The organism is Sphingomonas silueang (assembly GCF_040049155.1).
GTDB classification, from domain to species: domain Bacteria; phylum Pseudomonadota; class Alphaproteobacteria; order Sphingomonadales; family Sphingomonadaceae; genus Sphingomonas; species Sphingomonas silueang.
In genome coordinates, this window is the sequence record NZ_JBDZDK010000016.1 from 1 (window position 1) to 56,219 (window position 56,219).

At 62.7% G+C, this 56,219-nt stretch carries 56 protein-coding genes and 1 pseudogene (1 of these 57 running past the window's edge); 41 read left to right on the plus strand and 16 right to left on the minus strand.

Going from position 1 to position 56,219, the window contains the following annotated elements:
• Positions 1-226 precede the first annotated feature (226 nt).
• Genes ABLE43_RS14605 through ABLE43_RS14620 form a run of 4 tightly spaced genes read left to right on the plus strand, consistent with a single transcriptional unit; the run spans position 227 to position 1,646 of the window.
• Positions 227-541, plus strand: a complete 315-nt coding sequence (locus ABLE43_RS14605) for an HNH endonuclease (protein WP_348979171.1) — start codon at positions 227-229, stop codon at positions 539-541.
• Entirely contained in the window at positions 538-903 is a 366-nt protein-coding gene (locus ABLE43_RS14610; RefSeq protein WP_176593284.1) for a DUF6927 domain-containing protein, read from the plus strand. The genes ABLE43_RS14605 and ABLE43_RS14610 overlap by 4 nt, the downstream gene beginning before the upstream one ends.
• 42 nt (positions 904-945) lie before the next feature.
• Positions 946-1,146: a hypothetical protein gene (locus tag ABLE43_RS14615; protein WP_030090560.1), complete on the plus strand. Its 201-nt coding sequence runs from the start codon at positions 946-948 to the stop codon at positions 1,144-1,146.
• Positions 1,146-1,646 (plus strand): thermonuclease family protein, encoded by a 501-nt coding sequence (locus ABLE43_RS14620; RefSeq protein WP_369805560.1) that lies wholly within the window; start codon positions 1,146-1,148, stop codon positions 1,644-1,646. Before ABLE43_RS14615 ends, ABLE43_RS14620 begins: the two co-directional genes overlap by 1 nt.
• A gap of 3 nt (positions 1,647-1,649) precedes the next feature.
• Here ABLE43_RS14620 and ABLE43_RS14625 read toward each other — a convergent pair whose 3' ends face one another.
• Entirely contained in the window at positions 1,650-2,138 is a 489-nt protein-coding gene (locus ABLE43_RS14625) for a hypothetical protein (RefSeq protein WP_030090562.1), read from the minus strand.
• Positions 2,139-2,225: 87 nt separating this feature from the next.
• Here ABLE43_RS14625 and ABLE43_RS14630 point away from each other — a divergent pair, with 87 nt between their 5' ends.
• The 21 genes from ABLE43_RS14630 to ABLE43_RS14730 all read left to right on the plus strand — a co-directional run bounded on the left by ABLE43_RS14630 (position 2,226) and on the right by ABLE43_RS14730 (position 16,838).
• Entirely contained in the window at positions 2,226-3,239 is a 1,014-nt protein-coding gene (locus tag ABLE43_RS14630) for a deazapurine DNA modification protein DpdA family protein (protein ID WP_348979172.1), read from the plus strand.
• A 127-nt stretch (positions 3,240-3,366) separates the two neighbouring features.
• The gene (locus ABLE43_RS14635) at positions 3,367-4,956 is read left to right on the plus strand and encodes a PRTRC system ParB family protein (protein WP_348979173.1); all 1,590 of its coding nucleotides are present in this window, start codon (positions 3,367-3,369) and stop codon (positions 4,954-4,956) included.
• Between the two features lie 33 nt (positions 4,957-4,989).
• Positions 4,990-5,421 (plus strand): PRTRC system protein E, encoded by a 432-nt coding sequence (locus ABLE43_RS14640; protein WP_348979174.1) that lies wholly within the window; start codon positions 4,990-4,992, stop codon positions 5,419-5,421.
• A gap of 45 nt (positions 5,422-5,466) precedes the next feature.
• On the plus strand, positions 5,467-5,673 hold the full coding sequence (locus tag ABLE43_RS14645) for a PRTRC system protein C (RefSeq protein WP_030090566.1): 207 nt from the start codon (positions 5,467-5,469) through the stop codon (positions 5,671-5,673).
• Positions 5,674-5,840: 167 nt separating this feature from the next.
• Positions 5,841-6,836, plus strand: a complete 996-nt coding sequence (locus tag ABLE43_RS14650; RefSeq protein ID WP_228227686.1) for a hypothetical protein — start codon at positions 5,841-5,843, stop codon at positions 6,834-6,836.
• 10 nt (positions 6,837-6,846) lie between these two features.
• Positions 6,847-7,677, plus strand: coding sequence for a PRTRC system protein B (locus ABLE43_RS14655; RefSeq protein ID WP_030090568.1), 831 nt, complete (start codon positions 6,847-6,849; stop codon positions 7,675-7,677).
• Positions 7,674-8,327: a PRTRC system protein A gene (locus tag ABLE43_RS14660; protein WP_030090569.1), complete on the plus strand. Its 654-nt coding sequence runs from the start codon at positions 7,674-7,676 to the stop codon at positions 8,325-8,327. Before ABLE43_RS14655 ends, ABLE43_RS14660 begins: the two co-directional genes overlap by 4 nt.
• A complete protein-coding gene (locus ABLE43_RS14665) occupies positions 8,324-9,082 on the plus strand; it encodes a PRTRC system ThiF family protein (protein WP_030090570.1) in 759 nt (252 codons plus the stop codon). The genes ABLE43_RS14660 and ABLE43_RS14665 overlap by 4 nt, the downstream gene beginning before the upstream one ends.
• Before the next feature lie 93 nt (positions 9,083-9,175).
• Positions 9,176-9,820 carry a hypothetical protein gene (locus ABLE43_RS14670; RefSeq protein WP_030090571.1) on the plus strand — a complete coding sequence of 215 codons (645 nt, stop codon included), beginning with the start codon at positions 9,176-9,178 and terminating at the stop codon, positions 9,818-9,820.
• A gap of 20 nt (positions 9,821-9,840) precedes the next feature.
• Complete coding sequence (locus ABLE43_RS14675; RefSeq protein WP_348979175.1) at positions 9,841-11,124, plus strand: hypothetical protein; 1,284 nt, start codon at positions 9,841-9,843, stop codon at positions 11,122-11,124.
• 18 nt (positions 11,125-11,142) lie between these two features.
• Entirely contained in the window at positions 11,143-11,979 is an 837-nt protein-coding gene (locus ABLE43_RS14680; RefSeq protein WP_030090573.1) for a Mom family adenine methylcarbamoylation protein, read from the plus strand.
• 56 nt (positions 11,980-12,035) lie between these two features.
• On the plus strand, positions 12,036-12,986 hold the full coding sequence (locus tag ABLE43_RS14685; protein ID WP_062787876.1) for an adenine nucleotide alpha hydrolase family protein: 951 nt from the start codon (positions 12,036-12,038) through the stop codon (positions 12,984-12,986).
• Positions 12,983-13,333: a DUF3768 domain-containing protein gene (locus tag ABLE43_RS14690; RefSeq protein ID WP_030090586.1), complete on the plus strand. Its 351-nt coding sequence runs from the start codon at positions 12,983-12,985 to the stop codon at positions 13,331-13,333. Before ABLE43_RS14685 ends, ABLE43_RS14690 begins: the two co-directional genes overlap by 4 nt.
• A gap of 45 nt (positions 13,334-13,378) precedes the next feature.
• Positions 13,379-13,573 (plus strand): hypothetical protein, encoded by a 195-nt coding sequence (locus tag ABLE43_RS14695; RefSeq protein WP_083216155.1) that lies wholly within the window; start codon positions 13,379-13,381, stop codon positions 13,571-13,573.
• Positions 13,570-13,899, plus strand: a complete 330-nt coding sequence (locus ABLE43_RS14700) for a hypothetical protein (protein WP_062787874.1) — start codon at positions 13,570-13,572, stop codon at positions 13,897-13,899. The genes ABLE43_RS14695 and ABLE43_RS14700 overlap by 4 nt, the downstream gene beginning before the upstream one ends.
• A 73-nt stretch (positions 13,900-13,972) precedes the next feature.
• Positions 13,973-14,293: a DUF7673 family protein gene (locus ABLE43_RS14705; RefSeq protein ID WP_030090587.1), complete on the plus strand. Its 321-nt coding sequence runs from the start codon at positions 13,973-13,975 to the stop codon at positions 14,291-14,293.
• A 163-nt stretch (positions 14,294-14,456) separates the two neighbouring features.
• A complete protein-coding gene (locus tag ABLE43_RS14710; protein WP_062787872.1) occupies positions 14,457-14,969 on the plus strand; it encodes a DUF736 domain-containing protein in 513 nt (170 codons plus the stop codon).
• Positions 14,970-15,159: 190 nt separating this feature from the next.
• Positions 15,160-15,420 (plus strand): type II toxin-antitoxin system Phd/YefM family antitoxin, encoded by a 261-nt coding sequence (locus ABLE43_RS14715; protein WP_037505398.1) that lies wholly within the window; start codon positions 15,160-15,162, stop codon positions 15,418-15,420.
• Positions 15,421-15,423: 3 nt separating this feature from the next.
• Positions 15,424-15,861, plus strand: a complete 438-nt coding sequence (locus tag ABLE43_RS14720; protein ID WP_030090590.1) for a hypothetical protein — start codon at positions 15,424-15,426, stop codon at positions 15,859-15,861.
• 65 nt (positions 15,862-15,926) lie between these two features.
• Complete coding sequence (locus ABLE43_RS14725; RefSeq protein ID WP_062787870.1) at positions 15,927-16,118, plus strand: hypothetical protein; 192 nt, start codon at positions 15,927-15,929, stop codon at positions 16,116-16,118.
• A gap of 399 nt (positions 16,119-16,517) precedes the next feature.
• Positions 16,518-16,838 (plus strand): single-stranded DNA-binding protein, encoded by a 321-nt coding sequence (locus ABLE43_RS14730; RefSeq protein WP_062787869.1) that lies wholly within the window; start codon positions 16,518-16,520, stop codon positions 16,836-16,838.
• Positions 16,839-16,870: 32 nt separating this feature from the next.
• Here the strand turns inward: ABLE43_RS14730 and ABLE43_RS14735 are convergent, their stop codons facing one another.
• Positions 16,871-17,227 (minus strand): hypothetical protein, encoded by a 357-nt coding sequence (locus ABLE43_RS14735; RefSeq protein ID WP_066703409.1) that lies wholly within the window; start codon positions 17,225-17,227, stop codon positions 16,871-16,873.
• 512 nt (positions 17,228-17,739) lie between these two features.
• Between ABLE43_RS14735 and ABLE43_RS14740 the strand changes: the two genes are divergently transcribed.
• Entirely contained in the window at positions 17,740-18,714 is a 975-nt protein-coding gene (locus ABLE43_RS14740) for a DUF2493 domain-containing protein (protein WP_030090592.1), read from the plus strand.
• A gap of 184 nt (positions 18,715-18,898) precedes the next feature.
• Positions 18,899-19,504, plus strand: coding sequence for a hypothetical protein (locus ABLE43_RS14745; RefSeq protein ID WP_348979176.1), 606 nt, complete (start codon positions 18,899-18,901; stop codon positions 19,502-19,504).
• Positions 19,505-19,576: 72 nt separating this feature from the next.
• Here ABLE43_RS14745 and ABLE43_RS14750 read toward each other — a convergent pair whose 3' ends face one another.
• Complete coding sequence (locus ABLE43_RS14750) at positions 19,577-19,741, minus strand: hypothetical protein (protein WP_157077779.1); 165 nt, start codon at positions 19,739-19,741, stop codon at positions 19,577-19,579.
• A 196-nt stretch (positions 19,742-19,937) separates the two neighbouring features.
• On the opposite strand from ABLE43_RS14750, the gene ABLE43_RS14755 reads away from it, so the two are divergent.
• On the plus strand, positions 19,938-21,101 hold the full coding sequence (locus tag ABLE43_RS14755) for an IS110 family RNA-guided transposase (protein WP_348979177.1): 1,164 nt from the start codon (positions 19,938-19,940) through the stop codon (positions 21,099-21,101).
• 930 nt (positions 21,102-22,031) lie between these two features.
• A complete protein-coding gene (locus ABLE43_RS14760) occupies positions 22,032-22,259 on the plus strand; it encodes a hypothetical protein (RefSeq protein ID WP_062787863.1) in 228 nt (75 codons plus the stop codon).
• 113 nt (positions 22,260-22,372) lie between these two features.
• Here the strand turns inward: ABLE43_RS14760 and ABLE43_RS14765 are convergent, their stop codons facing one another.
• On the minus strand, positions 22,373-22,591 hold the full coding sequence (locus ABLE43_RS14765) for a hypothetical protein (RefSeq protein ID WP_030090596.1): 219 nt from the start codon (positions 22,589-22,591) through the stop codon (positions 22,373-22,375).
• Between the two features lie 580 nt (positions 22,592-23,171).
• Here ABLE43_RS14765 and ABLE43_RS14770 point away from each other — a divergent pair.
• Positions 23,172-24,344 carry a tyrosine-type recombinase/integrase gene (locus tag ABLE43_RS14770; RefSeq protein ID WP_348979178.1) on the plus strand — a complete coding sequence of 391 codons (1,173 nt, stop codon included), beginning with the start codon at positions 23,172-23,174 and terminating at the stop codon, positions 24,342-24,344.
• The gene (locus tag ABLE43_RS14775; protein WP_348979179.1) at positions 24,341-25,537 is read left to right on the plus strand and encodes a tyrosine-type recombinase/integrase; all 1,197 of its coding nucleotides are present in this window, start codon (positions 24,341-24,343) and stop codon (positions 25,535-25,537) included. Before ABLE43_RS14770 ends, ABLE43_RS14775 begins: the two co-directional genes overlap by 4 nt.
• Positions 25,538-25,578: 41 nt before the next feature.
• On the opposite strand, the gene ABLE43_RS14780 is transcribed toward ABLE43_RS14775, so the two are convergent.
• From ABLE43_RS14780 to ABLE43_RS14810, 7 genes are read right to left on the minus strand one after another with little or no spacing between them, the layout of a single operon-like run.
• Positions 25,579-27,870: an nSTAND3 domain-containing NTPase gene (locus tag ABLE43_RS14780; RefSeq protein ID WP_348979180.1), complete on the minus strand. Its 2,292-nt coding sequence runs from the start codon at positions 27,868-27,870 to the stop codon at positions 25,579-25,581.
• Complete coding sequence (locus ABLE43_RS14785) at positions 27,863-30,556, minus strand: DEAD/DEAH box helicase (protein WP_348979181.1); 2,694 nt, start codon at positions 30,554-30,556, stop codon at positions 27,863-27,865. The genes ABLE43_RS14780 and ABLE43_RS14785 overlap by 8 nt, the downstream gene beginning before the upstream one ends.
• The gene (locus ABLE43_RS14790; RefSeq protein WP_348979182.1) at positions 30,553-32,214 is read right to left on the minus strand and encodes a site-specific DNA-methyltransferase; all 1,662 of its coding nucleotides are present in this window, start codon (positions 32,212-32,214) and stop codon (positions 30,553-30,555) included. Before ABLE43_RS14790 ends, ABLE43_RS14785 begins: the two co-directional genes overlap by 4 nt.
• Before the next feature lie 7 nt (positions 32,215-32,221).
• Positions 32,222-34,540, minus strand: a complete 2,319-nt coding sequence (locus tag ABLE43_RS14795) for an AAA family ATPase (RefSeq protein WP_348979183.1) — start codon at positions 34,538-34,540, stop codon at positions 32,222-32,224.
• Positions 34,537-34,722 carry a hypothetical protein gene (locus tag ABLE43_RS14800; protein WP_348979184.1) on the minus strand — a complete coding sequence of 62 codons (186 nt, stop codon included), beginning with the start codon at positions 34,720-34,722 and terminating at the stop codon, positions 34,537-34,539. Before ABLE43_RS14800 ends, ABLE43_RS14795 begins: the two co-directional genes overlap by 4 nt.
• Positions 34,719-37,577 carry an SNF2-related protein gene (locus tag ABLE43_RS14805; RefSeq protein ID WP_348979185.1) on the minus strand — a complete coding sequence of 953 codons (2,859 nt, stop codon included), beginning with the start codon at positions 37,575-37,577 and terminating at the stop codon, positions 34,719-34,721. Before ABLE43_RS14805 ends, ABLE43_RS14800 begins: the two co-directional genes overlap by 4 nt.
• The gene (locus ABLE43_RS14810; RefSeq protein WP_348979186.1) at positions 37,574-38,677 is read right to left on the minus strand and encodes a Fic family protein; all 1,104 of its coding nucleotides are present in this window, start codon (positions 38,675-38,677) and stop codon (positions 37,574-37,576) included. Before ABLE43_RS14810 ends, ABLE43_RS14805 begins: the two co-directional genes overlap by 4 nt.
• Before the next feature lie 546 nt (positions 38,678-39,223).
• On the opposite strand from ABLE43_RS14810, the gene ABLE43_RS14815 reads away from it, so the two are divergent.
• The 7 genes from ABLE43_RS14815 to ABLE43_RS14845 all read left to right on the plus strand — a co-directional run bounded on the left by ABLE43_RS14815 (position 39,224) and on the right by ABLE43_RS14845 (position 49,264).
• On the plus strand, positions 39,224-39,514 hold the full coding sequence (locus ABLE43_RS14815) for a hypothetical protein (protein WP_030090597.1): 291 nt from the start codon (positions 39,224-39,226) through the stop codon (positions 39,512-39,514).
• Positions 39,504-41,798 (plus strand): type IV secretion system DNA-binding domain-containing protein, encoded by a 2,295-nt coding sequence (locus ABLE43_RS14820; protein WP_348979187.1) that lies wholly within the window; start codon positions 39,504-39,506, stop codon positions 41,796-41,798. Before ABLE43_RS14815 ends, ABLE43_RS14820 begins: the two co-directional genes overlap by 11 nt.
• Positions 41,799-41,801: 3 nt before the next feature.
• Complete coding sequence (gene mobF, locus ABLE43_RS14825; RefSeq protein WP_348979188.1) at positions 41,802-44,861, plus strand: MobF family relaxase; 3,060 nt, start codon at positions 41,802-41,804, stop codon at positions 44,859-44,861.
• 46 nt (positions 44,862-44,907) lie between these two features.
• Complete coding sequence (locus ABLE43_RS14830) at positions 44,908-45,108, plus strand: hypothetical protein (protein ID WP_066703418.1); 201 nt, start codon at positions 44,908-44,910, stop codon at positions 45,106-45,108.
• 45 nt (positions 45,109-45,153) lie between these two features.
• Entirely contained in the window at positions 45,154-45,792 is a 639-nt protein-coding gene (locus tag ABLE43_RS14835; RefSeq protein ID WP_070936293.1) for a hypothetical protein, read from the plus strand.
• 177 nt (positions 45,793-45,969) lie between these two features.
• The gene (locus ABLE43_RS14840; protein ID WP_348979189.1) at positions 45,970-47,628 is read left to right on the plus strand and encodes a hypothetical protein; all 1,659 of its coding nucleotides are present in this window, start codon (positions 45,970-45,972) and stop codon (positions 47,626-47,628) included.
• A 13-nt stretch (positions 47,629-47,641) separates the two neighbouring features.
• The gene (locus tag ABLE43_RS14845; protein WP_348979190.1) at positions 47,642-49,264 is read left to right on the plus strand and encodes a hypothetical protein; all 1,623 of its coding nucleotides are present in this window, start codon (positions 47,642-47,644) and stop codon (positions 49,262-49,264) included.
• Positions 49,265-49,326: 62 nt separating this feature from the next.
• Here ABLE43_RS14845 and ABLE43_RS14850 read toward each other — a convergent pair whose 3' ends face one another.
• Together ABLE43_RS14850 and ABLE43_RS14855 are read right to left on the minus strand one after the other, a co-directional pair.
• On the minus strand, positions 49,327-50,103 hold the full coding sequence (locus ABLE43_RS14850) for a hypothetical protein (protein ID WP_245652746.1): 777 nt from the start codon (positions 50,101-50,103) through the stop codon (positions 49,327-49,329).
• 52 nt (positions 50,104-50,155) lie between these two features.
• Entirely contained in the window at positions 50,156-51,070 is a 915-nt protein-coding gene (locus ABLE43_RS14855) for a hypothetical protein (protein WP_062787847.1), read from the minus strand.
• Between the two features lie 127 nt (positions 51,071-51,197).
• Here ABLE43_RS14855 and ABLE43_RS14860 point away from each other — a divergent pair, with 127 nt between their 5' ends.
• Entirely contained in the window at positions 51,198-51,734 is a 537-nt protein-coding gene (locus ABLE43_RS14860; protein WP_062787845.1) for a hypothetical protein, read from the plus strand.
• A complete protein-coding gene (locus ABLE43_RS14865) occupies positions 51,731-53,134 on the plus strand; it encodes a HEPN domain-containing protein (protein WP_062787843.1) in 1,404 nt (467 codons plus the stop codon). Before ABLE43_RS14860 ends, ABLE43_RS14865 begins: the two co-directional genes overlap by 4 nt.
• A 46-nt stretch (positions 53,135-53,180) precedes the next feature.
• Here ABLE43_RS14865 and ABLE43_RS14870 read toward each other — a convergent pair whose 3' ends face one another.
• Complete coding sequence (locus ABLE43_RS14870) at positions 53,181-54,278, minus strand: DUF4238 domain-containing protein (protein ID WP_062787841.1); 1,098 nt, start codon at positions 54,276-54,278, stop codon at positions 53,181-53,183.
• 116 nt (positions 54,279-54,394) lie between these two features.
• Here ABLE43_RS14870 and ABLE43_RS14875 point away from each other — a divergent pair, with 116 nt between their 5' ends.
• Complete coding sequence (locus tag ABLE43_RS14875; RefSeq protein WP_062787839.1) at positions 54,395-54,928, plus strand: hypothetical protein; 534 nt, start codon at positions 54,395-54,397, stop codon at positions 54,926-54,928.
• Positions 54,929-55,158: 230 nt separating this feature from the next.
• On the opposite strand, the pseudogene ABLE43_RS14880 reads toward ABLE43_RS14875, so the two are convergent.
• Positions 55,159-55,431: pseudogene (locus ABLE43_RS14880) on the minus strand (HU family DNA-binding protein); the annotation flags it as partial.
• Between the two features lie 84 nt (positions 55,432-55,515).
• On the minus strand, positions 55,516-56,219 hold the 3' portion of the coding sequence (locus ABLE43_RS14885) for a restriction endonuclease (RefSeq protein ID WP_245652744.1). Its footprint extends 157 nt past the window's final position; 704 of the gene's 861 nt are visible here — the last part of the coding sequence; its start codon lies beyond the right edge, outside the window; its stop codon occupies positions 55,516-55,518.

Consider the following 56,219-nt stretch of genomic DNA (forward strand, 5'->3'; position numbering starts at 1 on the left):
GGGAAAGAACGGTTGCAGACGCGCCATCTGCTCATCCGTCAGCCAGTACAGGTCGCTCATCCACTCTCTCCTCACGGAGCCTGAATCAGATCGCGCCTCCCACATCAATGGGTCCTGACCCTACGACGTCGATGGCCAGCCCCGATCGGTCAAAGTCTGGAAACTGGCTCATCTGAAACGTGATCCGGCCACCTCGTCCAGGATTGATATCCAGCCTTGGACGCAGGTGTTCACCCACTCACGTACGGACTGGGTTGATCGTCAGAATGCCAAGCAATGCGAGGCTTGCGGTCGATCCGATGTTCCGTGTCAGGTGCACCATATCCGGGGGATGGCCGATGTTTCGCACCGCGGTTTTGTTGTGAGAATGAAGGTGGCACGCGCCCGCAGGACGGTGGTCCTGTGCGAGCAATGCCACTGGGATACTCACAGAGGCCGCCTGCCCGATCTACGGCAAAGTGATGGTTCGTCACAGTGGAGAGCCGCATGCGGTGAAAGCTGCACGTGCGGTTCGGCGGGGGGATCAGGGCTGACTCCATGAGCAGCACCAATCCTACCCGACTGGACGAATCTGTCGGCCCCTATGAGGATAGCTGTCCCCGCCACATTCTCGACCTTCTGACCCCGACCGACCGGGAGCACGCCCTCGACTGGCGCGCGCGGTGCCGTGCCAACCTGGCCCGCCGATCGCGCAAGATCGAGGACGGCGACCGGATCAAACTGGCCCAGGCGCTGACCTTCTCCGATGGTCATGTGGGTGACGAATTTATCGTCGTGAAGCGCGGCCGCCGCCTGAGTTTCCGCGATCCCGCGACTCGCTGCGGCTATGCGATCAGCCGGTTCATGGAGCGCGACTGGACGATCCTGCCGGTCACTAAGGTTCACAAGACGATCTTTGCATGAGTGCGTCAGCCAGTATCATTCCCGCAGCAGGGAGAAGCCATCATGTTTGCCGCGTGTCTTGAATTGTCGCCCAAGCGTCTGCAGCTTTGCAGCCGCGAGAACGCCAATCGCGTCGCAGGTCGCCTATTCGACGAGCGGCCGGGTAGGCTGTCGATCGTCCGCACTGGCGATCCGCTGCAACCATTCCGGGTCTGCACGACGCCGGCGGCCGATGATCATGTCGAGGTGGAGATGACATTTTGATCCGGATCGCGGCGGCCATCATCCTCGCGGGCGGAGCCGCTCTCACATCGCCCTCATGGTCTCAGAGTTTCGACGCGAAGGCGCGGGCGCTCGATGGCGATACCGTGGCCGTCGATTTCCGGTTGCTTGGGGTCGACGCATTCGAGCGCGGGCAGCTCTGTCGGCGCGCCTCGGGATGTTGGCAGTGTGGGAAGGCCGCACAGGATTTCGCCGCGAACGCCCTGCGCTCCAAGGCCGCGACGATCCGGCTCGTGTCTTCGTCTTCTTATGGCCGCCCCGTTGCGGTCGTTACAGTCGACGGCGCGGATTTGGGAGAGCGTCTTATCCGCGCGGGTCTCGCGACCCCGCAGGCGAGTTATCTCAGAGACGATCCCGCTCGCCTGCGCGCATATAATGCGGCCTTCGCTTCGGCCAGGAGGCAAAGGGCAGGGGCCTTTGCCGGAGACTGGATCGAACCGTCGCGCTGGCGGCACGGGAACCGCCTGAGCTGCGAGCGCTGATGGTCAGGCCGACAAAGTCGGGTCGGCCCACCAAGATGGTCCCTGCTCGAAATTTCCGTCCATCCTGACCAACGGCCCATCGGGCGCGTCGGCCACATAGGGGTTCACGAGCGGCATCACCGTCTCCTTCAGGCGCTTCTGTTCGCCTGCGATGCGCCCGCGCCGCTCCAGCAGATCCTCCAGCCATTCAAGATCGTCGAGCATCGACACCACGCCGCGGCCGGCGAGGCAGAAATAGATGCAGCGCTGAAAATCGTCGGCACCATCATTGCCCAGGATCTCCGCCAGCTTCAGCTTGCCCGCCGAAACCCCTTCATGCACCCAGCTTACCGCCTCGCGCAGCTCCCGCACCGAATAGTAGGCGTCCTCGACATGAATGCCGATCGCCGCATTGGCGATCATCCGACGGGTCGGCCGGTTCTCCATATCCAGCGCCGCATCCCGCAGCGTTATGTCGAGATCGAACAGGTGTCGGATGCTGGGCGTCGTCATGGCAAATCTCCTACTCATTAGAACGTAACGTGAACATGCGCGACCGTCAATTGTCCGCGTGCTTCCGTTGCGAGCGGAGCGCGCATCATGCCCATCAACGTCATCGTCGGCCTTCCGCACCTGAACGATGGGCCGATCCTTCAGCGGGCACGCGCGCTTGGCCGGACCGCGCTCATCTCGGCGAACGCGCTTTCACGTTGGTCCGAAAAGCGCGGCTGGCGGGAATGGACCGGATGGCGCCTGGGGCAACTCCAGAATGCACGGGGTTTGTCCGGCCTCTGCCTGGACTCCGCAGGCTTCGTCGCGACTGCGCGCTATGGTGGCTTCCCGTGGTCCCTGTCGGACTATGTATCGCTCGCGGCGGCCTATCCATTCCAATGGTGGGCAAGTGCCGATTACTGCGTCGAGGCTGAGATCGCGCGAGATCGCGACGAAGTCTTCGACCGCCTGTCGCGCACCATCCGCGCCAATCGCGACTGCCGCATCCTGGGCGAGGATGCCGGAATAGCCGACAGACTGATGCCTGTGATCCAGGGCCGGCGACCATCCGACTATGAGCGCTGTGTCGATGCGCTCTGGGGTTCGCTCCGCCCCGGCGCATTGATCGGTGTCGGAAGCATGTGCCGGCGCGATATTCACGGACCGGAAGGCCTGATCGCGGTCATCGACCATCTCGATCAGATTCTTCCGGCCGGTGTTCTGCTCCACGCATTCGGCGTCAAGGGCACGGCACTGCCCTTCCTTCTGCCTTTCGCACACCGGGTCGCGTCGATCGACAGCCAGGCCTATGGCGTCGGTGCGCGTCGGGCAGCCCTGAAGGCGGGGATCTCCAAGACCGATCGCGTCGTGGCCGATCACATGGAGCAATGGCTCGCCGGTCAGTACCACCGACTAACCGAGCGGCCGCGCCGCCTTCCGCAGCAACGGCCTGCTGACGCAGATCCTCCGCCGATCGATCCCTGGGAGGCCGCAATCGCGCAGGCCCGTACCGAAATCCGCGATCTCATCGAGTCCGGCGATCTTGATCATGATGAGATGTTCGAGCCGTGGCTCGAGCAATGGGCGGCCGACATCTTCCATGACCAGACGGCGGAGCGGTGAAAGGGGGGGGGGAGTGGAAGGGTGAGCATCAGGCTCACCGAAAGGGTGCGCGTCGCGAGCAAGCGCGTGCACCGCCATTCTCACTAGGAGAACCGCCTTGACCGCATCGCACCCTGTCGGGACCGCCATGGTCCCGCTCGCCCGGATTGCCGTGGGCTATAATCCGCGCCGCTATTTCGACCGGAAGAAGCATGACGAACTCGTCGCCTCCCTGCGTTTGCGAGGCATGCTGCAGCCGATGCTGGTTCGGCCCGCTGCCGACCTGCCGGAGCATTTCACGATCGTCGCGGGCGGTCGCCGCTACCGGGCCGCAATGGAAGCCTTCGGCGAAAACGCCGAGGTGCCGGTCCTGATCCGGGAGATGACCGACCAGGAGGCGCTCGACGCGGCGATTGCCGAAAACGACGATCGCGATGATCCTTCCGAGACCGAGCAGGCGGACGCGGCCGTTCGCTATCTCGCGGCGTGCCAAGGCGACCGGGCTGAAGCTGCACGGCGGCTTGGCTGGTCCCGCGCAAAGCTGGACCGCCGGCTCGCGCTCGCCGACCTTTCCGAGACCGTCAAAACCGCGCTCGACGAGCGCCGGATCAAGGTCGGACACGCCGAATTGCTCGCCGCCGTTCCCGCCGACAAGCAGGACAAGGCGCTCGAGACGATCATCGCGGCCGGCCTTGACATCGCAAAGACCCGCGATCTTCTCATGAAGGTCACGCAGCGCCTCGCCGATGCCCTGTTCGACAAAACGGAATGCACCACCTGTCCGTTCAATTCAGGGACGCAGCGCGCCCTGTTCGACACCCATGTCGACGATGGCCACTGCACCAACGCTACCTGCTTCCAGCTAAAGACCGAGGCGGTCGAAGCTGCACGCCGTGATGCGGAGGCGGCCGCCGAGGCCGAGGACGCCGCCGCAGCGATCGAACACGATGACGGCGATGATGACGCTCTCGCCGACGATGGCGACGAAAACGAGGACGGCGGTGAGATCGGCGGTCTGACCCATGACGCAGCGCCTTCAGCACCTCTGGTCGGTCGCGGAACCGTCGTGCGCAAGGTTTCCACCAGCACCGGGCCCAGTGTTACCGCAAAGTCCATCGCAGGCCGCACGACCGACCTGCGGGAGGCGACATGGCGCACGGCGCTCGCCCGCGGGCTGGCCGACGATCCTTTGAACGCCCAGGCGGCGATCCTCGTGGCAGCGCTGACCGGCACGCTTTCGCACATCAAGTCAGGCACTTTGACCTCGCGCGCTGCACTGCTGGTCGACGCCGCGTTCCCCGATCGCGGTTTCAAGGAAAAGATCGCAGAGATCCGCGAGCTATCGGAGGTTCAGGCCACCACGGTGCTGGCTGCGATCGGGGCAGCATATGCCCGGGACGTCCAGTCGTTCGCTCACGTCGCCGATCTCGCCGGCGCCTTCGGCATCGACATCCGGACAGTCTGGCAGGTCGATCGCGCTTTTCTCGAACGATACACGAAGGACGAGCTCAAGTTCATTGCCGCCGAGAGCGGCCTGGTCGCGCACATGGGCGAGAAGGCATTCGCAAAGTTGCTCGGCGCCAAGAAGGGCGACCTGATCTCCGGCATGTTGAATGCTGTCGGGTTCGATTGGGCTGGCCGGGTGCCAAGCGCGATGGCCCTCGATGGCCGCTATGCGCCGCCCAATTCGCTTCCGCCCGCCAAGGCCGACGAGGTTGTCACCGAACTGGCCGCCTGACCTCGCCCAACTTTCCAATCAAGGAATCCCACAATGCTGATCACCAATCTTCTGCCCATGCTGGGCAGCTATTCGCTCGCCTTCGATCTTGTCGCCGGCGATGACGGTGTCGTTACCCTCATCATCATTCCCCGCGTCGCCGAAGGCAAAACGCACAAGGCCGAGGCCGGCGAGCTGCGTCCGATCTCGATCACAGCGACGGCCGCCGAGATCGATGCAGAGCTTGCGAAGGGCGCCGAGGGGGCGCTCGGTGGGCTGATTGCCACACGCATGGCGCTTGCCGATCAGATCGCGACCCAGCGGGACGCGGCCGAGGCCGCGCGCGCGGCGTCTGCGGAGGCGGCGAAGGCAAAGGCGGCATCGGCACCCGCCAAGCCGGTAGTCGCAGCGAGCACGCCGGCCGCGCTAGCGGCGGGCGCCCTGCCGGCCGATGCAAAATCGGAGGAGCCCGCCAGCCTCTGGTGATCGGAAGCAACCGACACCCTTTGCAATTCCAACAAGGACATTCCGATGCAGATCGACCATCTTGCCCGCGTCTACCGCTATGACGGTATCGACCTCCCGCAGCCGCCGCACCTTGCCAATGACCCGCAGGGGCTGCGCGCCTACCACGCCACCCTCTACCCGGCGATCCTCAATGCCGACCTGGTCGATGCCGGGGTTACTGGCGGTGTCCACGTCACCGAATATCGCCGAGCTGTCGGCACCAAGGGCTGACATGGCGCGCGTTCAAATGGCGGCCATCCCCGCCGCACCGCGCTGCACGCTGCTCCATTGGATCGAGAACGACCATGGCAACACTTCCGAACTCTCCCGGCCTGCCTGCAGCAAACAAGCCCAGGCCCTCCATGCGAAGATCATCCTCGACGCGGGCACGCGCGAGGATGGTCCTGCCGATCCTATCCCGCCACCCACAGGACTCTCCCTTCCTCCGCTCGGCTGATCTGGCAGGACGGACCGTCCATATCTCCCCTGATATTCCGGTGATGTTCGATCGACCTTTGGCGGCCCACCATAAGCTCGTCGGCAGTTGGGTCGCCTCGAAAGAGCAGGAGACAGTGCACCGCACGCGCCCTGAGGCGCGCCGACATATCGAACGGGTCTTCCAGACCGAGGTCCTCGAAAGCTTGCGGAGCTGCACGATCGCGGACCTGCGCGTCGTCGTGCTCAACGGCGAATCCTGCGGGGCGCCGGCGGTCGCGATCGTCTGCGACAGTGTCGGGCAGCTCGATCTCGGATGGATCGAGGACAGCAAGCGGCCGATCCCGTGGCGCGCGGCTGCGTATCGGGTGCTCGAGCGCACGCTCGGAAGTGCTCTCCCGATCTTCTGCTACGATGACCTCTTCGACAACATCTCGATGTACTATTGGGACGGCGAGACCGAGGACGCCGCTGCGCGCGAGGCCCTCGTTGCGCTCCATGGGGCTGACGACAGCGAGATCGCGGCCCAGACCATGCCGTCCGAAATGAACGCCAGGCGGCCAGAATGGATGCTCGCCGCGAGGGCAGCGCCCACGTCGAAGTTACCGACTGCCCTTCGTCGGGCTCTGCGCGAATTGCGGGATGCCCACGCGGCGCTCACCAATTTGCCTGACGAACATCACGCCTGGCGCCTCGAGATGGATGTTCTCTACGAATATGTCCCCGGTATCGAGGAATGTTCGCCGCTTCCGCCGCTGACACTCGTTCCCGTCGAACAGTTCGCGGTCGAGGTCGACGACGTCGGGCGTCACGGCATGGAATATGGTTTCATGGACGTGACGGGCCTTTGCCCAATGACGCACTCCACCGCGATCGATGTCTGGCATGCGTCACTCGCCGCCGGCGCGCGGCTGCTGCGGGCCGCCAAACATCTCATCGAACTCTATCCTCCCGAATAACGAGGCCGACATGACTGACCATTGCGTGCAGTTCGAGCGAACCGCAGGCGGCATGATGCTGACCAACGCCATCCTGCTCTACAGAAGCGACGGGGCTCGCGGCCTCGGCTCGCATCTTACCCCTGGCGAAGATGCCGAGGCATTCGCCAGCATCCATCAGATCGAGCACGACGCTATCGGCGCGCCGACCATCGCCGCTGGAACGCCTTTGACCCGGGCGCATCTGCGGCATTGGTCGCAGGCGCTCGGCCGCGTCGCCCCGCCGCAAATTCTCCCCGAAACGGTGCTTGTCGCCCATCCCGACCTGCTGGTCTGGTGGGTGCCCGCACAGGTGAGGACGGCCTATTTCGACCTCTCGGCGAAACTGGCTGGACTGCGTGCGCTTGGCGGCCGCGCGATCGTCCCGGTTGCCTATCCGGCACACGTCCTTGTCGCCACACGGCGCCGGCTTGGAGTCTTTGCGCTTGAGCGGAACGAGCGGCCCGCGGCCGAAACCGCCTTGCTTCATTCGCCGATCCTCAACGTCTTCCTCAACGGTTCCCTCTGCTGGGGTAACATTCCGAAGCCGACATCGCTGGATGTGTCCGCCATTCCCGAGTTCGAGCGCGCGCTTTTCGACTCCTGGTCGACCCATCCGAATCCGGGTCAGGAGCTGACGATCACGGGGAAGGGCGGTCTCGTGCGTCTCTGGGACACCCTCGCAGCGACCCGCGCGACCCGCTTCCCGGTCAAACGCTTGAGGCCGTTCCTCGGAGATCGTCGCCAGACCGCCCCGCGAGGCGCCGCCAAGGCCGACCCAGTGACGCTCGGCGACCTCATCTACGGAAGGTCCGGCCGATGACTGCCCTCGCCGAAGACCCGACCGCCGCCGCGGTACTGGCGGAGGCGCCTTGCTATCCCGTGCCGCCGGATGGGCGATCACCCGCGATCGAGGCCGTTCGCGAAGCCCGAGCAGGCAGCTGCCTCGCAATCGGCCGCGATGGTGTCTGCCTGATCTTGCGCCGGGCCTGGCTGGCTCTGGATCTGCCCGTGACACCGCCGATCCCGGCCTACCTGCCCTACGGGAGCATTGGAGTTCGCCGCGCGGACCTGCGTTGCGGCTTGATACCGGCGGAGCTGCTGCGGCAAGTCCTCGAGCACTTTCGCGCCGCGCTGCCCAACGAGGCCGCCGCCTTCATCCTCTGGGATGAGGCTAATCGGCGATTCTGGGTCGACTTCCCCCAGATCGACCGCGCGACGCCGTCACACCTCACTTATCGTCCGCCTGCGCTGCCGCCGCACCATCACCTCATCTGCGACATTCACAGCCATGGGCACGGCGCGGCCTTCTTCAGCGCAACCGACGACGCGGACGACGCGCACGCGACCAAGATCGCCCTGGTTGTCGGACGTCTGGGTCATACGGACGGCCCCGCATTTGCCTCGCGACTGTGCGCCGGAGGGATGTTCCTCCCGCTGCCGCGAAGCCCTTTTTTCAGGAGACGATCATGACCTCTGAGACGCCCCTTCGCCACTATCTGCCTGCGGCGCTCGGCAACCGCGCGATCAAAATCGTGCTTGTGGGATGCGGCGGCAACGGCGCGCAGATGCTGATGGGGCTCGCCTCGCTGGATACGGCGCTGCGGGCGATTTCGTCGCGTTCGCTCGATGTAACCGTCGTCGACGACGATATCGTCAGCGAGGCCAATCTTGGCCGGCAGCCCTTCTTCAGGTGCGACATCGGCAACTCGAAGGCCCGGACGTTAACCGAGCGGATCAATCTCGCCCACGGTCTGGCCTGGACGGCGGTGCATGGCCGGGCACCCGAGGCCGCGAAGCTCGACGGCACCGACATCGTCATCACTTGTGTCGATACCGCATCGGCGCGCCGGAGCGTCGGTGCGGCCATCGCCTCGGCCAGGAATGCGCCGGCCTATTGGCTGGATCTCGGCAACCGCGCTGGCGACGGGCAATATATCATCGGTTGCCCGAACGCTGAGCCCGAGGCCGGGCACCAGATCCTCCCGACAGTCCTCGAATATTTCCCCGAGGTCGCGAACGAGAGCCTGCCTGACGACGACGCGCCGTCGTGCTCGATGGCCGAAGCCCTCGAGCGCCAGTCGCTTTTCGTGAACCGGGTGGTGGCGAGCCACGCGCTGGCCCTTCTCTTCGATCTCGTTGGCCGCGGATCGATCGGCCACGCGGGCGCGTTCATCAATATCGCCACCGGGCAGGCCGTGCCGATCCCGCTACCGATCGCTGCTTGAATCTTCGGTCGAGCCCGAGGCCGGCCACGGGAGAAAGGGGAGGGGGAGAGGGCCGTTTGAGCGGATTTTCGCTCAAGACCGGAGGGCCATCCCATGACTTACGACGTCGCCATGCGCCACCAGCAGGCGCTCGACCCCAGCGCGCTGATCACCGTCGGCACCACCCTCCACGCGATCGGAGCCGCGATCAAGGATTGCCGCAACGCCGGCAAAGACGCCGAAACCGATCCCGCCGTGATCCTGCTCGTTCGCCACCTCAGCGCAGTGTGCGAAGATCGTCCGTCCAATCTCGAGCTTCGGCGCACCTGCATGGACCAGATCGCCGAAATCCGCCGAACGCCGGTCCTGCGCAACCTCGCCTATCGGGGCGTGAGCCATGACGAGGCCGCCAAGCGGCTCTTCCATTCGGAGGGCCGCACCGCAATGCGGCGCCTCGCCGACGCGCTGGGCCTATGCGACGGAACCTATGACATCCGCTCCAGCAAGGGCGGCCCTGCGGTTTCCGGCGAAATCACGCTCCATGGCGAGGAAGCATGGGTGCAGCTCTCGCTTGGCTGTTCGGGCCCGGGCCGGGAAGTCCTCTATCGCCGGGTTCGTGGCCGCGATGATCACTGCGGCGCGCGCAATCACTGGGCATCGGTCAATGATCTCATGGCGCCCGACCGTTTCGCCGACCGTCTGCGGCGCGACCTTCGTCTCACGCCGCCGGTCGAACAGCCGATGCGCCTCTTCGCCTGATCTCGACCGAGGCCGACCACATGATCCATGTCGAAAAAATCCCGCAGTTCGACCCCTGTTCGACTGCCACCTGGCTGGCCCGGGGCCGCGCACCGGAACATGCCGAAGCGATCGCGAAAGCCTGGCGCGACTTTCCGGACCTGGCGCCGACGGCTTCACCTGAAGATCGCATGGCGCGCACCCGCGCGCGCGTCCAGGCGATGAAGCCCGTCAACGACGCGATTGCCGCGCATAGCGAGGCCGAGCGCCAGGCGCGCAATTTCAGCTTCACCGAGGAGCGCGCCGTCTCAGGACGCGGTGATGACCGCGATGCGGCGATCCTGCGTGGACGCGATCGTTATGGTTATGACTGGAATCTCGCGATCCGCTATGCCGATGGCTGGTACGCGGCCCATGTAGGTTGGAACCATTGTTCGCCGTCCAAGGCCGCAGAACGCCCGGCCTATGACTGCCGGTTCGCCGACGGCGGCGGCGACGTTGACGATCTCTTCGACGCGGCGCGCCGGGCCAATCGCGCTGCCGAACGAGCGCCCATCTCGATGCAGTCGCGGGGTGCGGTGCGATCGCTACCCTCGGACTGGCCGAAACCCAGCGACCGGCCCCGACCGACACCATGGTCGCGGCGGGTTATCATCCTGGGCGATCATCCGGCGGCGGCGCTCGGCCGAGGCGATATTTTGGAGCGCTATCGTAAGACAGGCGGCCGCTGCGGCGGTCACGCCATCATTCTCACCGCCACCAAGGGCTTCATATCCGGTGTGACCGCGCAGCCCGAGGCCGAGGAACTGACGGCGGAGCGGGCCGACGAGCTCATTGCCAGTCCCGAGCAGGAGGACCGGCTTCGCGCGCTCCTCGCCGGCATCGACATCGAGGATATCCTTGTCGCGCTGCACGGCGAATATCTGCGGGTTCTCGATACCCATTCGGCCGCATTGCCAACCTGTCGGAATCGCGAACGCACGCGCAACACGCCGCTGCAGGTCAAGGCGCACGCGAAACTCTGGATGGATCGAGGCCGCGAGGCCGGGAGCAATGTCGGCGCTGGCCACATCCGTTGGTCCAAGGCGACCAAGGGCCTGACTGCGAAGCTAGGCGAGCTGACGGCGCGCTATCAGGGGCCGGCGCCCGGCAAGGGGCATCTCGTCTCGATCGAACAGGACGGCACCCTCGCGCACGGCTTCATCGACCCCGGCGGGAAACCCCTCGCGCCGACGCTCATCGTCGGCAGCAAGGCCCGGTTGCGCGACGAGATGGCACGCGCGCTCCGCCTGTTCGGCGGGGCGACGAGATTTGCCGCCCGCTAACATTCGAGGATCCAAAACATGGAAACGAGCCGCAGCCAGCGCTGGCGCGAGCGCCGGGCGCTCTGGGCCCGCGATCTCACGGTCATCGATCCCAAATCCTATTCCGTCGAGATCATCGGACACGATGCCGCGCGCGCTTTCATTGCCCGCCATCATTATCTGCCGACCTATCCTGCGGCGCAGCTCGCGGTCGGGCTCTATGGCGCCGGGGCAGTCCTGGAAGGCGTCGCCGTCTTCGCCGTTCCGGCCACCGGAGCCGTAATCACGCGGCACACCGGCTTTGCCGATCCGCTACGCGGCTGCGTGCTCGCCCGCCTGATCCTGACAGACGCCGTGCCCCAGAACGGGGAGAGCTTCTTCGTCGCGCGGGCCTTTCGCCATCTGCGCCGCGAGAAGCCCGGAATCGAGGCCGTGGTTTCGTACAGCGACCCAAGCGCCGGACATATAGGCCGCGTCTATTGCGCGCTCTCGGCGGCGCACCGCGCCATTACGAGGCCGCGAACCGTCCTGCGCGCCGGCGACACAACGATCGCGGGGCGCACGCTCTCGAAGATCCGCCTTGGCGAGCGAGGCCATGCCGGCGCCATCGATCAGCTCGTTTCGCTTGGCCTGCCCAGGCCGGAGTTCGGGGAGATGCCTGCGACATGGCTTTGGCGGCTGCAACGCGAACGCCATCTCGTGCGCCATCAGCAGCCGGGTCTCTACGCCTATTGCTTCGAGCTCACCCGCGAAGCCCGCCGGCACGGCCGCGCACTGCCGCGACTTCCCTATCCAAAGGCCCTGCCGTTGGCGCACCCCACCTTTCAGTTCGATCTTCGCATCGAGGCCGAGAACCGCACAGCCGGCCGAGAATGAGGGGAGGGGGATCTTGAGGGTTGCGGCGATGGGCCGCGATCGAGGCCGAGAACTCCATGCACATCCCAAGCAACAGACGAGCGGTCGATACCATTCTGGTCGCCGCCCCGCCGCCCGTGGTCCTGGCCTATGGGATCGGTGTCGATTCCACGGCGCTGCTGATCGAACTCGAGGCGCGCGGCGAGGCGCCAGACCTGGTGCTGAGCGCCGATCCGGGCGCGGAGAAGCCCGAGACCTACGAATATCAGCGGATGATCGCCGCGTGGATGCACGCGCGCGGGATTCCCTATGAGATCGTCCGCTACGTGCCCAGACGCTTCAAGCACTGGCCGCCCTATTATTCGATCCTCGCCAATGTCCTGACCAATGCGACTTTGCCGAGCATCAGCCTGGGACGGCATAGTTGCAGCCTCAAATGGAAGGTGGCGCCGCAAGACGCTTTCCTGAAGCAATGGGCACCGGCTCGCGCCGCATGGGCGAATGGGCAGAAGGTCGAGCGGCTGATCGGCTACGACACGTCGCCCTCCGATTCCCGGCGTCATGCCCATGCTGCCGGGCTGGACGATCCGCTGTTCCAGTGCCGCTATCCGCTGCGCGAATGGAACTGGACGCGCGATCGCTGCATCGCCCGGATCGAGGCCGCCGGTCTCCCGGTGCCGCCCAAGTCGAGCTGCTTCTTCTGCGGCGCCATCCGGCCCGATGAAGTACGCGCCCTGCCGGCGTGGTGCCTTCGCTTGATTGTCCTGATTGAGGCCCGCGCCGAACCGCGCCTGCGCACCGTCGAGGGATTGTGGCGCCGATCGACCAGGACCCGGCCCGGCAGGATCACCGATTTCATCCGCGCCGAGCGGCTGCTCCCCGAGGCCGAGATCGACGCGATCCGTCGCGATGCGCCGACCGATCTCATCCGTTTCCAGGACGCCGCCAGCATCGTGCCGATCGCCGAGCGGCCGACGATGGAAGAATGGATCGCGAGTTTCAACGCCGGCTTGATGGAGGCAGCATGACCAGCACCATATCCCGGATCGCCGAGCTCAATGACCGCGTGCGGCTCGGCCTCGATCGAAACGCGCGGATCGTGATGACGGCGACCTGTCTCGCCACATTGGCAGGCGGCGACCGCATCGTCAGCGAAGCCGTCGCCCAGGCCGCGGTACTCGCGGCCGTCCGGCGCTACGAATTCAAGCCTGATGACGGCCCGGAACGCAACTACGGGCAGTTCGAGCTCGAGGGTCACATCGTCTGCTTTCGCATCGATTATTACGATCCCTCGCTCGAATGGGGCTCGGAAGATCCTGCCGACGCCGCGGTGACCGTCCGTGTCCTGACGATCATGCTCCCCTGCGACGATTGAGCCGATCAGTCGCCTCGCCAATTTCCAACCAAAATGGAGGTAATCTTGCGCCGCATCACACCCGCGACGTCCGAGGACGGACAAGCCATTGCGATTGCCGTTGAACGCCTGCGCGAAGCCCGTAACCTGCTGCGCAGGGCGGGCGCGCGCCGCGCGGCATCGGCAGCAGGTCAGGCCATCAACAGCGCCGAGGGCGCCGCGCGGCACGTCGCGCACAGAATGCGGAGGACACACGCATGAGCAGGCACATTCTCCCGCCCAAGGCCGGCCATCCCGACGTCATCTGCGCGGCGGTAGGCTGGGACCGACCGCTCCAGACCTATTATGCTCAGGTGTGCTTTCGCACCGATGATGAGCCCGATGAAGGGGAAGCGCTGATCTGGCGGGGCACGGAACCGGGCGAGCTTCCCACGCCCGAGGCCGCGATCGCCGTTATCACGCCCTATGCGGAAATCCCGCCGAGGCTTGCCGAACAGCTCCTCGCCGACATGACCGCGACGATCGGCGAGAAGGATGGCCGGCACCAGGCCGAGGTCAAGCGGCGGCTGTTCGGCTCGATTCATTAGGATCGGGCCGTTCGAGGCAGAAACGCTTGCGCCCGGGTGTCGCCTCGATACCCTCTGCGCGCGGAGAAAACCGATGACGTCCGTACCGACAGATTATGATTCCGCCCGTGCGGCGCTGACACGGCTTATCCCGCTCGCCATGGGCGACACCGGGCAGGCGCGCCGCGTCGCGAACTTTCTGATGGCCTGGTGGAATGGCCCGGAGCTTGGTCATTTCGAGATCGCCGACATGTTCGGCCTCGACATCGACGTGGCAAACGACATCACGAGCGTGATCGGCTTTCTCGGCCAGAACGACCGCGGCGCCGTCTATATCGACGGTCTCGGTTTCGCCGAAGAGATGCAGGATGTCATTGCCCTGTGGCGGCCATCGGCAAGCGCTCCCCAGACTTGACACGCATCGCGTGATTGCGAGGCCCTGAAGTACCCGACGGCGCCGAAGTGGCGCGTCGGAGCGGCGCTGGCGCGCCTTACTCGGCCGAACGGCCGAGGAGAGGAGCGGGTGAGAGAAGGTGTTCGGACAAGGGGTTCGAGCGCACTTTCTCAGGAGACTTCCCATGAACATCGGCACCATCACCCAGAACGCCAGCGGCACCTACACCGGCAAAATCTCGACGCTCACGGTCGCGATCGTCATCGCCCTTCGCACCGTCCATTCCGCCAATCCGCGTGCGCCCAAGTTCGAGATCCTCGCGCTCTCGGCGGCACGCCAGTGGGTCCAGGTCGGCTCACTGTTCGAGCTGGCGTCCAATGCGACCGGCGAAATGTTCCTCAACGGCAAGATCGAGGATCCCAGCCTCGACAAGCCGCTCTACATCTCGGCGTTCCGTCAGGACGACGGCTCGTACAACATCGTCTGGTCGCGTCCCAACCGCCGCCGCGATGCGCCGACCGACACCGCCCCGGCCGACGACAGCCTGCCGCCGCTGCCCGGTGCGGACGAGCCGGCCAAGCCGAACGGCCTCGCCGGTACGGATGGCCTGGGTGAATCCTCGGCCGAGGGCGCGTTCGGCGGCGAGCCCGCGCAGGGCAATGGCCGCCGTCGCCGCACGCCCGAGATGGCCGACTGACGATCCTCTCTCCCTGCCGCGCGCGTCCCTCCGGCGCGCGGCAACCCCGCAGGGCTCGTTTGCCTCACGGCAAGCGGGCCCTGCCTTCGTTTCCCTGTGACCGTGTCCTCAGCTATCGTCCTCGCGCGCGCGACAGAGAGGACTTGAAATTTATCCGGAAACTCCGTACTTTCCGGACAGGAGAATCACCATGCCCCAGACTGTCAGTTCCGTTGAGGCGTCAAAGGCCTTCGGCCGCATCAGCCGCCAGGCGCTGGTTGCGCCCCTTACCATCACGCATCATGGCCACGATAGCCTCGTGTTGATGTCGGCCGCCGAATATCAGCGGCTCAAGCGGCGCGATCGCGAGGTCTTCACGTTGACTGACGTGCCGGAGGAAATCGTGGAGGGGGTTCGAGCGGCGCGAGCGCCGGCAGAAGCCGCTGCCTTCGATCACGAGGTCGAGTCCTGACGAGTGCAAATTCCCGATCCAGTTCCCGGCCTCGTAATTCGCTACTCGTATCTCTGGAGCCATGAAGCAAAGGCAGGTCACGAAGAAGGCAGCAAAGACCGTCCCTGCGCCGTGCTGCTCGCGACGACAAATAAGGCAGGCGCCAAGATGGTCACCATCCTGCCAGTGACCCATACGCCGCCGTCCGACACGAGCCTTGCCGTTGAAATTCCGCACGCGACGAAGGTTCGTCTCGGGCTCGATGATGATCGCTCGTGGGTCGTCCTCACGGAGCTCAACTATTTTCAATGGCCCGGGCCCGATCTTCGGACGGTGCCCGGCGATCCATTGGGCGAGGTTGCATACGGTCAGCTTCCAACCGCCTTCTACGAAACCATCCGCACCCGCTGGCTCGCCGCCTACGACGCCGGCAAGGTCACGCAGGTCAAGCGTACCTCCTGACCAGTATCGGCCGCGCCCGCATTTGCCACGCGGCGCGGATCATCGCGACTTCGGAGTGAGAACACATGGGAACGAACCAGCGGCACGGCAATCGGGCGGTGAGCACGGCCGAGACCTTGAGCGACAAGCAGCGGGCCGATCTCGCGGGCGCGCGACCTACGGACGAAGAGATCGCCGCCGACCGATGGGCTGATGAGCATGATACCGCGCGCGAAAGGTCCCGCCGCGCGAAACTCCGTCTGCCATTTCGCGCCTGAGGCCGCCGAGGCCGAGCAATACGAGGCTCTGCCCTCAATCCCGATCGCTGCGTCTAGCGGGCCTCGCCGAACGGGCTTGCCCGTGACCGATTGCTGAGCACGAACTCCTGAGGGCGCTCCGCCGCCGGCGCCGGGGTCAAGAGCAGCGCGCCGCGCGATCGTCCATCGGGTAGAGCCCCGCCGCGGCCAGCAGCCTTCCTTCGCCTGTTCCTGACACCTGCGGCGAGACGAAGACGTCCCGCAACCCCATCCGGTCGCCCGTGTTGCCGCTTCGCGGCTGCCCGCGCCAACTCCCTCCAGGGGTTCCCCTCCGCTGACGCTACGGTGCGGACCCTCTCCGCACGCCGCTCTTCGGTGTCACCGGCGGGAAGGCCGCTGGACCCAACGAGGAGCACTACCATGAACAACGTCAATCTCGCCGGCCGCGTCGCCAAGGACCCCGAGACCCGCGGCGCCGTCACCACCCTCATTGTCGCGACCGATCGCGTGAAGCTCAGGGACGGCAAGACCTATGTCGACGACGCCACCGGCTACACCGCCAAAGAGACAGAGTTCCACAAGGTCACCTGCTTCAACGGCCTCGGCAAGGCCGGCGCCTCGCGCAAGAAGGGCGATGTCGTCGCCATCACCGGCCGGCTGCACTATTCGAGTTGGGAGGATCGCGACGGAGTCACCCGGTACGGCTGCGAGATCATCGCCGACAAGATCGACTTCTTCTGACCCGGTAGAGCGGCGCCTGCGGGCGCCGCCCTTCAGCTCAACTGGCCCGGGAAGTTCGCGCGTCGCCCCGTCTCGAGGTTGTGGACCATGTTCTCGACGCCGATCGCGTAGAACTCGCCGACATGGAAGCTCGCCCCATCCCGGAGCTTCCACTCCTGATCGGTGACGACCTTGATCACGCTGTTCACCAGCGCGATCACGTCCTGCTCCGCCAGCGGATAGAGGATCGGCTCGATCTGCCACAGGCGGTCGCCATGAATATCACGTTGCCGCAGGAGCTGCTGATAGACGGCGAGTTTCGCCACCAGCCCCGGTGGCTCATTGCCATGCAACAGTGCAGCATATCGCGATAGACGCTCCTCATAGTTCGCCTGAATCTGGGCCTTCACTCTTCATTCCTTCAACATTGCCTGCGGCGTCGGTGCTCGATCATTTGGCGCATCCCGGCCCTTCGACAGGCTCAGGCCGGGACCGGCGCTCTACTCGCCTGCGGCTCCCGGAGCCACGGCCTTGCCGCGTCTCCGCCCTGCCGGGTTACGATCACCTTGCGGGGGTGATGGGGAGGGGGTTTCTCCTGGGACAGTATGGAGCGATTTGCTGTTAACCCGGCCGCCGCGCGGCCGGGGCAAATCCAATTCTCTCTCTAACATCTCGGTATCAGACAAGCTTCATCGCCGTAGTGTGATGTGCCTTGGGGGGCTTTCTCAAGGATGCGCGGTCCCCCCAATTTTCCCGGGACCGTCGCTGCGCTCTGGCCCCAAGAAAATCGGTTCCCCCACGCCCCGCCGAGGCGGCGCGGGGACTTGTCCCCGCGTCCCTGACAAAGCCCCGTCGGCCCATCCGATGAGATTTCATCTTTCATCCAATCCCGGATGAGAGATCGACTTGTTCGGAGGCTTTTATGACTTCTTTCAACAATTTCGCCGACCTTGCCAGCTTCGTCGCCGCGTCGCGTGAAAATGACGGACTGACCCAGACCTACGAGGGCGCGTTCATCGAACATAGCGAGATGGCCAAGCTCAGCATCGTCGAAGCGCCCGAAGCACTTGACATGCCCGATCCCGAGCAGGTGCGGGCCGCCACCGAGATGATGATGCAGACCATGTTCGACGTGCTGCGCGACACCCGCATGGAGCCGTTTGCGGCCGATCTGGCGTGGGGTTTCGCCAACAGCTTCCATGTCGTGGCGAAGCGTATCGAGGGCCGCGAGGATGACGCCGCCAAGAAGCTCGGCGATCTCGCACGCAGCTATGATCCGTCCGAGATCTACGCGACCGAACTCGAAGACACCCAGCTCCTCTGCCAGACCCTCCAGGGTTGCCGCGAGGCGATGGAATGCATGCGCGACCATGCCGCCGAGGTCTATCGGGTCGAAACCGGCAAGCCCTTCTCGCCGGTGCGGGGAAGCCGGGTTTCCAGCGCGCTTACCGCATCGATGATCGAGGCCCGCGACTATCTTGCCTCGAAAGCCCGGGAGCGCCGCGAGCAGTTCGCCCCCGAAGGCCCGGTCGTGGCGTTCTCCGGTGGTCAGGTGTGGGAGGACGTGGACCTGCTCTGGAACGGTCTCGACAGCATCAAGGCACGCATCCCGGAGATGATCCTCGCGACCACCGCGCAAGCGAAGGGCTGCGATGCCGTGGCGCACGCATGGGCGGCATCGCGCGGCGTCAAGGTCATCCAGTTCCGCCTCGATCGCAGTCAGGGCAACCGCGCCGCCTTCGTCCGCAATGACCGCATTCTCGGTCTCAAGCCGGTGGAAGCCGTCATCTGCGAAGGCTCGGGCATCCAGCAGAACCTCGCCCAGAAGCTGCGGCAGGCGGGGGTGCCGCTGCACATCGTCCGCCTCGCGCACCAGCGCACCCAGCGCAGCGCGTGAGTGCTCGCTTGGAGGGGCTCCGGCTTCGGCCGGGGCCTCTCCATCTTTTTCTGCGTGGACATGCGGCGCTCAGGGGCATCGAGCCCCTTCGCGCCGCGGGGGACTGAGCGCTGGCGCGCTCGCGCAATGGCCACCATTCGCACCGACTTCGCCCCGCCAGGCGGCCAGAGGGGAGAAGGGACGGGTGCTGCGTTCAGCAAGGGAGGACGAGATGTCCATTGTGTTTCGCATCACCACATCGGCCGACCATCAGGAACGCCAGACCGCCGTCATCAACGCCCGCCAGCTCGCCGCCTTCCGGGAATTTCTGCGCGGCCAAGGCGAGCCTCTCGACATGACCCTGCTGGATCCGGATTTCGCGGAGGACGACTATCTCTCCTATCGGTTCGAGGCGCGTGTCTGCCCGCTGGCGCTCGCCAGCATCGCACGCATCTTCGACTATCAGACCGATGTCATCACGGTGCTGGATGAGGCCCAGTTTCGCGGCCGCCGGGTCAGCGTCTATCGCGAGGGCGACACTGGCCCGATCACCCTGTCGGTCGGGCTGACCTCCGATCTCGGCCTCGAACTCGATCTGGCCTATCAGAATGCGTTCGCGCTGCTCGAAGGGCTTGGACTGCGACCGGAGAGCGTCGGCGAAATCCCGGTCGACAATGTCCGTGCCCGCCTCGCTGATCCCGCGATCCGGCGCAGCGTCGAAGCGCAGGGTGCAGCCCCATACCTGTCCCGGCTCGACCGCCTGATCGCGACCGGAGATCTTGACGACAGTTCCCGTCTGGAATGGGCATAGCCTCCGCCCGGACCAGACGTCGCGAAGGGGCGCGTCGCCGCGCGCGGCGCGCCCCGCAATGCCGCTGCGAGCCTATGCCGCGACCGGCGTTCGCGGTGTCAGCAGGGTATCGATCGCGCGCTGCAATTGGTCGGCGGCATCGACATCGTTTGTCGCCGCCAGATACTCTTTGGCCTGCCGCATCAATGCCAGCGCAAGCGCCCGTGTCACCGTCGGGTCCGTCTCCGAGAGGTCCATATCGCTACCTCGAGCGCGGTCCATCCTCGCGAGCTTCCGGGCCGTCGCTCCTCCCCGGAGAGCTCCCGCGCCGTGCGCGGGAGCCGGGGCTGGTAACACGTCGAGACATGCGCCTACGCTTGTGGCTTAGCTGCTGCCCGGCTCCGACGTGAGGGTATCCTTTGTTGACCAGATGATGGCAAGAAAGGAGTCGGTCATGTCGAAGAAGATTGTGGCGCCGTCCTATGTAGCGGCGATGGAGCGAGCGGAGGCCGATCCGTCGGCGGCGCGCTTCTGGGTCGGTCTGGATGTCGGCTACAAGAATGCGGCGGTCTGCGTTCTCGATTGCGACGGCACGATCGTTCACCAGGTCTCGATGAAGAGCACTGCCATCGAGATCGGGCGGTATCTGCGCAAGAACTTCAAATCGCATGTGACGCTGATCGGCATCGAGAGCGGCGGGCTGACGCCGCATCTGACGACGAAGCTGCGCGCGCAGGGCTTCCAGGTTGTAGTGCTCGATGCGCGCCAGGTGCATCGCGTATTGTCGGTCAAGCGGAACAAGACCGACACGAACGACGCGCGCGGGATCGCCGAGATCACGCGGACAGGCCGGGAATATCTGACTGAGGTCTACGTCAAATCGAACCTGTGCTTCGAGATCAGGGCCTATCTCACCATGCGCGACCGCCTGGTGAAGCAGCGCCGCGAGACCGAGGCGATGATCCGCGGCCTGGTGCGCGTCTATGGTGGGCGGATCGAAGGCGGGACGGAAACGGCGGCGAGCTATCGCAGCCGCGCCATCGACCAGATGTGCCTCATCGCCGACACCGAAGGCGTCGATCTGCGACCGCGCGTCCTGCCGCTGCTCGACCTGTGCGAAGGCTTCTACGTCGAGGCCAACCGCATTGAGCGCGAGCTGGAACTGCTGGCCGCGTCGAACCCGGTCTGCAAACGGTTCATGGAGATCCCCGGCGTCGGCACGATCACAGCCGTGTCGTTCTACAGCGCGATCGAGGACCCGACGCGCTTCCGGCATGTCGATGACGTCGCGGCCTATCTGGGCTTGACCCCGCGCGTCTACCAGTCGGGCGAGAGCCTCACGCATGGCGGCATCAGCAAGATGGGCAACCAGCTCACCCGCACGCATCTGGTCGGCGCCGCGACCGTCATGCTGTCGAACACCCGATCGTTCAGCACGCTTAAGGACTGGGGCCTCAAGCTCAGCAAGCGGATCGGCTTCAACAAGGCGAAGGTCGCGCTCGCGCGGAAGCTGGCGATCATCATGTTCAGCCTGTGGCGCGACGGCACTCACTTCATGGCCAAGGCGTCCGACGTGCCGGAGCATCGGGCGCTGATGCAGAGCAGGCTGCCGGCCTGAGCGCGCAGGTTCACACCAGGTTCGCCCGCACAATGGCGGCGAAACAGTCCTCCCGGGAGGCGGAGGGATCGGAGACTTCGGGTCTAAAGGTGAGGTGGCAACAACCTCGTGACGCTTGTTGAAGCTCCACCCTTTGCACGTGAATGCCCATACTGCGGCAGGCGATCGGCCAAACGGCCAACCAAAGCGCCCGACCGCGAAGAGACTGTTGCACTCCGGGATGGATGATGTGGACTTGCAATGATCGACGGAGAAGAAGATCATGAGATAGCCTAACAAGCCCCGGATATCCTCCACCGTGGGGGCAGCAGCTAGAGATTTTAGTGCCAAGGCACCTGGACATGTGCGCAGGCACCCCGGCGTGAGATCACACCGAGCTGCCTTTCTCGACGGGATTACCAGTCCCGGCGCCGCAGCCTTCGCAGCGCAATCCGGCGCCTAACACAGACCTCCTGTGACACCAAGGCGAAGTCGTTTCGGCCCTGTCCAGCACCCTCCCGGATCAGTGGATTGTCCATCCGCTCCGCCCGCTGGCCGAGATCGGTGAAGGGTCCGTGCACGCCGTTCTCATAATTCGCAAAAGCCATGATGGGGCGGCGTTTCATCGTGACGACACCGGCTCGCTCGCGTGCCGCACGGACCCGTCGGTCCGCGCGCCGCTACGCCTTGCCGGAGGCGCTTCCCCGAGAGGAAAAATCTCTCACAGTCTTCCCATTCTGTCGGGCGGACGAGACCGTCTCAAGCCCGGCGGGGCCCCACCATTTTCTTCGGCGGATCGGGCGCTGCGCATCAATCTCGAACGACGGTGGCCGCCGAAGAAAATCGTGACCCCCACCGCCGCTTTGCGGTCGCCGGCAAGCCGGCGAGGCCTGACACGGTCCCGCCCGCCCGACGCCATTCCCCTGTCATTCAAGACGACAGGAGACGAACATGCAGACGATCACGAACATCGCCGCCGCCGATCAGCACGCCGCCTACTTCGCCGCCGTCGCCAATGCCGAGCGCCGCGCGATGCACAGCTACTTCGACCAGCATGTGGTCGAGGACGATGAGCTGGGGTTCCTCGCCATTGACGAGGGCGACTACGGCGCGCTCGGACAGGCGATGATCGACCGGATCGTCTACACCGCGCCGGGCGGCATCATCGACGAATTCTGAACGATAGGGGAGGGGCTGCGGCCTCTCCCCTTTTTTTGCTGGGAGAGGAACGGTCACGGGGGGCATCGAGCCCCCCATGACCGTGCCGCGGCGTTGCCGCGGCGGGGGATGATTCAGGCCTTGAGCCGCTTTTCGACTTCCTCGAAACCCAGTGTCTTGATGCGGGCCGTCAGATCGGCGAGCCGCTTAGGTTCAAGCTTCAGCAGTCCGGATTTCTCGATCGTCGCGATCGCCTGCTCGCGCTCTTTCTCTTCGAGCTTCCTGCGCCGCTCTTCCAGCCGGCGCTGATCCTCTTCGAGAGCCTGTCTCTCCTGTTCCAGTGTCTTTGCCATAGGTGCCTCTTGTGAAGGCTAATCGGGCTATGAACTGGCTGAACATAGCGCTGGTTGGTGAGGGCAGGAAGAAGAAGATTCATGGGGCTGGGCGCATCGGGCCTGCGCCCGACGACGGCTCTATTCGCTAGGGCTCCCGATGCCCTTCAGGCAACGAGAGCCCAACCTCACGGAGCCAAGGCATGCGCCTTGTCTCCGCCCTTCGGGTCACGATCCTCGCCTTTCCAACGCGGCCCTTTGGCCGACGTTGATGCTGCGCATCGGGGCTTTTCGCGCCCTGATCGGATCGGTGACACCGGCCTCGCGCGTTCCGCCTCACGGCGGCGCGTACCTCGCCGGTCCCGGCAACCGGCTCCTCTCCGACGACATCGTAACAGGCCCAGGGACAGGGGATCGGGCTCTTGGGATTAGCACACCCTACGCACCTTAAGGTGCATGCATGGGAAAAAATCTAGCAAAATCAATAGGCGTCCGTGAAAGGAGCCTTGGCAGTTCGGGTCGCCCTGATGGCTATCTGGTCCCTCAAAATGCGCTGATTTCCGCGACTTTCGAGAGCAGGTCGGCTATAGAAGATGGCCTTATGGTCCCCAGCCGGCAAAAACCCGGTCGCCGGGCATTTCTCGACGGTAATTTCGCGCGGCGGAAGCTGCCGCTGCACGCCTCCGAATACTGCATCTGGGACAGCGCCTTGCCCGGCTTCGGACTGCGCGTCAGACCTACCGGCCGCTACTACTGGTTCGTCCGCGTTCGCCACCGGAACAAGCATCGGCGCATTTCGCTGGGCCGCACTGATGAGGTGGAGGCAGAGCTTGCACGAACCCAGGCCCGGCGGCTGTTGGCCGAAGTCGCGCTAGACGGCCTGCCCAAGCGCGCGGTCGTCAAGGCCACGCCGATGTTCACCGACTATGTTGATACCTACTGGTCCGACATCGCCCGGTATTGGAAGCCATCGACGGCCAAGCGCAACCGCGATGCATGGAGGCGTGATCTTGCGCCGGTTTTCGGCGGCATCCGTCTCGCCGATGTTACCCCGGCTGATGTGACGCGCTGGCGCGACGACTGCGCAGGCGAACGTGAAGCCCGATACAACCGGGCCATCCCCGTACTCGCCGCGCTCTTCAAGTACGCCGAGGCGCTGCACCTGCGCCGGAAAGGCTCCAACCCCTGCCGGGGAATGCCTCGCTACAAACGGCAGGCGTGCGAGCGCTATCTCTCGCCGCTGGAATATCGCCGCATGGGCGTTGCACTGCGGGAAGCGGAAACGAACTCGCCGGCCGAAGTCTCGATCATCCGTCTGCTGCTTTATACCGGAGCGCGGGTGAGCGAAATTCGTGACTTACAGTGGGAGTGGGTGCGCCCCCCGCATCTCGCGCTCCCCGACAGCAAGACAGGCCCGAAGACCATCTGGCTGAACAGTCAGGCGCTGGCGATCATCGAAGCGCAGCCCAGGCGCGATGACTGCCCCTATGTGTTCCCCAGCAAGAGCGGCAGGACGCCGCTCAGTCTCGATGCATGGTGGCCGAGCTTCCGCCGCACCTGTGCCTTGCCCGATGTCCGCATCCATGATCTTCGGCACAGCTTCGCTTCCACCGCGATCATGGACAACGTGCCACTCGCGACCATCGGCAAGCTGCTGGGGCATCTCCTGCCGGAGACCACGGCTAAGTATGCGCATCTCTCCGACGAGGTAATCGCCGATGCGGCCGTCCGTATCTCCGGCGATCTTGCCCAGGCGATCGGGTTGCGCTCATGACCGCGCTGGCGCTCAAACAGATCGTCTCCGAAGCGCTCGCCGAGGTCGGAGCCAACGTCGCCTGGATGCGGTTGCCCAAGGGTAAGCCGCGCACGACGACCTGGCTTGGGATCGAGCATGGCTTCGGCATTCGCCACTATGCCACCGGCCGTAACGTCTACATCGTTCAAACCCGGATGGCCGGTCGCCTCCGCACCGTAACCATTGGCCCCGCATCCGTCATCACGCGCCATCAGGCCACGATCGTCGCGCGGCGTGTGATTGCCTATGCCCAGGTCGGTCTCGACCCGGCGACGGAGCGCAAGCGCATCCGGTCAGCGCCGCGCTTCGATGATTTCCTTGAGGAATACTGGCAGCGCTGGTCGCCCCACTGGAAAGCTTCGACCTACGACACCCATGAAAAATATCGCCGGCTCTACCTGGACGATGCCTTTCCCGGCATCTTCATAGACGCGCTCAATGAGGCGGATGTCACCAAATGGTTTGCCGATCTCAACAATCGGATCGGTCCAGGTGGTGCCAACCGGGTCATGTCGATCCTCAACAACATGCTCAACAAGGCGGAGAGCTGGGGCTATCGCCTTGAAAATACCAATCCGTGTCGCGCCGTGCGCCTCAACCGTAAGCGTCGGTGTGAGCGCTTTCTGAGCCGCGCGGAATTGGAGCGGTTGGGCGAGGTTTTGGCGCGGATGCGGGCGGGCGAAGACCCGGTCAGATCGATCGCCGCTACGGCCGTCGCGCTGCTCCTTCTCACCGGATGCAGGGCGGGCGAGATCACCGGCCTGCAATGGCAGGATGTGCGCGGAAACCGGCTTAAGCTACGCGACAGCAAGACCGGCCCGCGCACCGTCTGGATGGGGGATGAGGCCAGGGCACTGATCGATAGTCTTCCCAGGCACAAGAAGATCGTTTGGCTGTTCTGGAATTGGCGATACCGGAAACCGCTGCGGAATATCACGCACTACTGGCATGAAATCCGGGCGGAGGCAGGTCTTCACCGTGTTCGCCTTCACGACCTGCGGCACACCTTCGCCAGCCATGCTGCGATGAACAAGGAAACGCTGCCGATGATCGGCCGTCTGCTTGGTCATACCAACCCCCAATCCACAGCGCGCTACGCCCATCTTGATGATGAGCATGTGCTCGACGCTGCTGAACAAATCGGCGCGGCTATAGAACGGATGCTGGCATAATTTCTCAGAAGTCGTGCCCCGCCCGAGGATGTATGAGCAGGCTATCGATCAACGTCCGCGAAGATAGCTTCTATGCCAGACTTATCTTCGGCAACCCGCCCTACCGGCGTTTCAACACGGTGATCGGTATCCGGGCCGCGCGACTCGTTGAGGTCGTCAATGGCTTCGCTGATAGCACGCCGCCCTTGTTCGATTTTCTCCCGATGCTCGTCTCCCGCTGACAGGTGGGTTTCGACATTGTTCAAAAAGCTGGTCAGTTCCTCGAAATGGCTGTCCGGGTCATCGTCGGTGCAGTTGGATTTCCAGTCAGAAACATGCGTTCCGATGTCCCCCAGAACCTCGGATTTCACCCGCTCAATCAAAGACGACATTTCGTCGTCGGTCAAAATCGAGCGCAACGACATGTCACGGAAAACCGCTCCATCTTGCACCTCTACGGTTGTATCGGTGATGTAGTCCGCCAGGGCGTGCCGCTTCTCTTCAGGTAGCAACTGCGCCTTGTGCAGCCGCGCCAGCACACGATTCTCGGACGAATAGGCCATGTAGGGGCGCGGTCGAAGATCAAGAATCCCCGGTACGCGCTCGACGACGAGGCGCAGAAACGCATCATCGCATCGCTCTCCAAGAAAATAACGGGTACGGAAGTCAAGCGGCACAACCAGCAAGCGGTTCAGAAGCTTGTGGTAGAGCGCCGGGCCAACGCGAACGGCTGCGCCCTCAATGTCTATGTTGCCGCAGACAACCTCCTCCAGCAGCCGTTCAAACTTCGCGCCACGTAGATAGATTTCAGTCAGTTCCGGCGATTCCGCGACGAGTGTGGCATAGGCATCGCCGATAGTCGGATGCTTGAAGCTCCATTGCGGCCCATCAATCTCATCGACCAACAACACCAAGCTTCCGCGAAGAGCATCCAACGCGAGGCGAATGTCGGCGGCTGAAACGCCAAGAAGCTCGGTAACGAGCGCAATCCGGTCATCGGCCTCGATGGGCGACGCCAATTTGCCGCCATGCATGAAAATCAGCGCGATTGCCGCTGACTCGCTGCGGTCCAGATTGCGAAGTACGTCTTTGAGAAACTCCACCGGACGGCGAGCGAAATCCAGCAAGCCTTCCCGGTCAGGCACAACATGCTCAGTGAAGAACGACCATCCAAGCCGCCTCGCCGTTTCTGGGAGAAATGATTCATCTTTCGCGAGTGTCGCCAGATGCGGCTTTATCTGCCTTTTGAAGGCGCGGCTCTGGTCGCCCCGTTTGATGTGATTGTATAAAATCTGTGCCTTTTCGGACTGCGACAAGCCCTGCACGTTGATGACGACCTGTGATTTGTCGAACAGTGGAAACGCCCCTGTCTTCAAATCGCGATGCGCGGATCGCCAGATGTAGGTGCGTGAGGTCAGCAGAAATCGCGCGCCTTTTCGCAAAGCTGCACTCATCAACGGCATCTGGCGATTCCACGCATCTGCTGTGTGGCGTTGGTATTGCGTCGCCCCAAATGCGTCATCAATCCAGAAGAACTGCTCCGGGACGTCGGGATTCCAATGACGCACGATGTCATCTGGACTCGAGACCCGGATGGTCGGTGCCTTCCAGTGATCCAACGCCCCGAGCGCTAAACTCGCGGCAATTGTGGATTTGCCGGATGCCGGGTCGCCAAGCAGCAGGACGAAATTGTGCGACAGCAGCGCCTCAACACTCTCACGGTGAGCATCCGTGACCACAAAGCAGCTCAGGTCATCGCCGAGCAGACTGAGCACGGCGCGGGACTGCGCGTAAGCCCGTTCGTCGAGAATCTGAGACAAGTCCCCTAACCCGTAAACCTTGGGCACCATGACACGTAGGCGAGAAGACTCCCGAATCTGCTGAGTAATCCAATCCTTCCCCAGCACCTCACACTGCTTCACGCCGACGGCGTGAAACTCAGCGGCAATTTCAGCCGCCCGTGCGCCGGAAACACCGAAGTTGGTCAGCAGGACATAACTCTCCGCCAATCCCAGCTGCACAAGCCGTTTGGCTTTTGTGAGCTCGCCTGAAATGTCTTTTACCGCCAAGCTCGCATTAGCCTTGCTGGTAAATTTGCATTGGATCGTCGATTTTCCGGGTTTCGTCCTGCCTTTTCCATTCGCCGACCACGCCCCGACAAATGCGCCATCGCGTCCACCATCGCGCGACGGAAGAAATGTCTCGACGGGCCGCTTGAGGCATTCCTGCGCAATGGCTACGCAAAGGTCTTGGAAGGACTTCCACCCGAGAGTGTGCAGCGCGTAGTCAATATGCTGCCCCTGACCAACTCGCGGTACTGTACGAGCCGCCGGCATTTTCGGGGTGCTACCCATACTGCTTCAGGAGAAAGTCGAGTGTGATATTCTCGGCAATCGCATCATGCGGAATAAGCACGTATTGCCAGGGCTTTCCGCCGTAGGACCGCGCATGTTCGCTCGCCCAGGCACACCACTGGATTGCGACATCGCGCTTTGCCAGCACATCCTTGTCCTGCATCTGTGTCGCCATCTTGGGTTCAAGCATCAGAATACGATCACCGGTTTCAGCGACAAAATCGGGCTGATATTCGAGATGGTCATGGCCGCTGCGGTAATACATCTGGAACTGTCCCTTGGCGGGCCGCAGCCATTTCAGCGCCTCGCGTTCGAGGATGACGGCCAACTTGCGTTCGGAATCCGAATGAAATTTCACCACCGTCGATAGGCACTTTGCAAAACCGCTGAACAAATACCGCGCCATATTGCTCTTGTCGGCAGGCGGGACTCGGTAATCGAGCGGGGCTTCGCGTGACGTAGTGAAGGCGGTTTCCTTGAGTTCGGTGAAACCTTCGCGGACCTCGTGATGATATTCGACCGACTCATCTTTCCAGAAATGATCCTGCATTTGCGCGTGGACCGCGCGCGCGATCTCGCGTTGGTGCAGTGACAAGACCTGCCCTGCGTCCTGTTCGGAGAGGTAGGAAAGCAGGTGGCGAACGACCTGGCCGGCCAGTTCGTAGAGCAGGTCGGCATGTTCGTCGTAGGCCACGTCTGAAAAGTCGATCAGCCCGCTGACGACATAATCCTCCAGCCGCTCTTCAATCAGATTACCTTGCGAGAGGCCGATAATATCGACCCGATCCGTCCGCAGATGCTTGGCCCACAGCTCATCGCTTGGCGCGGTATAACGCATGCCCGTAAGGTCGAGCGTGAACGGCTTGAACCCAGCCTTCACCTCGCCCGCAGGCATCACCGTGATGCGCGGAATGTCGATCGTGCGCGCTTCCATCAATTTCGCCGTGGCAGCAGCGACCGCTTCAAAATCAGGTGCAGGTTCGGCAATGCCGTCGAGTTCGAGTTGCGGCGCCTGATACTGGCTGCGCACTTCGCGCACGACCTGTTCCAGAACATCGACGCGCGAGAGATAGGATACGCTCGGCACCTTGTCCGGCTCGCGCGCCAGCTTGCGGAAGGCATCATAGGCGAGCTGCGCCACGCGAACGTCGTTTGGATCGGTGAAGGCGGGGGGCGGCACGGGGCCGGAGGCCGCGGCGGCGTCCGCGCTTGGCGCGGGTTGCAGCCCAAGGCTGCCCAAAATCGTCGGTGAGGCGACGACGGTCACGGTCTTGCGCGTCAGGTCGGCCTCATCCAGCACAAGCTGTTTCAGCCGGATCGGCGAATTGGGATTGTTCGCCTCATCGACGATTTCCTGAAAGCGATCGTGCGCGACGATGTTCAGGCGATCGACGGCGGCAACGCCGGTGCGCTTGCCGTATGGCAGGCGCAGCCCGCGCCCGATGCTCTGCTCGATCAGCGTCCGGGCATTGGCTGCGCGAAGCGGGATGATCGTATAAAGGTTGGTGACGTCCCAGCCTTCCTTGAGCATGTTGACGTGGATGACGATCTCGACCGGATTGTCATTATGTTCGACCGTCAACAGTTTCTCGACCGTCTCCTCTTCCTTCACACTGGAGTCGACCTGGATCACCTTGTCGGCATAGCGCCCCTCGAAGAAGGCAGCCGACTGGATCAGCTTCATCAATTCCGCCGCATGGGTCGTGTCGCGCGCGATCACCAGCACGAAAGGCTTGACGATCCGCTCGCCATTTTCGCGGGCATAGGTTTCCAGATCGACCTTAACGGCCTCGTGCAGGCGAACGCCGTCCTCCAGCTTCATCGTCTGGATCGCTTCGGGCGATTTGCCCGCCGGGTTGAAGTCCTTGCGGGTGACGACGGCTGGCTCCTTGACGAAGCCGTCCTCCATCGCGCGGGCCAGCGGATAGTCGAGGATCACATTTTTGAACGCGACGGGTCCGCGCGTGCTTTCAACGAAGGGGGTTGCGGTCAGCTCCAGGCCAAGCACCGGCTTCAACTCGTTGATCGCGCGCATCCCCGCCGTGGCGCGGTAGCGGTGCGATTCATCCATCAACAGTACCAGGTCGGGGAGTGCCGCGAGATAATCGAAGTAGCTCTCGCCGATCTCCTCGCGAAAAGAACGGATGCGCGGGCTTCGTCCGCCGCGCACTTCCGACGAAATCTTGGCGATGTTGAAGATGTTGATCGTCGTCGGGAAGAGATTGCCGCCCGAGGCAATCTGCCGCTCGTAGGTTTCGCCGGTGGTCAATACTGGCGGTGCGATGGCGAACTCGGCGATGCCCTTAAACACATATTTGCCGGTGTTTGGCGTGAAGTCGGCGATCAGTTTGTTGTAAATGGTGAGATTAGGCGCCAGCACGAAGAAGTTGTTGATGCCGTGCGCGATCTTCAAATAGGCGATGAACGCGCCCATCAGCCGTGTCTTGCCAACGCCGGTGGCCAGCGCAAAGCACAGCGAGGGGAAATCCCGCTCGAAATCGGCGACGCTGGGAAACTCACTGGCGATTATTTCCTTCGCGGCAGCCAGGTCAATCGAATGATGCGGTGGCACTATCTCGGTCACGCGGTTGAGGATTTCGAGACTGCGACGCTGCGGCGGGCGCAGGCTCAAGCGACCGGATATTGCGTTGACGTGACGCTGATTGGACGATGCAGGATTGCTCATTTGCCGTCCTCCCCATCGAACAGGCCCGCTTGCTCGGGCGTCGGAGGCGCAGGTGCGGGCTCGGCCATCGGCAGATTGGCGACGTTGAGCGAATAATCGTCATGGCCCCATTCGCACTTGCTGCGGATGTGGTTGGGGATTTTGCGCAAGGTCAGGTTAGGCCAAAGATCGACATTGCCCCGAAACGCGGCACACAGGATCAGCAGCGAACGGCCTTCGCCGACATCTTCCGACAGCGCCGCCAGTTCCTCCGGCCCCAGCGTCTGCGTGGTGACATAGAGGAAGTCATTTTCGGATGAATGGCCCTGCTGCCAATAGATGCTATCGCTCGGCGCGTAGGTGAAGCCTTCCAGCTTGCACAACGCCTGCGCTAGCATGGCAGCGTCATACTTTCGGCTGATGATCTCTCGCCCCCATTTGTCGGTTTCGAGCAGCGAGGGTGCCAGCTCGTAATAGCGAAAACCGCCGCCACCTTTCCATTCCGCAGCGATACTGACGCCGCCTTGGTCGCTGGCGTCGATGACCTTTCGCAGTCGCGGCACGATATGCGTGGTGCAATGGTCGCCCAGCTCAACCATGATCCAACGGCGACGCATCTTTTGAGCGACTGCGCCCGTGGTGCCGGAACCAGCAAATGAGTCGAGAACGATGTCCTGATCTTCTGTGCTGATCTGCAATATGCGCTGTATCAATCGTTCGGGTTTGGGCGTCGTGAACTGATCTCCGCCATCGAAAAGCGCCTGAATTTCAATCTTTGAAGTTCGATTACTCCCAACCTCGCTATGAGGCCAAATCGTCTCCGGCGGTCGCCCGGTCGATCCATCCGCATAAATCCGGTAATATGCCGACCATCCGGCGCGACCGTCCACCCATTCAATCCGATCTGCTTCTGCGGCAATCTTGTTCTGCGACCATCGCCAACGGCCCTCTACGCCGTCTGGCCTCATTGGATAAACTTCAGTGCCGTCAGGGGCAGTAAGTGGGAAGTATAAGGTTGGTCTCGCTTCGCGTGTATCATCACCGCTGCCCATCGCCCGCAGTGGCTTCGTATAAAAGCGTCGGCCATTATGGTCAGTTTTGTTAAAATGCGCTGGAACATCATCCGCCTGCATCCGAGAAATGCGAGCTCTTTCGATCGCTTTGGCATAGACCAAAACATGATCGTGTCTGGACGAGAAAAAACGCGAATCCATTTTTGGGCTGTCGGATTTTTCCCAAATGACGTTTGCGATGAAGTTCAATCGCCCAAAAATCTCGTCGCAAAGCACTTTCAGGTAATGCGCCTCATGGTCGTCGATGGTGATCCAAAGGGTGCCATCATCCGACATGAGTTTGCGGATAATCTCCAGCCGGTCACGGATCAGGCCCAGCCAAATGCTATGCTCCAGCCCGTCGTCGTAATGGGTAAAGGCGCTGCCCGTGTTGTAGGGCGGGTCGATGAAGACGCATTTCACCTTGCCCGCGTAATCCGCCTCCAGCGCCTTGAGCGCGAGCAGATTGTCACCGTGGATCAGCACATTGTCGAAAATATCTGCGTCTGAAACCCGCGCGGCGGCATGATAGGACTTCGCCGGGTCTTCGATCAGAATTCGAGGCTCCAGCCGGGGCCGGTTTTCCTTGCCCACCCATGTCAGTTCGAGTTTCTGTTTCTTGGTCATGGGAGGCCTATTTGGGTTCTTTCAGGGGGCGCATCCGGCGGGTTCCGCCGCTGTTCGCCCAGTGGTCGCCGGACTTGTCGCTCGTCGGCCAGCCGTGATTGGGGCAGATCATGGCGTCGGCCAAGGCTAAGACGTGATTGGCAAAGGCCAACGCCTTGGCATCGGGAACGTCAAAGCCATCGGTATTGAAATGTGCGCCGACTTCGTTGCGCACGGTGACGATACCGGAAATTTCGTCGAGGATGGGCTTGAACTGAATCTTGTCCTTGACCGTCGCCGTGGTCCCGTCACTCTCGACAATTTCGATATGCAGTTGCTCCCGCAATTTGCCTTTGACGTTGGGCAGCAAGTCCCCGAGCGTATGCTTGCCGTTCGGCTTGAACGGCAGCCTGCACCCGTATCGCTCGGCAACAAAGTTCAGGAGCGCCTCCAGCACAACGCCCGCTTTCCCGACGATAGCTTGCAGATCGAGCGGCTGCTGGAGCGTCATGTCCCGCAGACGTTCGGTTTCGGGGATCGATCCCGTGGCCTGGATCACGCCATCAAGTCCGGCGCCAAGCAGATGCACGAACTGGCAGGGATGGCCCCCCTTAATCATTCCCCAGCGATATTTGTGCCGCCAAGGCCCGTAGTGCGTCGTGATAAGCGTATGACGAAACTCCTTCGTCGTACCGCAGATCATCTCGATCACCCGATCGACATGCGGTTCATCGACGCTGCCCAGCACGTCATCCAGGATCAAGACGGTTTCATCCGGCTTTTCCCGAAGCGCGAGCGCGAGGAAGATGCACAGCCCCAGCGTATCGAGGTGTGACTGGCTGAAATAGGCCTGAGGCGGCGCATCCTGCCCTGAAAACTCTGCATTCAAATCAATCGAAGCGCGTTTCGCATGGTCAAGCCCGAGCACGATCTTGTCCTTGCCCTCGCCGGGGTGAACAAGGTCATAGAGCGCGCCAACCTTTGTCGCGATTTCGGCTATGATACTGTCGGTGAAAGCCTGCCGCTGGCTTTTTACCAGTGCATAGGCTTGCTCCAATTTCGGGATAAGGTCGCCAAGTTCTGTTACTTTTGCGGTGTTATCATTGTAGCGTTGCAAGGCGCGCGCAGCATTCTCCCGACGCTCTTTGCCCTGCCGCAGCGATGCCTCGATATCCTTCCACTTGCCATGCAAGTCATTGTTGGCGTCCAGCCACGCCTGCAAATCCGCGATGGTCTGTGGCGGCAGGGATTCTGGGAAGGTGTATTTCTGATCCCAAGCGAAACCGGACTTGGCCGACTGATAGCCAGTCAGGTTTTCAGTATAGCCGGATTGCAGAAGCGCCAAGTCGGCTTTGGCCCGATCAAGTGCAGCGCGGCACTTGTCGAGTTTGCCTTTCGCCTCCCGGACCGCTTCAAACTGGCTGAGACGATCCTTGATCGTGTTTGCCAAACCAGCGGCCCGCTCGGCGCTTTCGCACAGCGGGCAAACATCGGTATCGGGATGTGCTTCGAGAAAATGTTGCCCCGCCTCCAGCACTGCGACGAGTTCGTTGGCGCTTGCGGTGGCGGCGCTGGCCGATGCAGCCATTTCCGCCTGCGCTGCGTCGAAATCCGATTGCGCCGTGGCAACAGCAGATTCACGCGCTTGAAGCTGGCCGGGGTAAGCTGCAAGCGCCTGATACTGGACAACAAGCATATCAATGGCTGCTTGTTCCTGCGCCTCATTCCCCTCTGGCTGGGCCAACAACTCTGCGGCCCAGTCGGCTGGATTTTGGCCCGGCGCGTTCCCCGCCGCAGCATAGACATCGGCAAGTGCCGTATAGGCTTGCAAGACCATAGCGTCGGCCTGCGACTTTTCAGTTCCGAGGTCAGCGACGAGCTTCTTGAGGTTCCCTTCCGACTGCTCGAACGTCGAAATGTCGATGAATCCGGCAATCGCCTTGTAGCGGTCGGCGGGCGTTGCCTCGACAAATTCGAGCATCTGCTTGCGACGCATGATTGCCAGCCGTGGCCGCCCTGACTCCGGCGTCACGACGACATTCCTGCCGCTTAGCTTGCCCGTGCAGGCCGCGCCCTGCGCGGTTTCCAGCGAAACGGACAAGTCCGCAGGCTTCTTCTTGGCACTATTCAGGTATTTATGCCTGGTAGCATCGATTCCCTTGTCTTTCAGCGACCCGGCTTCCCCCTTCGCGAGAAGCTCGAACGCATCGCAGATGGTCGTTTTGCCGGTGCCATTCTCACCAAAGACAATGGTCAGCTTCTTCTTCGGCTCGAAATCCAGTCTGAAGGTTTCAGAAGAACCGCGAAACGCCGTTAGTGTAAGGGCTTTCAAGGGGGCTGACGTCATGCCTCACCTGCCTTCTCTACGCTCAAATCAATTTCCAACCGCCAGTCCTCGCCCTTCATATGCCCGGCAGCGATCTTGGAAATTACGGCATCCCTCTTTTCCGCGCGGATAAGACCGGACTGGATCAATTGATCCACGGCCAGTTCCGCCAACTTTGCCGATGGTGCTGCATCGTCGCTCATTTCACACTCCACCGAATTGTAAACAGCGGCTTGGTCTCCGCGCTCTGTTCAAGCTTACCCTCGATCTGGGCAATCAACACCGAGCGCTGCTCGTCGATCTTGTCCTGCGCATCGAAAAGCGAACGGCGCTTGTTCGACCGTTCGGTTTCCAGAGCCTTGACCGCTTTCTGCCCCGCCAGCTTGTCTTCCAGCGTCTGCGCCAAGGTGGCTGCGCGGCGAGCTTCCTTGATCTGGCGATCAAGTTCCTTCAGCTCGCGCTCCAGTCCGACTTTCAAATCGTCCGCCCAGCCATCAAGTTTATTGGCTTCAATCTCGAAGAAGCGCGCATTGCGTTCCGATATGTCGCTGCGGATATGCGCCTGCTGTTCGGCCAGCGATTGCCCAAGCGCGGCTGCAACCGAGTCTGACTGGGTGGCCGATCCGGTGACGACGCCAGCGATGGTCATCATCCGCGAAGCCGCCTCGGCGTTGAGTATTGCGCCATCATCGGTCGTTCCGGCGAGCAGCAGGTGATCCTCGCTCTGCCCCAGCGCCTCGACAGACAGCATCGACGCGGCGAGCCAGCCCGAATTACCTTTCAAAAGTTCGATCTGGGAAATTCGACCTTCATGCCCTGAATAATCGAAGACGATCTCGGCAATAGGCAGGTCGCGCGATCGCGCGCGGGCAACGATAGCTTGCCCTAACGGATGATTGATGCGGAAAAGATGCGCGTCACCCGTGCGGCGCGGCAATTCATACAGGCCGGTGGGAACTCTCTCGCCCGAAAGCCAATGCGGAACGGCATTGAGCCGGAACGACGATGAGTCAATGAAGTCCGCATCACCATCCAGCTCATGCGCCGCCAATTTCATCAATTGCCGTTCGAACTGACTGAGGTGCAAATTCGTGTCGGCATTGCGCATTTTGAGCTTCTCGCGCACCTCGTCATCGAAATTTTCGAGCAGCTTTCGCCGCGCGTGGGTCATCGCCTCGTTGATCTCAAGGGTGAGTTCGAGCTGGAGTTCGTCGAAAGCAGACTTGATCTCGTCGGTCTGGCGGCACTGCTGATAGATACCGGCAATCCGCTTCTCGAAATCGACACCCGATTCAATGGCCCCCAGCACTTCATCGCTCGCGCCGAAAACGCCCTCGAACAGTTCGAATTTCTCGGACAGCAATTCATAAACGCGCTGGTCGGCTTCATTCTTACGGTTGAGGAAATTGACGACGACAACATCGTGTTTCTGGCCGTAGCGATGGCAACGACCGATGCGCTGCTCGATACGCTGCGGGTTCCAGGGCAGATCGTAATTCACGACCATCGAACAGAACTGGAGATTGATTCCTTCCGCACCGGCCTCTGTGGCGATCATGATCCTGCCCTGCTCGCGGAAATAATCGACCAGAGCGGAGCGCATATCGGCGGTTCTCGACCCCGTGATGCGATCCGAACCTTCGTGGCGAGACAGCCATTCGCGGTAGATCGCCTTGGATTCGTCATCCGTGTTGGTGCCGTTGAACAGGACTATGCGTTCGGCAAACGGGCTGTCGGCCAGCACCCGCAGCAAATAGGCTTGGGTGCGGCGCGATTCGGTGAAGATGATCGCCTTTTCGTCAGCGCCCAATTCGCGCGCCTTGGCGAAGCCAACCTGAAGCGCCTTCAAGAGCGCCTTTCCCTTTGCGTTTTGCTCGATGGAAGCTGCGAGTAAGGCAAAATCGCGCAGCTCCGCGATCTCGATTTCGAGCGCGCGCTGATCCGCCTGAGTCAGCGGCTCAGCGTCATCATCAACCCATTCTTCGGCTGTTTCATCAAGGGTTTCGTAGTCGTCGTCGAGTTCATCCACGAGTGACTGCGATGGACGCCCCTTATCGAGCCGCTGCTGGAGCCGTTTCGAAATCGACTCCAACGCGCCCGCGATAGCGAAGGTGGACGAAGCGAGGAGCTTGCGCAGCACAAGCGTCATCAGCGATCTCTGACCGGGTGGCAGCGCCTGAAGGTTATCGCGCTGCAAATACTCCGTCACGAGATTGTAGAGCCGGTCTTCAGCCTCGTCTGGACTAAACTCCTCTAGGATTGCGTGGCGCCTGGTATAAGGAACATAAGCTGTCACCTGCCGGCGAAGGGTCCGATGGCAAATCGGCTTCAGCCGTTCACGCAGAATGTCAAAGGTGCGTTCCTGCGAAAGATTGGCGAATTGTTCCCGAAAGCTCTTCAAATCGCCGAACGTGTGTTCGTCGATGAAGCTGACCAGACCGAACAGCTCAAGCAGCGAGTTTTGTAGCGGCGTGGCAGTCAGCAGCAGCTTGTGCCGTTCGGCCAACGCCCCTTTCAATGTGTTGGCTATGACGTTGGAGGGCTTGTAGACATTGCGCAGGCGATGCGCCTCATCGATGATGACCAAATCCCACGGCGTTCCATGCACATCGGCCGCCTTGTTTCGGGCGAACTGGTAAGAACAAATGACCACGCTATCAGTGCGGTCGAAAGGCCGAAAATTACCTGCCTTAACCTCCGCGTTGTAGGGCTTGGATTCAATGATCGTGCAGGGGATGAAAAACTTCTCGTTGAGTTCCTGATGCCACTGCTTTCGCAGATTTGAAGGGGCGATGATAAGGATGCGCCGCTTACCTTCCGCCCACCGCTGGGAGATAACCAAGCCAGCCTCGATGGTCTTGCCCAATCCGACTTCATCAGCAAGCAACGCCCCCTTGGAGAGGGGCGATGCAAACGCAAAAAGCGCAGCGTCCACTTGGTGCGGATTCATATCTACCTGGGCACCGGCCACGGCTACAGCAAGCTTCTCACTGCTGTCCGATGAGCGTCGCCGTACCAGCTCTGTCGCCAGATACTTCGAATGATAATCCGTTATCATTTCGGGGCTTCGCGCTCCACGAATAGCCCGATCAGAGGCTGGTTGATGTAATAGTTATTCCGCCCGGCGCGATGTTTGAGAAGGAGCCCACTTTCCGCTAATTCGTCAAGGTACTTGGTCGCGGTGGGACGCGACACATTCAGCTCCTGCTGGACAAACTCGATGCGGGTATATGGATGCCGGAAAAGGTTGTTCAGGAGGTCCTGGGAATAGAGTTTGGGATGCTCCTCGCGCAGCCGCCTTTTGGTATCGGCCATGAGCGTGCGAACGCCTTCGACCACGCGGAGAGTTTCGATCGCAGTCTCCTCCACGCCGCGTAATATGTAGAGCAGCCAAGGCTCCCATTCGCCGGTGTCGCGCACCGCCTGTAGCAGCTTGTAGTAGTCAGCCTTGTTTTGGGTGATGAACCGGCTGAGATAGAGGATCGGAATGTCCAGCAGACCGCACCGGGTAAGAAACAGGACATTGATGATCCGGCCCAGCCTTCCGTTGCCATCGGGGAAGGGGTGAATGCTCTCGAATTGGTGGTGGATGATGGCCAGGCGGGTGAGCGGATCGAGGTCGCTTTCTGCATCTTCAACATGGATGAAGCGCTCCAATGCCGTCATCAGGTCGCGAACCGCATTGGCATCCTGTGGCGGCACGTAAACCAGTGCGCCCGTGCTTTCATTCTTGAGTGCGGTGCCGGGTGTCTCGCGAAAGCCACCATCGGTTCCCTTGAGGATACGAAACATGGCGATGATCATGTTGTTGGTCAGCAGCCCACCAAGGCGGCGCTGCTCGTTAAATCCATGCTGAAGCGCGTCCCGGTAGCGGGCAACTTCCTTGGCTGCCGGCGATCCCGGGTTCTCGGGAAATGCGCTCGTCTGAAACAACTCATCCTGGGTCGTTACAATGTTCTCGATCTCGGAGCTGGCCTTCGCTTCCTGGAGCGAAAGTGTGTCGATCAGGATACCCTGATTGGGGATGGTTGCTGCCCGCCCTTTCAGTTCCGCCAGATAGCGATGCGCGCGGGTCAGTGCCTTCAAAACCGCAGCCGTCTCCACCACACCTTGCGGCGGCAGATCAGGCAGGTTGTAGCTGGGTCGAAGCACGATCATGGCCTTATGCAAAGCAATCGGCCAACCCTTAGCACATCGGGAAGACATGTAAAGATTTCACGATTTTCTTTGCACGTTTTCTCGACGTGTAAACACTCGGGGTTGGTAGTGTCGCGATGGCTATTTGGTCCCCAATTCGGTCTAAAACGAGAACGAGAGCCGTTCGCCGAACGAGGCGAAACCATTCTCATGCGCGGTGTCAATCGCGCTTAAGTGCCTAGCCGGAAACGATATTTGACCCCATTACGAGTGCCGGGCAAGCTTGCGCGAAGAACCCGAAAATGGCTGTCTATTGACAGCACACCGTACGCACCTGAAGGTGCATGAGTTCCGTTGTTTCACAACGGGTTAGCGCGGAAGGAAAGGAGACTACGTTGTAGTACGAGCTGGTGGGCGGGCAAAAACGGCGGAAATCAGCCATTCGCGCGTAGTCTGTGAGACTACGGCCTGCTGGTCCATGACGATCAACTTGCCGGAACCGGGCCGCTCGGCTATAAATAGAGCCATTCTTCAGTCCCCACCAGCCTCCCTGCTAGGAGGTTGGTCTTGGCTACCAGTTACCGGCATTACAACGTCCGCCTGGAGCGCGCCCAATGGGACCGCCTCAGCGTGATCGCCGCCGAACAGAAATTGAGCGTCGCCGACGTCATCCGGTCGGCCCTCAATGTCTTCCTTTCATCCTCCGACGTGCTGACCGCGAGCCAGCGCCGCCTGGCCCGGATCAGCGAGTTCCAGCAGCTCGTGCTCGACGTCATTCTGCGCGAGCAATATCCTGAGCTTCGCGACCGCCTCGTTGCCGAAACCGACAAGCGCCTGGTGCAATATCATGGCGCGTGAGGACATCCGCTCGAACGGGAAAAACATCCCGCTGACCCACCACTCTGCGCGCGGCCGCGTGCAGCGAAACTCGGGCAATTTCACCCGCGGCTCACAGCTTCTCACCCACGAGATGCTGATGTGGTTTTCGGGCGCGCGGCTGCCCATCATGGTCTGGTTCTTCGCCTTCCTCGCGGCCTGGTTCGTCATCCTCTCGATCCGCCTCGACGAGCACGGATTCCAGCTCGTCTGCATGAAGATCTATTCGGCGCTCTGGAACTGGGTCGACCTCAATCCCAACAAGCGCGTCAACGTCACCCTGCCCAATGGCGAGATCTACAAAACGGTCATGCCCGTGGTGCCCTATATCCCGGCCGTGCAGCAGGCCTGGGAGACCACCATCCGGGCGCTGATCGGCTCGATCCTCGTCTCGGTTTTCGTGGTCGCGCCACTCACCATCTGGTTCGTCGACATCTCGCGCAGGCGTGGGCGTTCGATCCTTCAGGAACGCCATGAGCGCGGCGCCATGCTGGTCGATCGCGCCGTGCTGGTCTCCGAAATCGCGCAGCACAATGCGGAAAAATTCGCGGAGGACGCGCGCGAGTTCTTCCCCGGCCGCTCGTCCGCCGCCGTGCTCAAATTGCCGTTCGCGACACGGAAGGCGGGCGGCATCCACCATCCCTATACGCTCGCCGGCATCCCCTATCCGCACCGCCTCGAGCAGTCCCATTCCATGCTGATCGGCACCACCGGCGCGGGCAAGACCACCGAGCTCAGGAGTCTGGTCAGCCAGATGCGCCAGCGCCAGGACAGCGCCGTGATCTTCGATCTCACCGGCGCCTATGTCGAAGCCTTCTACGATCCCATGCGCGACACGATCCTGAACCCGATGGACCAGCGCTGCCCGGCCTGGTCGATCTTCAACGACTGCTCGACCTACAGCCATTTCACGTCGGCCGCCGCGGCGCTCATTCCCTCCGATGGCGGCTCGTCCGAGCCCTTCTGGGCGCTCGCGGCCCGCACCCTGTTCATCGAGATGTGCGTCCGGCTTCAGGAGCGCGGCCAGACCACCAACCTGGCGCTCGCCGAGAACCTGATGACCGCCGATTTGAAGCGGGTGCATCGCTTCCTCGCGAACACCATCGCCGACCCGCTGACCGCCCCGGAAGCGGCCCGCATGGCGGAATCGATCCGCGCCGTCTTCAACACCAATGCGCAGGTCCTGCGTTTCCTGCCCGACGAAGGAGAGCCGTTCTCGATCCGGCACTGGATGACCACCGAGCGCGCGCCCGGATCGATCCTGTTCGTCACCTCCGACTACGACGATCTGGAGATGAACCGGCCGCTGCTGACGCTCTGGATGAACATCGCCATCACCAGCCTCATGACGCTGCCGCGCACGCGCAGCTTGCGGACCTGGTTCATGTTCGATGAGGTCGGCGCGCTGCACCGCCTGCCTGCGATCGAGAAGGGCCTGCAGACCGCGCGGAACTTCGGCGGCGCAATGATCCTGGGGCTCCACAGCTTCCAGAAGCTGGTCGAGGTCTATGGCGAGGAAGGCGCGCGAAATCTCGCCTCGCTCGCCCGCTCCAAGCTCATCCTCGCGACCAGCGAGTTCAAGACCGCCGAGGAGTGCTCGCAGTACATCGGCAACCGCGAAGTGCGGCAGATGGATGAGGCCTATAGCTACGGCTACAACAACAATCGCGACGCCTCGACCCTGACTCCGCGCAAGCAGGTCGAGTCCCTCGTGATCCCCGACGACATCACCAACCTGCCCTCGATGCACGGGTTCGTGAAATTCCCCGACGGTTTCCCGGCCGCGCGCATCCTTCTCGAATGGAAGAACTACCCCATCGTGGCGCCGGGCTTCCTGAAGCGTCCCGTGATGCAGCCCGTCCGGTCCAAGCGCGGGGAGGAGATTTTCGACGAGGAGGGCGGTGAGGCCGGCGGCAGGGACGGCGCCGTCCAGATCGTGGATGAGGTGGTCGAGCCAACCAATCTTGCGAAGGGAATGGCGGCGCGGATCCTGCAGTCGCCGAGCGAGGACCAGGCCGCCGAAACCCATCGTACCGCCCCGCGTAGCGATGACCGGCCGGTGCCCCCGCAGGCGAAGGGAGCGGGCGGCGGCAAGGAGGACGGCGCGCGCGGCAGGGACGCCCAGCAGGAGACCGGCCAGCGGCCCGCCGACGACCGGCGCGGACCGTCACCGCAGGCGCCGCAAGTCGAGGATCAGACCCTCATCGAACTGCGTCAGGGCTTCGCCGCGGGCCGTGACCAGGACGATCTCGACATGGGGATCTGATCCATGCTCTCGGTCGCCGCCGTCCGTTCCGCATCAGGCGCCGCGAACTATTTCGCGAAGGACGACTTCAAGGACAATTACTACACGGCCGATGGCTCCTCCGAGGTCAGTGCCTGGGGCGGGGCAGGGGCCGAAGCCCTCGCGCTTGAAGGCGAAGTCAGCCGCGAAAGCTTCGAGCAGATTCTGAGCGGCGTCCTGCCGAGCGGAGAGGGCGTCGCCCAGGTCGAAAACCGGCGCAACGGTGTCGACCTCACCTTCTCCGCGCCCAAGTCCGTGTCGGTCATGGCCTATGTCGCCGGCGACAAGCGGGTGCTCGCCGCCAACATGGTCGCGGTCCAGAAAACCATGGCCTGGGTCGAGAAGAATCTCGCCGAAGGGCGCAAGGACGTCGAGGGTCGCAAGGTGCCGGTGCCGACCGGCAAGCTCGTCTATGCGCTGTTCCAGCACGACACCAGTCGCGCGCTCGATCCGCAGGCCCATGTCCACTCCGTCATCGCCAATCTGACCCAGATGCCCGACGGCAAATGGCAGGCGCTGCACGCCGACAAGATCTGGTCGAATAACGCGGTCGTCGGGGCGATCTACCACGCCTACCTGCGCGCCGGGCTGGAGAAGCTCGGCTACCAGGTCGAGCTCAAGGGCAAGCACGGCACGTTCGAGATCATGGGCGTGCCCAAGGCGATCATCGATGCCTTCAGCCAACGGCGCGAGGCGATCCTCGAGAAGGCGGCCGAGCTCGGCATCGTCTCGGCCAAGGGGCGCGACGGCGTGACCACCACCACCCGCGATCCCAAGCTCAATGTCGAGGACCGCGACGGGCTCCTCAAAGGATGGATCGACAAGGCGGCGGAGCTCGGGTTCGACGGCAAAGGACTGCTCGCCTCGGCGCTGGCCCGGGCAGGGCAGGGCGCCGCCGACAACAAGCTGGAGCGGGGCTTCCGGGCGGTCACCGACGCGATCGCCGGCGCGCGCGATCTCATCGGCGGCTTCCTTCGCTCGCCCGATCCGCTGATCGACAGCGGCCTTGCCCGCGCCACCAAATCGCCGGCCGTCGCCCGGACGCAATTGGCGGTAGCCTCGGCCGTCCGCATCCTCGCCGAACGCGAGGCGGCGTTCGACGTCAACAAGCTCTCCAAGACCGCGCTGGACCTCGGCCTGAAGGGCGTCAACATCGAGACGGTCGAGCACCGGATCGAGCAGCTCTACGACAACCGCCAGCTAATCCCCGGTGTCGCCCGCGCCGGCGACAAGGGCGTCCGGATGGTGACCACCCAGGAGGCGCTGCGCACCGAGGAAGCCGTTCTCAAGGCGGTCGATGCGGGCGTGGGCAAGGCGGTGCCGATACTCCCCGCGCAGGATGGGCCCGCCCGCCTGCAGGAGGTCGCCGATCGCCCGCTCAATGCGGGGCAGCTCGCAGCCGCGACCCTGATCCTCTCCTCCGAAGATCGGACCGTGACTGTCCAGGGCGTCGCCGGCGCCGGGAAGTCGACCATGCTGCAGGCGGTTGCCCGGATCGCGGAAGGCGAAGGCAAGGATGTGCTGGGCCTGGCCTTCCAGAACAAGATGGTCGCCGACCTCGCCGAAGGGGCCGGGATCAAGAGCCAGACGATCGCCTCGTTCGTGCTCGCCAACGAGCGCTACCTGACCGAGCGCGATACGCCGCGCTACGAGGAGGCGCGCGAGCGGCTCGGCGGCGCGATGCTGGTCGTGGACGAGACCTCGATGGTCTCCAGCGCCGACATGCTGAAGCTTCACAGCATCGTCGAGGCGCTCGGCATCGACAAGCTCGTGCTGGTTGGCGATCGCCAGCAGCTCTCCTCGATCGACGCCGGCAAGTCCTTCGCGATGATCCAGGCCGCCGGCGGCACGATGGCCCGAATGGACGAGAATATCCGTCAGCGGACCGACACGCTGCGCACCGTCGCCGCGCTCGCCAATGTCGGTAAGGCGGGCGAGGCGATGAAGGTGCTGGGCGATAACGTCCACGAAAGCGCGAACCCGCCCGAAGAGGCCGCCGACAGGTGGCTCGCGCTGGGGGCGGACGACCGTGCCGCGACCCAGGTGTTTGCGTCTGGCCGGGAGTCCCGCGCCATCATCAACCAGCGCATCCAGGACGGCCTTGCCGCCGAGGGCACCGTGCGGGGCGAGGGCATCCATCTCATCGTCTATGACCGCGTGAACCTGACCCGCGAGGAGCTTCGCTACGCCGCCAGCTATCGGCCCGGCCTCACCCTCGATGTCGGCCGCGGCGGCGCGCAGGACGTCGGGCTCGCGCAGGGACGCTATGACGTCTCCAGGGTGCTGCCCTCGGGCAAGGTCGAACTGGTCGATGGGCGCCGCAAGATTCGCTTCGACCCGCAGCGCCTCTCGCCCACCGAAAAGCGGGACCGGCTCGAACTCACCGAGAAGAAGGATCTGCATGTCCGCGAGGGGGATCGCATCCGCTGGACCGCGAACGACAAGCCGCGCGACCTGCACAACGCGGCGCTCGCCCGGATCATCTCGGCCGATGCCTCGGGCATCACCGTCGAGACGGCGGGCAATCAGACCCTGACATTGGCGCCGGGCGATCCGATGCTCTCGCGTTTGGACCTCGCCTACGCGCTCAACATGCACATGGCGCAGGGCATCACCACCGACAAGGCGATCACGGTCATGGACAGCCATGAGCGCAACCTGTCGAACCAGCGCCTGTTCAATGTGGGCGTGACGCGGGTGCGCGACGAACTCACCATGATCGTGGACGATAAGGAAAAGCTCGAACGCCAGCTCGACCACAATGCCGGCAACAAGACCTCGGCCCTAGAGACGGTCGGCCGCCTCGATATCGACGGCAAGAAGGGCGGCGCCAAGCCGGTGAAGTTCGATCCCGGCCCGATCGACGGGATCAACCTCGCGGATCAGCCGGACATCCTCGCCGATCTTCCCCCCATTCCGGACGGGCCGCTTGAGCCCGCAGCACCGATCAAGGGCGACGGCCTCAAGGCGCCCCCGGATCTCAAGCCCGAAAAGGCAGACCTGCTGCCGCCGCTGCCCGAGCGCAGCCTGGGCCTTGATCTTTGATGACGAACGGTCGGCGCGGTGCCGGCTGAAAGCAAGGAGAGTGACGATGGCATGGGATTTTGACGAAGGCGGCAAGTTCGGCAGCGAGAAGGCCGCCGAGGACTATGCCCGGCGCAACGGCCTCAGCAATGCGGACTTCCGCACCCGGCGCAAGGGTGATGAGGTCGAGCTGGAGATCCGCCGCTCCGCCATCGACGGCCGAAACCTTCGTGACGCGGGCGAAGGCCGCAAGGGCGGTTGGTTTTGATCCGGACGTCGGCGGCCCGGACATTCGGCAGGAGGCGGCTGTCCAATGGGCATCGATGATCGCGACTATATGCGAGCGCGCCACAGACAGCGCGCCAACCGGACGAGATGGAACGAGGGTAGGGGGCGGATCGAGGCGGCCTGGCTTGATCCGCGCCACCAGCGATATCGCCGACAACCGTCTGCGGCGGCGATCGCTGTCCGTTTCGCCCTGCCGGTGCTGAGCCTGCTGCTGATCCTGATCCCATTCTATGGGGACGCGCAGCGTCATGGCTGGATTCCTGATCTCGAGCCGGCGCAGCCGTTTCCGGAGAGCGGGTCGGTTACGGTTGGGGCCAATGTTATCGGTCTGATCAAACGCAGCAATCTCACGATCGAGGCAGCCGATTCCAACACGGTGGTGCAATTGGTGGACCCGGATACGAACGCCCATGCACTGTCGATCTATGTTGCCGCCAATGACCGGGTGTCCCTGCCGGTGCCTGCGGGTACGTACCGGGTCCGCCTGATCGAGGGGCGGAAGTGGCACGGCGCGAAGCGCTATTTCGGGCCGAACACATCCTACGAGACGGTGGCCAGTCTGATAGAGTTCACGCCGACGATGGGTCACGTCATCGACCTGCATCGTCGGCCCGGCGGCAATCTGGAGACGCGGATGATGGGCTCTCGACCAGCGCCGCTTTGACCGGGGCGGCCCGCCCCACCAGAACCTAAGATGCCATCAATGACACTTTACCCCGAAACGCCTGGTAGAGTGTCATTGATGACAATCATTCGACGAGGGAAAGTGCGTCCATGATGCTTGGGCCAGGCAGGCATGTTAGCGAGGGCGACCACCATAACGACGAGAATCGCTACCTGAATGCCGCACCATATCTTCTATTCCTGGCAAAGCGACACGGAGAACCGGATCGGTCGCGGCTTGATTCAGTGGGCGCTGGACCGCGCCATTCGAACCGTCAATGCGGACGCCGACGTTGATCCCGCCGATCGTGAGCTTCGCGCCGATCGCGACACTGTGAATGTGCCGGGCATGCCGCCGCTCGCGGACACCATCTTCGGAAAGATCGACCGGGCGGTCGCCTTCCTGTCCGACCTCACGCACGTTGCCACGCGCGCCAAGGGCCAGCTCTCGCCCAACCCCAATGTCCTGCTCGAGCATGGCTGGGCGCTAAAATCGCGCGGGTGGGGCAGGATGATCGGCGTCATGAACACAGCGATGGGCCATCCCGACGAGCATCCTCTTCCGTTCGACCTCACCCATTTCAAACGGCCGATCCTCTTCCACTGTCCGGCCGACGCGACCGACGAGGAGCGCCAGGCGGCGCGGGCAGGGCTTCAGAAGGATCTGGAGAGCGCTCTTCGCCTGATTCTCGACGACGAGGTTCTTATGGCGGCTGCGCCGTCGGCCGAACCTCACCCTCATGATGTTGAGCTGTTGCAGCGGTATCGCCAGCAAATCCCGGAGCTGCTGCGCCAGTTCCTGCGCGAGCATAATTTCGGAACGCCCTATCCGCGCAAGGCGCTGGACCCGCTAGACGATATGGCAGCCACCTGGACTGGTGCAGCCTTCGATTTCGAGGACGCGGCCCTGCAGGAGGCTGCGATGGCGCTGCGCGCGGCGAACACGTCCCTCATGGAGCTGGTCTATGAGCGCATTCATGTGATGGGCCGCAACCCCAACATGGCCTGGCCGAAGACCGACTATGATGTGCGGCACGGCATGCAGCAGAGTACTTTGGACGCGATCCGGGAACTCAATACACGCGCCGGAACCCTGATCGGCGCGATCGATGCGTTCGAGAAGGTGGGGCGCTCCCGGATTCGTGTGGCGCCGCCGGCCCCTGCGGCGCCGCAGGTCGATCACCGCTGGGAAGCGGCGCGTACCGCGATTTCGGAATTGGAGATGGATCGCATGCGCGGCGGGCTTCCCGAGATCGTCGCCATGCCCAGCATGACGCTGCGCATCGTGCCGCTGGCCGCGATGGACCGGCCGACCCTCGATCCCAAGACCGCCCTTGCAGCGGCGCTGCGCTTTCCCCCTGACAGCCAGGCCCGGGTACAGTCGGATTCGGATGAGCGTCAGTGGTGGAGCTATGGGCTGCCGCTCATCCAGACCGAAAATAACCCGGAGACCCGGTGGCGTACCCGCCTGGTCCGCCCCGGGTTAATCGAATTCGAGGCGATGATCGGGGCCCGGATCGATGATGATCCCCAAATCCTCGTGGATGGCCGCGAGCTGGAAGCATCGATTGCTATGCATCTCGAGCGGCTTGCCAGCGTGCTCGCGGACGTAGGGCTAACCGGTCCGGCCGTCGCCGGCATCGCATTCCGCGGGGTGGAGGATGTCGAGTTGACGCGCGCCCGCGGCGGCGGCCGCAGGATCCGCAAGCCGGAGCTCTTCCTGCCTGAGCTTCAGGTCGCCGATCTCGCCGCGCCGATGCAGCCGCAATTACAGGAGCAGTTCAACATCCTGTGGCAGGCGTCCGGCTGGGCCGACGGCTCGCCGTCATTCGGCTGACGAGGCGAGAGGCGTGGTGCTGAGGCCCCCGTCACCGGAAGAGGGAGATGCCGGTCTTCAGGCGTTCCGTGAGGCGGCGAAGCTCCACGAGGACACGTTGCGCAGCCGGATGTCCCGCGAATTCTACCGCAAGGATCTGGCAAAGTGGCAGAAGCTCTACACGACGCTCGCTGGCAAACGCGACGCAGGCTCGCCGACGGCCGTCCATTTCGCGCGGCTATCGGCGCTCTGCGGTGAGCTGCTGACGGAATATGGTCCAGAGGCGCCGCCCAAGAAGCGCGTGCCCAAGGCGGTGACGCCGGTCCCCCTGACCTATCCCGACTTCCCTGACGAGATCACCCACCGGATTCACTTCCTCGAAGGGCCGGGAATTCGGCGGCAGCGCGCCATCGAGCTTTCGGCCCACGCTCCGGGCCTGTCCCGACAGACGTCGGCGCGCGGGCGCGTCCTGCTTTCGATCGGAGTTCGGCAAGATCAGGTCTGCCTGTTTGAGCGCATCGTCGAAGCAATCGGCGATCTTGCCATGGCTGATTACGCGGCCGCGGGCTTCGACATCGGCTATGTGATGCGTCCGGAAGGGATCGCCCAAGGCCAATCCTGGGAGCCCAATCCTCTCGATCCGGCCCTGCCGATTGCTCGTGTCTGGGAGGATAACCAGCGCGCCCGGGGCTACGGTTTGCAGGCGCGCCTGCTCGGCGAGAAATGGCGCGGCGCTGACGGCACCGGTCTCCCGGACGATCTCCCCGATCTCTACGGCAGACCCTGGGACCCTGATCCGCATTGGCAGCGCGTTCTGGAACTCACCGAAGCTGACCGGCTCGAGGAGGCACTGGCGCTGGTCGATGCGGTGCCAGGCCGCGATCGTGAGCCGCTTTTCGACGAGGTCATCTATCTCAGGTTCCTGACTGGATCGCCCCTGCGCGCGCAGGACATCCGTATACTGGCGCGCAGACATGCGGAATCCTCGCTCATCGTCGGGCGGCTGCTGGAGGAGTTCGAGGCGTTCCTCGCTCATCTCGATGCGCAATTCACGCTGGAGCCGCCAGTCCTGGAGGAGATGATCAGGCTTCGACCGGATTTCGGGTCGACTATGATACCGCCCATGCCGCCCGCTTCCGACTGGGCGGCCTATCGGCGTCATATGGCGCAGTTCACGAACCATGGTGCCCGGCGTGGCCGGATCTTCTCGATCAACATCGGCGCCGCCGACACGGGGGCATCGGCGTTTTTTGCGACCGCTATGGTCGCGGCCGAAGAGGCGTTCCGCCGTGAGCGGTCGATTCCTGAGATCGGACTGGGCTGGGTTTCCGAAGTCGCCCTCCTGGACCTCGTTCGCACCCTATGGCCCTCGGCGGTTCACCAATGGCGGCCGGCCTTCCTCGGCATGCAGTCCGTCGATATCCATGTGCCGGAGCTGGGCCTTGCAATCGAGTATCAGGGACAGCAGCACTACGCGCCCGTGGCGCTCTTTGGCGGCGAGGAAGGGCTCAAGCTCACCCAATTGCGCGATGAGAAAAAGCGGGGGCTCCTGGCCCGTCACGGTGTGCGGCTGCTTGAATGGCGGTTCAATGTACCAATCACCAGGGCGGAGCTGGTAGCTCAGCTCGCAGCGATGGAAATCCTGGTCCCGGACTAGCTCGCGAGCGTCTTCTGCCGTGGGCCGTTCATCTCATCGACATCGCAGGCGCACTCGTGATCTTAAAGAGTCGGCGGTTCGACATCCGGTGGATTCATGTAGGCCCTAAAGCCCTCAAGATCCTCGTCGCTCGGGTTCTCCAACTCCGGGATATATCGGATGGTCTCTGCGACCTCCCTGCGCGAAACATAGTCGATGATGGCGCCACCGTTGCTCAGCTCATACTGCATCGCGCCGCAGTGGCGGTCGACTGTGGCCCGCCCGGGCGCGAAGGCGATGGGCTTCTTGTTCCCCTTCTTGCTCACCTCATGCTTGGCGAGCGCGACGCGCAGGAACTCGAGCCTGGTGAAGCCCATTTCCGTTCGGCGGAGGTCGATCCGCATCTGATCGACGAGCTCTGGTCGCTCCTGCGCGTCGCGAAGCTGCTGGGCCCGAAGTTCCCGGTCGTAGTGCCGGTAGCCGAGTTCCCGTGCGAGGTTCGTCGCCTTCAGGCTGATCCCTCCATTTTCCGCGAGCTTGATCACCTCTTCGCACCGCTGGCGCCATGTGCGCAGCAGTTCATAGGCGGCATAGATCCACATTGGCGTCAGCGCGGAGAGCTGCGCCATCCGGCCGCGCGGCGGTTCATCATCGAGCTGGCGTTCCAGAATCTCCTGCTCAACGCGGTTGAGCATGTTGTCGACCAGGCACAGCTGGCTCGCCTGCATGGCCAGAAATGGGTTCTCGCCAAACCCGGCGAGTGTCATCAGGGCCTCGTAGAGCTCGGCGTGGCCGATGTCCGCTACTGGACGATAGCGAGGCTCGTCCTCCATCTCATCGGGATAAGGTTCGTAGTCCACGCTCAGTCCTTTCGCGCAGGCCGCGCTAGCGACAGTGCAGATATGTGGAGCCTCACGAGACCTTCTCCCGGAGCCACGACGACAATCCTGCATCGAGGATCATCCGCGCGAGTCGCTGCGGCCCGAGCAGGATCACGCCTTCCGGCCCCCCGTTCTCCGGGATGTTGCCGGTATGCCAGACGAAAAACATCCGGTCATACGCGTCAGCTTCGGCGAGCCGACCGACATAATCGTCGAGCGACGCCCGCGTGGCCTGGGATTTCACCTGCACGAAGGCCCGTTCGGCGGTGCTCGGAAGCACCAGTTCGAGATCGATCGTCTTCTGGGTTCGGCCAACCTGGCTGAGCCGGCGCCACCCGCTGCTCGAAAAGACGAGATCGACCAGCAATTCAAAATCCTGCCAGGTCAACAATCGCATCAGGGGAATGATCGCCGCGGTGAGGGCGCGTTCCGCCTCTTCGGCTGCCGCCACCTCTGGAGATAATTCATCGCTCAGTCGGCGCAGCAGATAGTCGGCCGCGCCCACGTCGCAGATCGTCCCGCGAAACATCTGGACCTTGAGCAATCGCCCGGAGAGCCGATCGGTCGTCAGCAGGCTCCCGCCGATCGATGTGCTGTGCCAGCCATCGAGCGTCGCGCGGCGGTGGCTATTGTCCGACAGGATCTCAATGTCGCCAGCCGGCCGGCACCAGTAGAGCAGGCCGCCGACAAAGGTGATGAAGATGGTATCCTCGGCGCTCTCGTAGAATGCCCGAATCTGCTTCACATCGCGGGTCGCCGCGCCAGCGTCCCCCCGGCGCTCCTTCATCGCTTCCCAGACGCCTGACCAGTCGCCCGCTACGCAAAGATCGTGCGGCGCCTCGCGATAGCCAAAGCGCAGCACGCCGTCGCGGATGCTCTCGGCCTCCCAATCGCCGCCCCGGCCGAGCTTGATGTAATAGACGTTCGTCGCCGCGACTGCGGTCATTCAATCCCCCTGTTTGGCGCCGGGCTTTTCCGATCAACCTGCCCGAGCATCGCACGCTATACCTTCGCTGTAGAAAAGATATTGAAGAGATTGTCCGGTTCAGAGTGCGGCAAAATTGGGGGGGCAGATGACCAAGGCAAACGGTAACGCGCATCGCAAGAAATCGTCGAAGCCCTACAATGAGCGCACCGATCTCGAAAAATTGCAGTCACAGTGGACCAAGTTATCCGGACTACACCTTCGAGAAGAGCCATCTGCGGCGATTGTCCGTTGCGCGACGGCAGCGGAGATCGCGGCCAACTACGCCATTCGGACGGAATGGGCTCGCAAGACCGAATTTGATGACACGATCGTCGACATGTTCCTGCGCTGGGCGAACGGCCTGCCGCTCAAGGTAACCCGGCTCTTCGTGCCGGTCTATTTCGCGACCCCGGACGAGAGCCCGATCGGCAAGGTGCTCAAGGCATCGGCCGAGAAGATCAACGCGGTGCGCAATGCGGTGGTACATCAAGGTGCCTTCAGCAATCCCGAAGAGGCGGAGGCCGTGATTGCCGAGGCGAAGACCTTCATCAACACGATCGTGGGTCTGTCGATCGAGAATTTCGACATCGAGGTGGCAGCACAGCAATGGCAGGCGTCCCGCAAGAGCGAGGGCGGCGAATGACCGCGACGCTCGGCGGCCTGACTGTCACGCTCGGCAAGAAGCTCAAACAGTCCGACGATTTCCTGAAGGCCAAGCACAACCTGCTCAGCCAGTTCGACAGCATCGACGATCTCGTCACGGACGAGAAGAAGCTGTCGGCCAAGGATCGCCAGGCGATCGAGCATCATATCCTGCAGCTCCGCGCGGCGATCGCGCGCACATTGTGGTCCAATGAGTTCTACATCGGGCGCTCGCTGCTCGACGATTATATCCTCCATATCGCCAAGAATGGGAGCGGTGATGTACCCGCATGCGTCATCGCCGGACTCGCCGCCGCTGGCGCCGACAGGCCGGGCTTCGTCCTCTATCCCCTGACCGGCTTCGGCATGGAAATGCCGGGGATTTTCGCGAAAGACAGTAAGCTCCGCTCCGAAGCAGTCTTCAAGAAGGCGGGCTTTGCGGTCAGCACCCAGAGCAATTCGTTCGATGCGGCGGTCGCCAGCACCGAGCGGATGGCAAGGGGTCTCGGCGTGAAGCAGCGCATCGACAAATCGGATTTCCGGCACTTTGCCTACACGGCGAAATGGTTCGGGAAGAACCCGCTGATGCTGGTCCGCGTCACGTCCTTCACTGGCGACATGTACGAGAACCAGTTCATCTATTCGCTCAAGATCAGGGTGGCGGCGGCAAACCTGCTGATGTTGCATTGCCTGTCGCAGGAGGCAGTCGGACCGCTCGATCGGCACCACAACTCGTCCTTCATCAACAATTTCGAGACGCTCGACATCGCCCATTATCTGATCGGTGAGGCGATCCGCGGCCGCCCGATGTCCACCCGCCGTGTGCCCATGAATGTCTCCCAGCTCGAATTGGCGAAACTATCGGATGTAGCTGCGACGCTCTCCACCAGTGCACTGGCGACGTCCCGCATGAGGCGGCTTGCGCCGAAGGTGACTCAGGCGTTGAACACGGTGGAGCGGGGGTACTTCCGCCACGTCAATCTCGCGACGCACTCGAAGCCGGAGAACCGCCTCTATCGCCGCCTGCTCACCGCCCTGGACTGGTTCCGACAGTCGTTTAGTGCCCGCGCGAACGAGGCGGAGGCGATCGTCGCGCTAGCGGTCGCGTTCGAGACGCTGCTCACCGACCAATATGCCCCCGCGATTGCCGAGCGCCTGCGACGCCGGATCGGGATCTGCATGAAGGGTGTGCCAGGGCTGGCGAGCTATCAGGCCAGCGTCTTAGCCATCTATTACGCCCGCAGTTCCATCGTCCATACTGGCGAACCTGACCACGCGATTGACATTCATCGCGGTCAGGTCGCCTTCACGCGCTGCTTTTGTGCGATTGCCGAACGGCTGACGACTTGGACACCGGCCGCGAACAACGTCATGGGCGATCTGCTGGGCGATGTCGCGTGAGATCGCCGGTGATGCCACTCGTCACATCGATCGGCGCATCGTCATGCTAGACCGAGATCTTTCGATAGCAGCTTCCTTGCACGAATCCTTGCTCAAGACACCACCGTCGGGTCAAGCCAGCGCCGGTGTCATTTGAGTAGGCGTGCGCGTTCGATCGGAAGCGCAGAAACGCGGGCCAGGTCGAAGGGGCCGGGTGGTTGGTCGCGACACGGACGAGCACCTTCTCGCCGCTCCTGATGTCAGTAGGCTTCCTGACGGCGTAATATTCGCCCCAATCGCTTGTCGTTTCGAGGACGGCTTGGGTGACCGTTTGGCGCGTGGCAGGTCTCCCGGTCTTCGCAGCTTCCACTTGCGTCGCGATTTTGTCGCGATCATCCCACTCCCGGAAATACACGTTGGCACAGCAGCCAAGAATCTGATGGGCGTTGAGCGCCTCAATGTCCCCCTGCCGATCGATTTCGATCCAATGCGCGCTATGACCAGAGCTATAGACGGCACCGTCGTACAGGATTGCGCAGAGCGACGGTGAGAGCGGCAGGAAAAAGATGGCACCAGCAGTCTTTACCCCGAAGCTCGGTCGGCCCTTGCGCGGCCGCTGGATATGCAGGCGGTTGGTCAAAACGGCGGGATCGTCGGAGGTGAAGAAGGGGAGGCCTGTCCGGTTCCGCACGATGCAAAGCGTCAGATCGTCGACGATCCGCATCGTGTCCTTGTAGCTCAGCATGGCCGCCTGGACGGCTTCCTTCGATGCCTCTTTGATCGTGGGGACGGGAAGGTCGGACCCAGGAACGTCTTGCAGTGCCAGCGCCATTTCGCTCGCTTTCAGCGAGGCGGCTTCCGTCCGCAGATATTGGAGATAGATGAAGCGCTTCATGACGATCTTGACCGCGGATCCGACCGTGCCGCCCTCGGACAGGTGGCGGACGATCGGTCCGTATGGGTCCTCGATGAAATTGATCGCGTTTTCGAGAAGCTTATTTTGCCCGTAAAAATAGTCGCCTGAACATTGATTCCTGACGGGCGCGTTGGGAATGGCCTTCATGCGGTCGAGATTGAACAGATTGATCGCCAATCCATCGCCGTTGACCGTGAACGGTCGAAGATGGATCCGAGGGACGAAGTGCTGATTCTTGTTGTCGGCCATCTACTTGGCTGTCTGCTGCATGTTGGATTGGCCTTCTATCTGCTTTCCGTGAGAAAAATGCTGTCGGTCGTCATTGTGGGATTCACATCCGTGCAAAGGCAGCGTAGATTCATGCTATGTTCCATCAGGCCGATCTGTTCGAGACAACCGCTAACCCTGCACGAGCGATGGACACGCCATCGCTGATGGCCGCTATCGCTGCCGCCTCACAGCGTCCGAAATTCTCTTACATGCTCCTCCAGCTTCTCGCGGAGGTTGCTGACGAGAAGGGCAGCGCCGGGCCGAGTGTCGTTGTAAACGGTGACGCCGTACCGGTGCGTGACTGGCTATGCGACGCACTGGTTCCCATCGCGCAGCGCTCACCATGGCGTCGTTCTACGATCGAAACGGTGCGAGTTGCACTCGAAAAGGCTGATGAACTCCCGACCGATCCGGCCCAGGCAGAGCGTCTGGTCGAGGAAAAGGTGCGCGAGCGCGTTCGCCGGTCGGGTCGTTGCAATGTCAGCCGTGCGGTGTCCGATCTATGCCGCGGCGGCCTCCTGCGACGACACTATCAGGGCTATAGAGTCAATCATCAGAACCGTGGCGCCCAGCGGGAGGCGGTTTATACGATCATGCCGGATGCCTTGGCGGCGCTACGTCGCCGGTGATCCTCCGATCGTCGAGCCATCAGGTTCGGTTGCTGTTGCTCGCGCCATTCGATCCGGCATCTGCAATAGTTTTCCGGTCGCTGTCTTGATCGCATTGGCTCAGGCGACCTCATCGATCCACCGTCAAGCAACGCAATCTAGGTCGAGCTTTTTGATAGGGTTATGAGGACTGGCCGGCCAGCGGTTCCTACCGACAGAACGGGTGGCCCTGACGCTGACCGGCACAAGGATCAGCCGTTGAGTCGGTCCTTGATCGCTTTCGCCGGCGTAAAGGTGAGTTTCTTCGACGCGGCGATGGTGATGGTCTGCCCCGTGGCGGGGTTACGGCCCTCGCGCGCCGGACTGGCCTTCACCTTGAATTTGCCGAAGCCATTGAGCGCGATTTCCTCGCCCTTGGCGGCGGCGTCCGCGATCGCCGTGAACAGGCCATCGACTAGTTTGCGAGCGTCTGCTTTGCTGGTGCCTGCCTTTTCAGCGAGATAGTCGGCAAGATCGCTGTTATTCTCGGGGAGCCTTTCCTAGTTTACCGATCAGCTTCATAGCCTCGGCGCTCATCGCGCGCCATCGCGCTCGTATTTTTGCCAGCCTTAGAAAAGATCGCGGACCCGGACATAAGGATTGCCCGTCTCCGCGAAGCGGCGCGCCTTGCGACTCAGCACCTCATCAATTGGCAACAGCTTTTCGAACATGGCATCGAAATCCTCGCCGCTCATGCAGATGATCCGCTTGCCGCGCCCGAAGGCGTGCAGCCCGTCTTCGCTGAAGCCAATGTAGCTCACAAACAGGCCGCGGGACCAAGCAGCCTTCTCGCCGAGCTTGCCCTCGAAAACGTGGAGATCGGCCGCTGGTGTCGGCTTGGCCTCCCATTTTGCTTCAAGCAGATAGGTGTGGCCGGCGAGATCGAAGCTGCCGTCGATCTGCTCTCCACGCAGGCGAAAACTGTCCCGGGGCTTGAGGCCGAAGAGCCGGAACGTATCGCGCAGGAAACGTTCAAAGGCAAAGCCGCGCTGCTGGGGCGCAAGATCCCAAATCGCGAGAAGAGCTTTACGGGCTTCGGCGATCTGTGGTCCTTTGAAAGCGGGTGTCGGGGCGGTCTCGGGTGCCGCTGGCTTGCCCTCGAGACGGCCGATTAGCTCGAGCAACCGGCCTTCGCCATTGGCGACGCTGTCGGTCGCGCGCCGGCGGGCATTGATGGCCTGACGGTAATCCCAAAGAGCACGCAGCGTTCGGACAACCGTTGGGGAATCGACGATGGTGAGGAAAGTGCGCAGGCGCTTCGCCTTCGAGGTTC

Excerpts from the sequence above, each read along its gene's own strand:
- ABLE43_RS14610 (WP_176593284.1), top strand. The coding sequence starts at position 538 with ATGAGCAGCACCAATCCTACCCGACTGGACGAATCTGTCGGCCCCTAT.
- ABLE43_RS14615 (WP_030090560.1), top strand. The coding sequence starts at position 946 with ATGTTTGCCGCGTGTCTTGAATTGTCGCCCAAGCGTCTGCAGCTTTGC.
- ABLE43_RS14625 (WP_030090562.1), bottom strand. The coding sequence starts at position 2,138 with ATGACGACGCCCAGCATCCGACACCTGTTCGATCTCGACATAACGCTG.
- ABLE43_RS14630 (WP_348979172.1), top strand. The coding sequence starts at position 2,226 with ATGCCCATCAACGTCATCGTCGGCCTTCCGCACCTGAACGATGGGCCG.
- ABLE43_RS14635 (WP_348979173.1), top strand. The coding sequence starts at position 3,367 with ATGGTCCCGCTCGCCCGGATTGCCGTGGGCTATAATCCGCGCCGCTAT.
- ABLE43_RS14640 (WP_348979174.1), top strand. The coding sequence starts at position 4,990 with ATGCTGATCACCAATCTTCTGCCCATGCTGGGCAGCTATTCGCTCGCC.
- ABLE43_RS14645 (WP_030090566.1), top strand. The coding sequence starts at position 5,467 with ATGCAGATCGACCATCTTGCCCGCGTCTACCGCTATGACGGTATCGAC.
- ABLE43_RS14650 (WP_228227686.1), top strand. The coding sequence starts at position 5,841 with ATGGTCCTGCCGATCCTATCCCGCCACCCACAGGACTCTCCCTTCCTC.
- ABLE43_RS14655 (WP_030090568.1), top strand. The coding sequence starts at position 6,847 with ATGACTGACCATTGCGTGCAGTTCGAGCGAACCGCAGGCGGCATGATG.
- ABLE43_RS14660 (WP_030090569.1), top strand. The coding sequence starts at position 7,674 with ATGACTGCCCTCGCCGAAGACCCGACCGCCGCCGCGGTACTGGCGGAG.
- ABLE43_RS14665 (WP_030090570.1), top strand. The coding sequence starts at position 8,324 with ATGACCTCTGAGACGCCCCTTCGCCACTATCTGCCTGCGGCGCTCGGC.
- ABLE43_RS14670 (WP_030090571.1), top strand. The coding sequence starts at position 9,176 with ATGACTTACGACGTCGCCATGCGCCACCAGCAGGCGCTCGACCCCAGC.
- ABLE43_RS14675 (WP_348979175.1), top strand. The coding sequence starts at position 9,841 with ATGATCCATGTCGAAAAAATCCCGCAGTTCGACCCCTGTTCGACTGCC.
- ABLE43_RS14680 (WP_030090573.1), top strand. The coding sequence starts at position 11,143 with ATGGAAACGAGCCGCAGCCAGCGCTGGCGCGAGCGCCGGGCGCTCTGG.
- ABLE43_RS14685 (WP_062787876.1), top strand. The coding sequence starts at position 12,036 with ATGCACATCCCAAGCAACAGACGAGCGGTCGATACCATTCTGGTCGCC.
- ABLE43_RS14690 (WP_030090586.1), top strand. The coding sequence starts at position 12,983 with ATGACCAGCACCATATCCCGGATCGCCGAGCTCAATGACCGCGTGCGG.
- ABLE43_RS14700 (WP_062787874.1), top strand. The coding sequence starts at position 13,570 with ATGAGCAGGCACATTCTCCCGCCCAAGGCCGGCCATCCCGACGTCATC.
- ABLE43_RS14705 (WP_030090587.1), top strand. The coding sequence starts at position 13,973 with ATGACGTCCGTACCGACAGATTATGATTCCGCCCGTGCGGCGCTGACA.
- ABLE43_RS14710 (WP_062787872.1), top strand. The coding sequence starts at position 14,457 with ATGAACATCGGCACCATCACCCAGAACGCCAGCGGCACCTACACCGGC.
- ABLE43_RS14715 (WP_037505398.1), top strand. The coding sequence starts at position 15,160 with ATGCCCCAGACTGTCAGTTCCGTTGAGGCGTCAAAGGCCTTCGGCCGC.
- ABLE43_RS14725 (WP_062787870.1), top strand. The coding sequence starts at position 15,927 with ATGGGAACGAACCAGCGGCACGGCAATCGGGCGGTGAGCACGGCCGAG.
- ABLE43_RS14730 (WP_062787869.1), top strand. The coding sequence starts at position 16,518 with ATGAACAACGTCAATCTCGCCGGCCGCGTCGCCAAGGACCCCGAGACC.
- ABLE43_RS14740 (WP_030090592.1), top strand. The coding sequence starts at position 17,740 with ATGACTTCTTTCAACAATTTCGCCGACCTTGCCAGCTTCGTCGCCGCG.
- ABLE43_RS14750 (WP_157077779.1), bottom strand. The coding sequence starts at position 19,741 with ATGGACCTCTCGGAGACGGACCCGACGGTGACACGGGCGCTTGCGCTG.
- ABLE43_RS14755 (WP_348979177.1), top strand. The coding sequence starts at position 19,938 with ATGTCGAAGAAGATTGTGGCGCCGTCCTATGTAGCGGCGATGGAGCGA.
- ABLE43_RS14760 (WP_062787863.1), top strand. The coding sequence starts at position 22,032 with ATGCAGACGATCACGAACATCGCCGCCGCCGATCAGCACGCCGCCTAC.
- ABLE43_RS14765 (WP_030090596.1), bottom strand. The coding sequence starts at position 22,591 with ATGGCAAAGACACTGGAACAGGAGAGACAGGCTCTCGAAGAGGATCAG.
- ABLE43_RS14770 (WP_348979178.1), top strand. The coding sequence starts at position 23,172 with ATGGTCCCCAGCCGGCAAAAACCCGGTCGCCGGGCATTTCTCGACGGT.
- ABLE43_RS14775 (WP_348979179.1), top strand. The coding sequence starts at position 24,341 with ATGACCGCGCTGGCGCTCAAACAGATCGTCTCCGAAGCGCTCGCCGAG.
- ABLE43_RS14780 (WP_348979180.1), bottom strand. The coding sequence starts at position 27,870 with ATGGGTAGCACCCCGAAAATGCCGGCGGCTCGTACAGTACCGCGAGTT.
- ABLE43_RS14785 (WP_348979181.1), bottom strand. The coding sequence starts at position 30,556 with ATGAGCAATCCTGCATCGTCCAATCAGCGTCACGTCAACGCAATATCC.
- ABLE43_RS14790 (WP_348979182.1), bottom strand. The coding sequence starts at position 32,214 with ATGACCAAGAAACAGAAACTCGAACTGACATGGGTGGGCAAGGAAAAC.
- ABLE43_RS14795 (WP_348979183.1), bottom strand. The coding sequence starts at position 34,540 with ATGACGTCAGCCCCCTTGAAAGCCCTTACACTAACGGCGTTTCGCGGT.
- ABLE43_RS14800 (WP_348979184.1), bottom strand. The coding sequence starts at position 34,722 with ATGAGCGACGATGCAGCACCATCGGCAAAGTTGGCGGAACTGGCCGTG.
- ABLE43_RS14805 (WP_348979185.1), bottom strand. The coding sequence starts at position 37,577 with ATGATAACGGATTATCATTCGAAGTATCTGGCGACAGAGCTGGTACGG.
- ABLE43_RS14810 (WP_348979186.1), bottom strand. The coding sequence starts at position 38,677 with ATGATCGTGCTTCGACCCAGCTACAACCTGCCTGATCTGCCGCCGCAA.
- ABLE43_RS14820 (WP_348979187.1), top strand. The coding sequence starts at position 39,504 with ATGGCGCGTGAGGACATCCGCTCGAACGGGAAAAACATCCCGCTGACC.
- mobF (WP_348979188.1), top strand. The coding sequence starts at position 41,802 with ATGCTCTCGGTCGCCGCCGTCCGTTCCGCATCAGGCGCCGCGAACTAT.
- ABLE43_RS14830 (WP_066703418.1), top strand. The coding sequence starts at position 44,908 with ATGGCATGGGATTTTGACGAAGGCGGCAAGTTCGGCAGCGAGAAGGCC.
- ABLE43_RS14835 (WP_070936293.1), top strand. The coding sequence starts at position 45,154 with ATGGGCATCGATGATCGCGACTATATGCGAGCGCGCCACAGACAGCGC.
- ABLE43_RS14840 (WP_348979189.1), top strand. The coding sequence starts at position 45,970 with ATGCCGCACCATATCTTCTATTCCTGGCAAAGCGACACGGAGAACCGG.
- ABLE43_RS14855 (WP_062787847.1), bottom strand. The coding sequence starts at position 51,070 with ATGACCGCAGTCGCGGCGACGAACGTCTATTACATCAAGCTCGGCCGG.
- ABLE43_RS14860 (WP_062787845.1), top strand. The coding sequence starts at position 51,198 with ATGACCAAGGCAAACGGTAACGCGCATCGCAAGAAATCGTCGAAGCCC.
- ABLE43_RS14865 (WP_062787843.1), top strand. The coding sequence starts at position 51,731 with ATGACCGCGACGCTCGGCGGCCTGACTGTCACGCTCGGCAAGAAGCTC.
- ABLE43_RS14870 (WP_062787841.1), bottom strand. The coding sequence starts at position 54,278 with ATGGCCGACAACAAGAATCAGCACTTCGTCCCTCGGATCCATCTTCGA.
- ABLE43_RS14875 (WP_062787839.1), top strand. The coding sequence starts at position 54,395 with ATGTTCCATCAGGCCGATCTGTTCGAGACAACCGCTAACCCTGCACGA.